Here is a 57,671-nt window from a genome sequence, read left to right on the forward strand (position 1 = left end):
GCGGGTGGCTCGTGCGTCGGAGGCGGCGGCCCCTGGTGCAGTTGCGTGGTCTCGCTGCACTGCGCCTTGGCTCCGCCGTAGGCGGGTGCCCCGCAGCCCCCGCCGCAGCAGAGCGGCCCGGCGGCGCCCCCGTCGTCCGGGGGCGGGTACGGAGCGGGCGGCCAGGCGCCAGGCAGCGGCGGCGGAGGCGGCAGTCAGGGCGCGCGGATGGCCCGGGAGGCCGTGTCGCCGGCGGCGTCCGCGGGCGGCGGCCAGGGCGGGCCCGTGGCGGAGCCCTCGTACACGCCGCCGGAGCCCCCGCCGGCGTCGATCGAGTACGACATGCCTGCCGAGGACGACGCCGACCTCGTCGACTCCGCGCTCAGCGGCCACGACCTGATCGTCCGCGAACTCGGCGCGACGGTGATCGAGGAGTTCAACAACGAGTAGACGGCGCCCACAAGCGCCCCGGGCGGCCGCTGAGCAGGTCAGCAGACGTACACCGGACGTACATCCGTGCTCCTCCCTCCGGCGTAGGGCGCGGGGGCGGTGAAACACGTAGGCTCGGGCTACCGCACCAATCGTTGTCGTATGGCAGGAGTCACGTCGTGATCCCCGGTGGTCAGCCCAATATGCAGCAGCTGCTTCAGCAGGCCCAGAAGATGCAGCAGGATCTCGCGGCCGCCCAGCAGGAGCTCGCGGAGACACCCGTCGAGGGCTCCGCGGGCGGCGGCCTGGTCAAGGCCACGGTGACCGGCTCCGGTGAGCTCACGGGCCTGGTCATCGACCCCAAGGCGATCGACACCGACTCCGCGGAGGAGACGGCCGAGACGATCGCCGACCTCGTCCTGGCGGCGGTCCGGGACGCCAACGCCAGCGCCCAGCAGCTGCAGCAGCAGAAGCTCGGCCCGCTCGCCCAGGGTCTGGGCGGTGGCGGAATCCCCGGTCTCCCCTTCTGAGGAGTAGCCAACTAGCGTACGCAGCACGGCAGAAGAGAAAGAAGACGTTCCGTGTATGAAGGCGTGGTCCAGGACCTGATCGACGAGCTGGGCAGGCTGCCCGGCGTCGGTCCCAAGAGCGCGCAGCGGATCGCCTTCCACATTCTTCAGGCCGAGCCGACCGATGTCCGCCGGCTCGCGAACGCGCTGATGGAGGTCAAGGCGAAGGTCCGGTTCTGCGGCACCTGCGGCAATGTGGCGCAGGAGGAGCAGTGCCGGGTCTGCCTGGACCCCCGGCGCGATCCGGCGGTCATCTGCGTCGTGGAGGAGCCCAAGGACGTCGTGGCGATCGAGCGGACGCGTGAGTTCCGCGGTCGCTACCACGTCCTCGGTGGGGCGATCAGCCCGATCGAGGGCGTGGGCCCCGACGACCTGCGGATCAGGGAACTGCTGGCCAGGCTCGCGGACGGCACCGTCACCGAGCTGATTTTGGCCACCGACCCGAATCTGGAGGGCGAGGCCACGGCCACCTATCTGGCCCGCATGATCAAACCCATGGGCCTGAGAGTGACGCGACTGGCCAGCGGACTGCCGGTCGGGGGCGATCTGGAGTACGCGGACGAGGTCACGCTCGGGCGGGCCTTCGAAGGGAGGAGACTTCTCGATGTCTGATGCCACGCTGCACAACGCGACACAGGACCCGGACGACTTCGCCGTATCGATCTCCGACTCGATCGAGAGCTTCATCGTCGCGGTGACCGAGGTCGCCAAGGGCGACGAGCCGGACAGCGCGGTGCCCTTCCTGCTGCTGGAGATCTCCCAGCTGCTGCTGACCGGCGGCCGCCTGGGGGCCCACGAGGACTTCGTCCCCGACGAGCGCTACGAGCCGGACATCGGCCCGGAGGCGGACGTCGACGAACTGCGTGAGCGCTTCGCGACCCTGCTCGACCCGGTGGACGTCTACTCCGAGGTCTTCGACCCGTACGTGCCGCGCAGCGAGCCGGTCGCCAGCCGCATCTCCGACGACCTGGCCGACATCATCACCGATCTGCGCCACGGCCTGGCGCACTACCGCGCGGGCCGGGTCAGCGAGGCCCTGTGGTGGTGGCAGTTCTCCTACCTCTCCAACTGGGGCCCGACCGCCTCGGCCGCGCTGCGCGCGCTGCAGTCGCTGGTCGCCCATGTGCGCCTCGACCAGCCGCTGGTCGAGCTGGACGGCCTGGACACCGACAGCGACGTCACCGGCGACGAGGAGCGGCTCGCCGAGGAGGCCGGCCGGGTCATGGCGGCGGAGATCGCGGGCCCGCTGGGGCTGCGGGGAAGCTGAGCCCGGGGGCGGCCGCCCGGGGCCGTGCGCCCCGTCCGGCGTCCCCCGCCGGGGCGCGCGAGGCGCCCGGCGCCGTCCGCCGCGTGATGCCCCGCGCCGTGGCCGGACCCTGTGAGCTGGGTTACGTTTTCGTGTGTACCGGGCTGGAGCGGGCATGTGCTCGCCGGGCAGGCGCAACGGTGCGCCGTGTGGATACCGCCCGCGGGACGCGGAACTCACGAGTTCAGGTGGCCATGGTGATCAAGCCGATCACGGTGGTCAAGGAGTGAGTCACGCGTCTCACGATGCGGTATCAGCAGGGCGGATTCCGCTTGCTCGTTAGACTGAGCCGACCGCAGTACCCCCATTTCCGGGGGTCCGGGAGGAAACTCCCGATGAGACAGTTGCGAGGAGCGCACGTGGGCCTTGTCGTGCAGAAGTACGGCGGCTCATCCGTTGCGGATGCCGAGGGCATCAAGCGCGTTGCCAAGCGAGTCGTCGAAGCCAAGAAGAACGGCAACCAGGTTGTCGTGGTGGTTTCGGCGATGGGCGACACGACGGACGAGCTGATCGATCTCGCGCAGGAAGTGTCCCCGATTCCGTCGGGGCGCGAGTTCGACATGCTGCTGACCGCCGGAGAGCGGATCTCCATGGCCCTGCTGGCGATGGCGATCAAAAACCTCGGTCACGAGGCGCAGTCCTTCACCGGTAGCCAGGCCGGTGTCATCACCGATTCCGTGCACAACAAGGCACGGATCATCGATGTCACGCCGGGCCGGATCAAGACCTCCGTCGACGAGGGCAACATCGCCATCGTCGCCGGCTTCCAGGGCGTGTCCCAGGACAAGAAGGACATCACGACGCTGGGCCGCGGCGGGTCGGACACGACCGCCGTCGCGCTGGCGGCCGCCCTGGACGCCGATGTCTGTGAGATCTACACCGACGTGGACGGTGTCTTCACCGCCGACCCGCGGGTCGTGAAGAAGGCCCGGAAGATCGACTGGATCTCCTTCGAGGACATGCTGGAGCTGGCCAGCTCCGGATCCAAGGTGCTGCTGCACCGCTGCGTCGAGTACGCACGCCGTTACAACATCCCGATCCATGTCCGCTCGTCCTTCTCGGGACTGCAGGGCACGTGGGTCAGCAACGAACCGCAAGGGGACCAGCCGATGGAGCAGGCAATCATCTCGGGCGTCGCACATGACACCTCCGAGGCGAAGGTCACGGTCGTCGGGGTCCCGGACAAGCCGGGCGAGGCCGCGCGCATCTTCCGTGCGATCGCGGACTCCGAGGTCAACATCGACATGGTCGTGCAGAACGTGTCCGCCGCGTCGACCGGTCTGACCGACATCTCCTTCACGCTGCCCAAGACGGAGGGCCGCAAGGCCGTCGCGGCCCTGGAGAAGACCCGTGCGGCGGTCGGCTTCGACTCGCTGCGCTACGACGACCAGATCGCCAAGATCTCGCTGGTCGGCGCGGGCATGAAGACCAACCCGGGCGTCACGGCGACCTTCTTCGAGGCGCTGTCGAACGCCGGCGTGAACATCGAGCTCATCTCGACCTCCGAGATCCGCATCTCGGTCGTCACCCGCGCCGATGACGTGAACGAGGCCGTGCGCGCCGTCCACACCGCCTTCGGACTCGACACGGACAGTGACGAGGCCGTGGTCTATGGCGGCACCGGGCGATGATTCCGGCCGAGGCGGGCCGTCCGTCCCACGCTGACTCGGCGGGGGCGGACGCCCGCCCGGCCGCCCGGCCGCAGCTCGCCGTCGTCGGTGCCACGGGCACCGTCGGCGGCGTTCTGCTGGGCATCCTCTCCGAGCACGCCGACATCTGGGGCGAGATCCGGCTGATCGCCTCCCCCCGCTCGGCCGGCCGCAAGCTGACCGTGCGCGGTACGGAGGTGGAGGTCGTCGCGCTGAGCGAGGAGGCCTTCGACGGCATCGACGTGGCGATGTTCGACGTCCCCGACGAGGTCGCCGCCCAGTGGGCGCCGGTCGCGGTGTCCAAGGGCGCGGTGGTCGTGGACAACTCCGGCGCCTTCCGGATGGACCCGGACGTGCCGCTGGTCGTCCCCGAGGTCAACGCGCACGCGGCACGGGTGCGCCCGCGCGGCATCATCGCCAACCCGAACTGCACGACGCTCTCGATGATCGTCGCGCTGGGGGCGCTGCACGCCGAGTACGGGCTGAGCGAGCTGATCGTCTCCTCCTACCAGGCCGTTTCCGGGGTGGGGCGGGCCGGCATCGACACCCTGCGCGGGCAGCTGTCCGCGGTGGCCGGCACGGAGCTGGGGACCGCGCCCGGCGATGTGCGGCGGGCCGCCGGGGACACCCTGGGGCCGTTCCCGGCGCCGATCGCGCTCAATGTGGTGCCCTGGGCCGGCTCGCTCCAGGAGGACGGCTGGTCCTCCGAGGAACTCAAGATCCGCGACGAGTCCCGCAAGATCCTCGGGCTGCCGGACCTGCCGGTCACCGCGACCTGCGTACGGGTGCCGGTGCTCACCACCCACTCGCTGTCCGTGCACGCCCGCTTCGAGAACGAGGTCACGGTCCGCGGCGCCCACGAGATCCTGGCCGCGGCTCCCGGGGTGGTCCTGTGCGACGATCCGGCCGAGGACGAGTACCCCACCCCCTCCGATGTCGTCGGCACGGATCCGACCTGGGTCGGGCGGGTGCGCCGTTCGCTGGACGACCCGCGGGCGCTGGAGCTGTTCCTGTGCGGGGACAATCTGCGCAAGGGGGCGGCGCTGAACACCGCGCAGGTGGGGGAGCTGGTGGCGGCGGAGCTGCGGGGGCGGCACGCCCAGCGGTAGCGGGCGCGGATCGGGGCTCGGGCCCTGTGGCGTACGCGACTTGGCGCGATCGGTCGCCGTACGCCGACCATCTGGGAGATACTTTGCGAGGCGTGTGAAGATTATGTGAGCGAATCGCCGGTGCCCCTCTCTTGATCTGGGCTGACGATCCGTTCGACCATGCGCTCCCCGCCACGCTGCAACCGGCAGTCGGGCGGGGCGCGTCTTTGTGGCCGCCCCTCAAGGGGTGGCCCGGGGGACCCGCGGGCCGCACGATGCGCTCCGGCCGGCGGGCGTGCGCGTAGGGGAAAACAGGGCATTCAGGAAGAGCTGGTACGCATGAGGGCATTTGATGCATCGTCAAAAGCGGTGCCTTGCGCGTACAACCCTTGTGGGGGGAAGCGTGTCCAACAAGCGTGGCAGAGGTACTCGGATTCACCATCGCCCCAGCGGGCGCAGCGGCCGGCACGGCAGTGCGCCCGCCGCGTTCCCGTGTGGCCGGGAGCATGCCGGTGATCGCTCCCTGGCCCGCCGCGCGACCCGCACAGATCCCACCGCAACGCGGGGAATCTGACGACGCGATGGCAGCGGGCACCACGGTCGACCACCTCACCGAGACCTATCGCGCGCACTACCGCTCCCTGCTGGGGCTCGCCGCGCTGCTCCTCGACGACACCGCCTCCTGCGAGGACGTCGTCCAGGAGGCCTTCATCCGCGTGCACTCCGCACGCGGACGGGTGCGCGAGCCCGAGAAGACCCTCGCCTACCTCCGGCAGACCGTCGTCAACCTCTCGCGCTCCGCGCTGCGCCGCCGCATCCTCGGGCTCAAGCTGCTCTCCAAGCCGATGCCCGACATGGCGAGCGCCGAGGAGGGTGCCTACGACCTGCTGGAACGGGACCAGCTGATCCAGGCGATGCGCGGACTCCAACGCCGGCAGCGCGAGGTGCTGGTGCTGCGCTACTTCGCCGACATGACCGAGGCGCAGGTCGCCGAGACGCTGGGAATATCGCTCGGCTCCGTCAAGGCCTACGGGTCGCGGGGCATCGCGGCGCTCCGCGTCGCCATGGAGACCCCGGCATGAACGGCACGACGTCCGGCCGGTACGACCCGTACGACTCGCGGGGCACGCGCGACGCGAGCCCCCCGCCCACCGCACACACCCCGATCACCCTGAGAGACCCCGGCACCCCACCCCACCCCACAGACCCCATGCACCACCGCACACCCCACGGCAACCGGCTCGCCCCGACCGGCCCCCCGCCTCCCGGCGCCCCGTACGGCTCCCCCGACGAGCACCGGCGCCCGGGCACGCCCGGCGCGGAGGGGCGGCACGCCGGCGCGCGGGGCAGGCCCGGCGAGACGGCGCGCGGACTGTGCGCGGCGCGTACGGCCCAGGGGCCCGGGGGCGACGGGCCCGAGGACCACCGGCGCGGCATCCCGTGCGGGAAAGGGGCGAATTCCGGCCAAGAATCCGGCAACGGCGATGACATCGCTGTCGGGGCGGCCGCACCGGACACCGCCGCACCGGACACGGCGGACACCGGTGACGCGGCCGACCCCTCCCCGTGCGACTCCCCGTACGCCGAACACGGCAGGCGCGCCTACGACCACGACGAGGGGCACGCCTACGACAGCCGCGGCAGCCGCCCCTACGACGGCGAGCACGTTCATGCCTACGACCGCGCGGCCTCCGGCAGCAGCGGCCCCGACGGCGGCGCCTTCGGCGGCGGGAGCGGCGGCTCCGGCGAGGGACCCGGATCCGGCCATCCCACGGGCGGCTTCGGCGGCGAGGACGACCTGCGGCGGCTGCTGCAGTCCCGCGTCGGCGACCTCGAACCCTCCCCGGACGCACTGGAGCAGCTGCGCCGTGCCGTGCCAGCCCGTCGGCAGCGCCGCCGCCATGCCGTAGTGGGCGCCGCGGCCGCACTGCTGCTCGGCGGCACGTCCATCCCCGCCATGGTCCATGTGGCGAACCTCGCCGACAGCTCCGGGGAGCGGCCCGCCAACACGGCGAGCAGCCGGCACACCCAGGGCGGCGCCGAGGGCGTCCACGGCGAGGGCACCGAGCAGGCCGGGCCCCGGCCGCCCGGCGCGGGCGGCGGGCCGCCGGGCGCGGACCGGCACGGCGGCAGGGACCGGACCGCGGGCAAGAACGGCGCGGGCCACGGAGCGGGCGCCGGCACCCCGGCCCCGGACGAGACCATGGACGTCACCTCTCCGGTCTGCGGGCGCGAACAGCTCGGCCAGGGCACCAGCACGGTCGGCACGGCGGACTCCGCGGGCCGCGTCTACGGCGCGTTCCGGGTGGTCAACACCTCCAGCACCGCGTGCTCCGTGGACGGCGGCGGCACCGTCGGCGTGGTCGCACAGGGCTCCACCAACCCCGACCGCATCCATGTCGTCGACCACACCTCCGGCGACGAAGCCACCGGCCTGCCCGACCCGGCCACCACCCCTGACCAGCTGGTTCTCAAGCCGGGGGAGTCCTACGAGGTCAAGTTCGCCTGGATCCCGCAGTCCGGCGGCGGCGCCACCGGCTGCGCCAACCCCGGGCCCTCGCCGACCCCCGAGCCCACCAAGGACGCCGGACAGTCCGCGGACACCGGGTCCACGGCGGCGGGTGACGGCGGCGGCCAGGCGGGCGGCGACACGGGCTCCGGCGACAGCGGGGCCGCGGCCGGCGGCATCGTCCTCAGCCACACCCCGGAGGCCGGCGAGCCCGCCGCGGCCGACGCCAAGGTCGCGGACGCGTGCGCCGGGACCGTCTACCGCACGGAAGCGCTGGCGGCGCCGCGCTAGGCGTCCGGTCCGGGGAAGTGCCAGGTCCCGGTGGGCGGGGCCCGGTGCGGAGGGGGCGGTGCGGCCCGATGGCGGGGGCCCCGTACCGTTATGGGCGTGTACCGGTTCCTGCTGACCCCGCGGTGGTGGGGAATCAACGTGTTCGCCGTACTGGCGATTCCGCTCTGCATCTTCATGGGGAGCTGGCAGCTGAGCCGCTTCGAGGGCCGCGTCCAGGACCACCAGCAGCAGGAGAGCCGCTCCGCCCGCGCTAAGGCGGCGGCCGCGCGCCCGCTGGAGAGTCTGCTGCCCGTCGACACGGTGACCTCCGGCCGCCAGGCCAGCGCCCGCGGACACTATGACGCCGGCCACCAACTGCTCGTGCCGGACCGCACCCTGAAGGACAAGCGCGGCGAGCGGCAGGGCTTCTACGTCCTTGATCTGCTGCGGACGGACGGTGGCAAGGCGCTCCCGGTCGTCCGCGGCTGGCTGCCCGGCGACGCCGATTCGAAGGCCGACACCGCGAAGGTGCCCGCGCCGCCCAAGGGCGAGGTGACGGTCACCGGGGCGCTCCAGGCCTCCGAGAACCAGGGCACCGACGGCGTGCAGGCCGGCGGCGGGCTGCCGCAGGGACAGCTCGGCATGATCAGCGCGGCGTCGCTGGTCAACATCGTGCCGTACACGGTCTACGACGCGTGGATCACCCAGACCGATCCCCGGGCGCCGCTGACCGCCGTCCCGCCGGCCGCCGTCGAGGGCAGCGGGCTGGACCTCAAGGCCTTCCAGAACCTCGGCTACACCGGCGAGTGGTTCGTCTTCGCGGGCTTCGTGGTGTTCATGTGGTTCCGCCTCTTCCGCCGCGACGCCGAAGCAGCCAAGGACGCGGCGCTGGGCATCCTGCCGGAGGGGGACGACGGCGGCGTGGGGGCGGGGGCGGTCGCGGCCGGGGGTTCGTCCGGGGCCGAGCGGGAGAGCGACCGGGCTGACGGCTCGGGGGCGGGTCGGGGCGAGGAACGGGCCGAGGAACGGGCCGAGGAACGGGCCGACGAGCAGGGCGAGGCGGCGCGGGCCGGGCGGGTCTGAGGGCGGGCCGGTCCGGGGGCGCACCGGCCCGGGGCGGGCGTCCGCCGTTGCTGCAACGATGTCGCACCTGGTCAGAGGGTGTACCACGGCAGTAGCTGCAATGGAGCAGCCGTGCCACGGTTGGCCGTATGGCAGGCAACCACACTCACCCGCACGGCCATGAGCACGCGCGCCGTGACCACCGCCACCATGATCACGTGTCCGGTGACCGCCATGAGGGCGTCGACGGCGGCCCCCGCCCGGATGGCGAGCAGACGTCCGGGGGCGGCGGGCACGAGTCCGGGCCTCGGCCGCCGCACCGCTCTCGTCGCTGGTCGCGGATGCGCCACCGGCTCGGGCATGTGCTCTCCCCGCACAGCCATGCGTCCACGGACAAGGTCGACGCCGCGATGGAGTCCTCCCGCGAGGGCCTGCGCACCCTGTGGCTCTCGCTCGGCATCCTGGGCCTGACCAGCGTGATCCAGCTGGTGGTCGTCGCGCTGTCGGGATCGGTGGCGCTGCTCGGCGACACCATCCACAATGCCGCCGACGCACTGACCGCCGTTCCGCTGGGCATCGCCTTCGTGCTCGGCAGACGGGCCGCGAACCGCCGCTACACCTACGGCTACGGCCGTGCCGAGGACCTCGCGGGCATCGCCATCGTGCTGACCATCGCCGCCTCTTCTGCGCTGGCCGGCTACGAAGCCGTGGACCGGCTGCTCAACCCCCGCGAGGTCACCCATCTGTGGGCCGTGGCCGCGGCCGCCGTGGTGGGGTTCCTCGGCAACGAGTGGGTGGCTCGCTACCGCATCCGCACCGGCCGCAGGATCGGCTCGGCCGCCCTGGTCGCCGACGGCCTGCACGCCCGTACCGACGGTTTCACCTCGCTCGCCGTCCTCCTCGGCGCGGGCGGCGCGGCCCTCGGGTGGCGGGCGGCGGACCCCCTCGTCGGCCTGCTGATCACCGTCGCCATCCTCATCGTGCTGCGCGACGCGGCCCGGGAGGTCTACCGGCGGCTGATGGACTCCGTCGACCCCGAGATCCTCGACGCCGCCGAGGGCGCCCTGCGCGCGGTGGACGGTGTCCGCGGTGTCGGCCAGGTCCGGATGCGCTGGATCGGCCATACCCTGCGTGCCGAGGCCGACATCGTCGTCGACTCCCGGCTGACCGTGGTGCAGGCGCACGCACTCGCCGTCGCCGCCGAACACGCCCTCATCCACGCCGTCCCCCGCCTCACCGCGGCGACCGTCCACACCGACCACACCACCAACGGCACGGACCCGCATGCGGTGTTGGCGCACCATGGGGTGGGTGCAGGATTCGGTGTGGCTGCGGGTGCGGGTGCGGAGGCGGGTGTGGGGGCCGGTGCGGGTGCGGGAGTTGAAGGGGGAGTTGGGGCGGGGGCGGGGTGACGGGGTGAAGTGGCCGGGTCGGGCTGCTGCCTTCCTCTTCTACCCCCCCGGGGGCCGCCCCCCTCCCACCCACCTCCACCACCACCTGCCCATGGCCGACTTACGGCCCGGCCCAGCCCAGTCCAGCCCGGCCCCACCCCAAGCCTCAGCCAGACCAAGGCCGGAGCCCAAGCCTCAGCCAGAGCGAGGCCAGAGCGAGCCCCGGAGCCCAAGCCTCAACCCACGCCCGCCCCCCAGAACCCAGCCGGTCAACTAGTCCTTCGCACCCACATGCCGCTGGGCGAAGTCGAGTTCCAGGCGGACCTGCTTGATGCGTTCCTCCACGACGAGGGAGCCGTGGCCGGCGTCGTAGCGGTAGACCTCGTGGGGATGGCCGCGGCCCTCCAGGCGCTTCACATAGTTCTCCACCTGCTGGATCGGGCACCGCGGGTCGTTGACGCCCGCCGAGATGTACACCGGTGCCCGCACCGCGTCCACATAGGTCAGCGGCGACGAGGCCTCGAAGCGCTCCGGGACCTCCTCGGGCGTGCCGCCCAGCAGGGTCCGGTCCATGGCCTTGAGGGCTTCCATCTCGTCGTTGTACGCCGTGACGTAGTCGGCGACGGGGACCGCCGCCAGGCCCACCGCCCAGGCCTCCGGCTGGGTGCCGAGTCCCAGCAGTGTCAGGTAGCCGCCCCATGAGCCGCCTGCCAGTACCAGCCGCTCCGGGTCGGCCAGCCCGGAGGAGACCGCCCACTCGCGCACCGCCGCGATGTCCTCCAGCTCGATCAGCCCGACGCGGTGCTTGAGCGCATCCGTCCAGGCGCGGCCGTAGCCGGTCGAACCGCGGTAGTTGACGCGGACGACCGCGAAGCCGTGGTCCACCCACGCCGCGGGCGACGAGGCGAAAGCGTCGCTGTCGTGCCAGGTCGGGCCGCCGTGGATGTCGAACACCGTCGGGAAGGGTCCGTCGCCCGCGGGCTGCTGCACCAGCGCGTGGATGCGGCCGCCCGGGCCCTCCACCCAGACGTCGCGCACCGGGACCGATCCGGGGGCCTTCATGCCGGGCGGGTCCAGCACGACCTTGCCGCTGGTCGAGCGCACCTCCGGGGGCTGTGCCGCCGACGACCAGAGGAACTCCACCGTGCCGTCGGGGCGGGCCGTCGCACCCGAGACCGTGCCGTCCGGGGTCTCGACCCGGGTCAGCGGACGCCGGGCCGCGGGTCCGGTCCCACCCGGCTCGCCCAACTCGTAGCGCCACAGCTCGCTGCGGGCCTGGTACTCGTGCTCCACCAGCAGGGCCGACCCGTCGGGGTACCAGTCGGCGCCGACATCTCCGGGGAGGTCGATCTCCAGGGCGGTCTCCACCCCGGTCAGCGGGTCCCAGATCATCGGCTCCCAACGGCCGCCGCGCTGGTGTCCGACCAGCAGCCTGGCATCCCCGTCGACGGGGGCGAAGCCCATCACCGACAGGCCCAGCTCCTGGGTCCCGCCGGCGGTGTCGTCGAGCTCGGCGACCGTGGAGCCGTCGGCCCTGACGACGCGGATCGCGGAGTGCATCGCATCGCCGTGCTCGGTGTGCTCCAGGGCGATCAGCGAGCCGTCGTGCGAGAGATCGCCGACGCCTGCCGATTCGCGGTGCCGGTAGATCTCCACCGGAGGCTCTCCGGGCCGTACGACATGGACCGTGGAGCCCTCCTCGTCCGTGGAGCATCCGACGACCACGGTTCCGTCCCGGCCGATCGCCAGTCCTCCCGGATAGGCGGCGGCGACCCCCGGGGTGGCCGGCTCATCCGGGCCGCCCTCGAAGGGCTGCCGCATCCAGACGCCGAACTCGTCGCCGTCGGTGTCGGAGAACCACCAGATCCATTGGCCGTCCGGCGACAGTGTCCCGTCCGTGGTGCCGTTGGGGCGGTCGGTGACCTGCCGCTGCGCGCCGGTCGACCGGTCCCAGGAGTACAGCTCGAAGGTGCCGGTGGCGTTCGAGACGAACAGGGAGCGGTCCGGGGCGTCCTCGGCCCAGTCCGGCAGCCCGATCCGCGGCGCGCGGAAGCGCTTCTCCCAGTCCGGCATCGCGTCCGCCGCGCCGCCGGAGGCCGCCGCCGGACCCGCCGCTCCCGCTATGGGGCCTGCCGAGTCCGTCGGCCCGGATCCCTGGTGGGTAGGGGGTGTCGAGGGGGTCGGTTCGGTGGCGTGAGCTGGGCCTGCGGTCGTCTCGTCAGTCATGAGCCCATTCTGCGCCCGGCGCCGGGAATCCGTCGGCGAGGGTCACCAGGCTGTGGATAACTTCGCCGAATGCGACAACGAACGAGCCCCGACGACGCGCGGGAGACCCCTCGCACGAGGTGGGACGAGTGCGCACCCTCCACACCGCGAGCGAGCAGTACGACCGCAACAGCGCCCCGCCGGGTCCGGCATGCCCGCCACCCCCACCCCTACCGCAGAAACAGCCCCAAGGCCCCGTCGAGCGACCAGCTCTGCCAGCTCACGGCGAGCAGCCCCGTGACCGAGACCAGCGCCATCATGAGGTTCTGTCCCTGCTCCGCCCAGTCGTGGATCATCAGCACGAGGTAGATCAGGTTGAGTACGGCCCCCGCGACCAGGGCTATCGGCGTCAGGAACCCCACGATCAGCCCGAGGCCGAGCGCGAGTTCCGCGTAGGCGACGAGGTACGCCATCAACCGCGGACGGGGCTTCACGAGGCGCTCGAAGCTCGTGCGGACCGGGGGCCACCGGTGCTCCGCCGCGATGCCGGCCGCCCAGGTGATGCCGCCGCCGGCGAACCAGGTCTTCTTGTCCTTGTGGCGCCAGCTCTCCAGCCACCACAGCCCGAGGCCGATGCGGAGGACGGCGAACCATTCGGCACCGCTGAGCCAGATCGTGTGCATGCTGCCCCCTCGCCCGTCACTGAACTGACGATGTGTCAGTTCAGCGGACGCCGTGCGATCGCGCAAGGGGTGGAGTTCCCGGCCGCGCCTTGTCGCCGAAGGAGGCAGCCCATAACCTCAGAACTGATGGGTCGTCAGAAATCGGGTTCCGGAGTGTGAGGGTGTGACGCACCGGCGGGCAGTTGGGGGTACAGCGTGAGCAGCAGCAACAGCGGCACGGCGGAGCTACCCAAGGTCATCAGCGTGGACGATCACGTGATCGAGCCCGCGCACCTCTTCGAGACCTGGCTTCCGAAGAAGTACCGCGACAAGGGGCCGAAGCCCTTCACCGCCGGCATCGGAGAGCTGGAGTACGTCGGGGGGAAGTACCGCTTCACCACCGACCCCGAGGGCCAGATCACGGACTGGTGGCGGTACGAGGGGCTGATCTTCCCGTACAAGCGCATCATCGCCGCCGTCGGCTTCTCGCGCGACGAGATGACGCTGGACGGGATCACCCGGGAGCAGATGCGCCGCGGATGCTGGGACCCCAAGGCCCGGCTGGCGGACATGGACCTCAACCACGTGGAGGCGTCGCTCTGCTTCCCCACGTTTCCGCGTTTCTGCGGCCAGACGTTCGCGGAGGCCGAGGACAAGGAGGTCGGGCTCGCCTGCGTCCGGGCCTACAACGACTGGATGGTGGAGGAGTGGTGCGGGGACAGCGGCGGCCGGCTGATTCCGCTGTGCCTCATCCCGTTGTGGGACGTCGACCTCGCCGTCGCCGAGATCCGGCGCAACGCGGCGCGCGGCGTACGGGCGGTGACCTTCAGCGAGATCCCGACGTATCTGGGCCTGCCGTCCATCCACTGCGGGTACTGGGATCCGTTCTTCGCCGCGTGCGAGGAGACCGGCACCGTGGTGAACATGCACATCGGGTCGTCGTCGCAGATGCCGGCGGCCTCGCCGGACGCGCCTCCGGCGGTGCAGGCCTCGCTGAGCTTCAACAACGCCATGGCCTCGATGATGGACTTCCTGTTCAGCGGCGTCCTGGTGAAGTTCCCACGGCTGAAGCTCGCCTACAGCGAAGGGCAGATGGGCTGGATTCCCTACGCCCTGGAGCGCGCCGACGACGTCTGGGAGCAGCACCGGGCGTGGGGCGGGGTGAAGGACCTGATCCCCGAGCCGCCGTCGTCCTACTACTACCGGCAGATCTTCTGCTGCTTCTTCCGGGACAGGCACGGCGTCGAGGCGATCCGGACGGTGGGCGTCGACAACGCGACGTTCGAGACCGACTACCCCCACGTGGACTCGACCTGGCCGCACACGAAGCAGGTGGCCGCCGAGCACGTGGCGGGCCTCCCGGAGGACGTGACCTACAAAATCCTGCGCGGCAACGCGATCCGGATGCTGGAACTGCCCTTTGACCAGGGGTGATTGGCGGCCCGGCCCGGCCCGGCCCGGCCCGGCCCGGCTCGGCCGGCGTCGCGTCCAGGGGGCCGTCCGCCGTGGCGGAGGGGAGGGCCCGTCCGCCGTGGCAGTCGCCCGCTCCGGATTCCAGGAAGGGACGCCTCCGGATCTCGGCGGGCCTCCGCCTCCCTGCGCCCATGCAAATGCCCGACCGCTGGCGACGGGGGATGCACCAGCGATCGGGCTGGGGCAACACTAACAAGGCTGCTCGGGCGGGGAGCCAACTTCCCGGTTGCAATGTCGTGTTGTGACCGGGATCACTCGGCGTGGTCCGTCGGGCACGGGAAACGGGGGCTGAGGGGGCGTGTGGGGCCGGTGAGTGGAATATTTCCGTCCGGTACCGGTGCAAATCGGGTTGGGCCGTGCGCCGGCTCCCGCTACCCGCCGCACAGCGAGGTGTACGCGAGGCGGGGCAGGTACGCGTGCCAGGTCTCCCGCGTCAGAACGCCCCGGGTGGTCGCGCAGATGCGGTGGATCGCCTCGTCGGAGTCCAGGCTCCACAGCCGTACGGAATCGGCGCCGCTCGAGACGCCGAGCAGACGGCTCGTGGGGCTGAACGACAGGAAGCTGCCCGTCTTGGCGTCGGGGCTCATCGAGGGGCCCAGGGGAGTGGCCCGGGCGGGGAGGGCGACGTTCCAGAGTTGGACCCGGTCGTCGTTGCCGCCGCTGGCCAGGGTGTGACCGTCCGGGCTGAACGTCAGCGACACGATGGCCTCGGTGTGGCCCTTGAGCGTGGAGAGCCCGGTGGCCTGGGAGGGGTGGGTGACGTTCCAGAGCCGGACGGTGTTGTCGTCGCTGCCGCTGGCCAGGGTGTGGCCGTCCGGGCTGTAGGCGAGCCGGTTGACCGGGCCCAGGTGCCCCTTGAGGGGGGCGCCGAGCGGGGTGGCGTGACGCGGGTCGGCCACCCGCCACAGCCGGACCGTGGCGTCCGCGCCGCCGCTGGCGAGCGTGCGGCCGTCCGGGCTGAAGGCGAGGGAGTTGACGTAGCCCGTGTGGCCGGCGAGCGGCGCGCCGAGCGGACGCATGCGGGACGGGGCTCGGACGTCCCACAGCTGAACGGTGCGGTCGTCGTGGGCGGTTGCCAGGGTGCGCCCGTCCGGGCTGAAGGCCAGCGCGCCGGCGCCCGCGTAGCGCGTCCGCAGCGCGACGGGCGGCCCGCAGGGGCTCGGCCGGGCCGGGTCGGCGACGTTCCACAGCCGCACCGTGTGGTCGGCTGCCAGCACCGCGAGCGTGCGGCCGTCCGGCGAGAACGCCATCGACCGCACACCGCCCTTCCCGGGGGCGAACGGCGCGCCCAGCAGGGCCGGCCGCCGGGGCGTGCGCACGTCCCACAGGCGCGCCCGGCCGTCGCGCGCGGCCGTGGCGAGGACCCGTCCGTCCGGGCGGAACGCCCCGATGCGGCCGGTCATGTCCGATGCCGGTATCGACCACAGGCGGGCCTTGTTGTCGCCGCTCCCGGTGGCGAGGGTGTGCCCGTCGGGGCTGAAGCTCACGGTGTACATCTCCCCGCTGCTGCCCGCGAGGGGCTCGCCGACCTGCGAGGGGTACGCCGGATTGCGGACGTTCCACACGCTGGCGGTGCTGTCCGCGCTGCCGGCGGCGAGCATCGTCCCGTCGGGGCTGAAGGACACCGACCACACGGGGCCGGTGTGGCCGGTGAGGGGCGCGCCGAGCGGCGTCGCCCGCCGTGGCGCGGCCACGTCCCAGAGCCGTACGGTGTCGTCCGCGCTGCCGCTGGCGAGGGTACGGCCGTCCGGGCTGAAGGCCACGGAGTGCACGACGCCCCCGTGGCCCCTCAACACCCGGCCGACCGGCGCCGGATGACGCCGGTCGGCCATGTCCCACAGCCGGATCGCGCGGTCGTCGCCACCGGCCGCCAGCGTCCGCCCGTCGGGGCTGAACGCCACGGAGCGCACCGCGTCGGTGGGGCCGGTCAGGGTGGCGAGCGGCCTGGGCCGGTGCGCGCCGCGCAGGTCCCACAGGTGGACCGTGTGGTCCTCGTCGGCGGCGGCCAGCGTGCGCCCGTCGGGGCTGAAGGCGAGCAGGTAGACCGAGCCGCCGTGGCCGGTCAGGGGCGCGCCGACCGGGCGCGGATGGCCGGGGTCGCGCACGTCCCACAGCCGGATCGTGCCGTCGTCCGACGCGCTGGCGAGGGTGTGGCCGTCCGGGCTGAAGACGGCGGTGCTCACCCAGCTGGTGTGGCCGGTCAGGGGCTTGCCCAGGGGTTCGGGGCGCGCCGGGTCGGCCACGTCCCACAGCCGGACGGTGCGGTCGTAGCTCGCGGTGGCCAGAATCCGCCCGTCGGGGCTGAACGAGGTGAGGTAGACGGCGCCGGTGTGCCCGAGCAGCGGCGTGGCCAGTGGGGCGTTCACCGTCGAGATCAGCCGGCTGTCCGTGCCGGCGTCGTCCGGCCGCAGATGGTGCGCCACCAGGTCGAGCCGGGCGGACAGCGACGGATCCGTGTACTGGGCGCGGTCGGCCTCGGCGAGCACCTGCGCGAACACCGCGTCGTCCCGCTGCCGCCACGCGACCACCGCCGCACCGGCCGCCATCACCGCCAGGACGGCCAGCGCTGCCACCGCACCGCGGCCGATCCGGACCGTGCGCCTGCGCAGCCGGTCCGAAGCGGCCAGGAATTCCTTCGCGTTCCGGGTCAGGAAGGTGTCGCCGGCGGACTGCGCCCAGGTACGGGCCTGTTCCAGCCGCGAACCCCGGTAGAGCAGCGAGGCGTCGCGGTGCGCGCCCTCCCAGGCCCGGCCGTCCTCCTCCAGCCGCTGGCGCAGCAGATTGCCGTTCCTGTCCTCGTCGATCCAGTCGCGCAGACGGGGCCAGGCGTGCAGCAGCGCCTCATGGGTGATCTCCACGGCCTCCGCGTCGAGCGTCACCAGCCGGGCGTGCACCAGCGCTTCGAGCGACTCCGCCGTCCTGCGCGGATCCGCGGACTCCTCCGCCAGTTGGCGCCGCGTCCCCCGCCTGCGGGTGGCCTGGGTGTCCTCGCCGAGCCGGACCAGTCGCAGCAGGAGCAGCCGCGCGGCGGTGCGTGCGGTCGGGTCGAGACCGGACCAGGCCTGCTCGGCGGTCGCCGCCACCGCTCCCTGGATGCCGCCCGCCGCGCGGTAGCCGGCCAGCGTCAGGCGCCCCGCCTTGCGCCGCTGCCAGGTGGCGAGCAGGGCGTGGGAGAGGAGCGGCAGCACCCCCGCGTCGTGCGCGCCGCCGAGGCCGCCGGCGCTCACCTCCCGGACGATCAACTCCGCCAGCCCCGGTTCGAGTTCCAGCCCCACCGCCTTGGCCGGGCCGGTCACCGCCTCGCGCAACTCAGCGGCGGTCAGCGGCCCGAGCACCATGTGCCGGTGCTGGAGGGCGTCGGCCAGTTCGGGATGGCCCAGGCACTGCTCGTAGAAGTCGGCGCGGATGCCGAGGATGACGAGGACGGGGGCCGGATCACCGGGGGCCGCGGGCGTGCACGCGGCGTGCAGCAGCGCGATGAACGTGCGCCGGCTCGCCTCGTCGGAGCAGAGCGTGAAGGCCTCCTCGAACTGATCCACGACGAGGATCGGACGGGCTCCGGAGGGCGCCGCGCGCCGCGCCCACGCCGCGGCGGCCTCCCGCACCGCCTGCGCGCGATGCGGAGCACAGGCCTCCGGCTCCGGCGCGGCGGTGGCGACGGGGGCCAGCTCCGGTATCCGGCGGGTCAGCTCCGCCAGCGGATCGGCGCCCGGCACCAGCCGCAGCACCTCCCGCGCCCGGCCGTTCCCGTCGTCCAGCGCGCCGCCGTGCACGGCGGGCAGCAGACCGGCGTTCAGCAGCGACGACTTCCCCGCCCCCGAGGCGCCCACGAGCATGACCAGGCCGCCCGACTCCCGCGCCGCGCGGAGCTGGGCGATGAGGGCGGCGGTGCTCCGCTCCCGTCCGAAGAACCACCGGGCGTCGTGCCGGCGGTACGCGGCCAGCCCCCGGTAGGGGCACACCCCGGGCACGGCCGGAGCCTCGGCCGCGACGCGCTCCTCGTCCTCCCCGGGGGCGCTCGCCCGGTCGCCGACCGCGCGCTCCCACAACAGCTGCCACTGCGCCAGGTCGTACAGTCCCGCGGACACCGGCGCCGGCCGCGCCCGCCGTGCCTGGGGGATCAGGACGTGCAGCACCGCGGCGAGGGCGGCGAACTGGGCGGGGACGTTCCTGGCCCGCCGCCAGTCGCTGATCCGCTGCACGGACACCCGCACCGGGCGCCCTCGTTCGTCGACCCGATGCAGCCGGACGACCGCTTCGGCCACCTTCTTGAGGGGAGGGTTGCCGGCCTCCTTGTACAGCAGCGCGAGACGTTCCGCGAAGGCCGTGCGTGCCCCTGAGCCGGAACTCAAGGTCTCCACTCCTTACTTCCCCCCGCGTCTGGACATCCGGACCGGAAAACTCACCTTACCTGGCTGACCTGCGACGATGCCGTCGGCCCGATGCCAAGATCTCCTCGGGGGGAGCCACACCTGACAGGATCACGACGCAGTAGCGCAGCAACGCGGCGTCGCCCTCACAGGCCACAGCCCGGCGCTCGGAATGACAACCCCTGGGGCAAGGTCTCGTAGCTTCCGCCGGAGTGACGCCGGTGGTCACGGACCGGGCGCAGGAGCGTGAGCCCCCCTGGCGCGCGGACCCCGCCAGGCACTGCCGCCACGACGACCACGGGTGCCGCCAGGCCCGCTCCGCGCCGGTACGGGGGGCGCGGATCGGCGCAGCCGCGCCCTTCGGTACCGGTCCCCACGAGGGGAGGGACCGGTGCCGAACGGCGCGGCACGGGGGAGCGCGTGCGGGCCCGGAGGCCGGTGGCGGTCAAGTACTTCCCGGACGGGCGGCGTTGTCCCCGCCTGCCGACTGTGGCGCGGATCACTTCGATGTCGTGCTCCGCGCGCGGGAAAAACCTCTGAACGAGCGTCAGCGGGCGGCGCTCACGGGCGCGCACTTCCCACCCCGCTCCCCGCCTTCTCCCAAGCCGTCCGCCCCACCCGGGCGGAGAACGCGTCAGGCCCGGTTTCCGTTTCCGAAAACCGGGCCTGAACTGCTACTTCTCAGTCGGGGTGGCGGGATTTGAACCCACGACCTCTTCGTCCCGAACGAAGCGCGCTGCCAAGCTGCGCTACACCCCGAAGCAACGAGCTCTACTTTAGCGGACCGATCCCCGTAGGTGAAATCCGGTTCCCGCGGAGCCGGGGAGCGGGCCTGACCTGGTCGATCCCGATGACGATCAAGGGGAGCAGGAAGCCGGCCAGTCCGATGCCGAGCGCGAGGGCGGCGCCGGGCGACGGGGCTCCGGCGACGGCGGGGAAGGCGAGGGCGAAGGCCAGGTAGAGGAGGGGGTAGACCGACCACTGCCAGATGCAGGCCGCACGGAAGCCGCGGGGCGCCGTCAGCAGGAGCCAGTCGGCGAGGGCGGCCAAGGGCGTCGCGGCGAAGAGCAGCTGATGCGCGACGGCCTGGGGCACGGTGGGCGCGGTGGCGTGCGGCAGGGCGAAGGCCGTGGAGTCGGCCGCGGGGAAGGCGTGGTGGAGGACGGCGGGGAGAAGGAGGAAGGGCAGCAGCGCGCCGGTGAGTCGGGGGCTCACCGCGCGGCGGCCGTTCCAGGCGCGATGGGCCGCGCCGGCGAAGATCAGCGCGGCGGCGAGGTTGGCCTGCACGGGAAAGCGGGCGAGGAGCGTGGCCGGGGCGGTGGCGCCGGCGGCCGCGAGGAGCGTGCCCGTGAGAGCGGCCGCGCTGATGAGGGCACGGAAGGCGGCCGCCCGGGGGCGGCGGATCCGGGGGGCGACGGCAGCTGCCGGGGTACGGGCGGCGGCGCCGGCGGGGCCGGATGCGTGGCGCGTGGACTGCGAGGTCCGGGTGGGGTCGGACATTCCTCCACGTTACGGCGATGATCAGTGGGCGGGGGAGCCCCCGTCCGGCAAAACTCCGGCGCGGGAGAGCCCGCGCCGGGCCCCGTCGCCCCCGCGGGCGGGCGCGGGCACGAGCAGGGGCATGGATTCCCGGCCCCCGGACCGCGCCGGCGCCGCGGCGGACGGCGTCAGCGCCCCGACCGCCGCAGTCCCCCGACCGTGTCAGCCCGTACGGCGGCACTGCCCGCCCGGCTCGCGTGCGCCGGCCACCGCCCGCGTCACCCTTCGCCCTGGTCGCGGCCCGATTCCGGTGTCCTGCCCGCTGGCCGTCAGCCCCGCTCCGTCAGCGTCAGCAGGGTGGCCTCCGGGGGGCAGGCGAAGCGGACCGGGGTGTAGCGGTTGGTGCCGCAGCCGGCGGAGACATGGAGGAAGGAGGTGTGGCCGCCGGCGGTGTGGGTGGACAGGCCCTTGACCCGGTCGGGGTCGATGTCGCAGTTGGTGACGAGGGCCCCGTAGAAGGGGATGCAGAGCTGGCCGCCGTGGGTGTGGCCGGCCAGGACCAGCGGGTAGCCGTCCGCGGTGAAGGCGTCCAGGGAGCGCAGATACGGGGCGTGGACGACGGCCAGGGAGAGGTCGGCGCCCGATTCCGGGCCGCCGGCGACCTCGGCGTAGCGGTCCCGCTTGATGTGCGGGTCGTCCAGACCGGTCAGGGCGATCTCGATGCCGTCCAGCTTGAGGCGGCCGCGGGAGTTGGACAGGCCGACCCAGCCGGCCGCGTCGAACGCGTCGCGCAGGTCCTCCCACGGGTTGTGGACCGCCCCCGTGACGGGCGCGTTGCCGTTGAGGCCGTGCCGCCCCCTGACCCGCTCGACCAGATAGCGGGCGGGGTTGCGCAGCTTGGGGCCGTAGTAGTCGTTGGAGCCGAAGACATAGGCGCCGGGGAACTCCATCAGCGGGCCCAGCGCGTCCAGCGTCTCGGGGACGCCTTCGGTGTCGGAGAGGTTGTCGCCGGTGTTCACGACGAAGTCGGGGCGGAGCCCGGCGAGCGACTGCAGCCAGCGCTGCTTCTTGCGCTGTCCGCTGACCATGTGGATGTCGGAGACCTGCAGGACGCGCAACGGCCGCATGCCACGGGGCAGTACGGGCACGGTCACGCGCCGCAGGCGGAAGGAGCGGACTTCGAAGCCGGCGGCATAGGTCAGGCCGGCCGCGCCGACTGCGGTCAGGGCCAGGGGTACTCCGTATCGCGCGCGCATGCTTCCATCGTCGCAGAGTGGCGGGGGTGGGCGCAGCGCACGGGCGGGCGGGGGTCCGCCGGGTGGGGGTAGGGCCGTCGCCCGGCGGGAAAAGGCACGGCGGTTGTCGGTGGGTGGGGGCATACTCGACGGCATGACCACGCTCAAGTCCAAGTTGCGGGACGACCTCACCGTCGCGATCAAGGCGCGCGACGAGCTGCGCTCCTCCACCCTCCGCCTCACGCTGACCGCGATCCAGAAGGAGGAGGTCGCGGGCACCGTGGCCCGTGAGCTGTCCGACGACGAGGTCGAGAAGATCATCGCGCGGGAGGCGAAGAAGCGCCGGGAGGCCGCGGACGCCTTCTCCCAGGCCGGCCGCGCCGAGCAGGCCGAGCGGGAGCGCGCCGAGGGCGAGCTGCTCGCGGACTATCTGCCCCAGCCGCTGACCGACGACGAGCTGGAGCAGCTGGTCGCGGCCGCCGTGGCGGAGGCCAAGGCCGGCGGCGCCGAGGGGCCGCGGGCGATGGGCGCCGTCATGAAGATCGTCAACCCCCGGGTGGCCGGCCGCGCCGAGGGCGGCCGGGTGGCCGCGGTGGTGAAGAAGCTGCTGGCCGGCTGAGCGGCCGCGGCTCTTCCGCCGGAACGCCGAGGGGCGCCCCCGTGGTGGGGGCGCCCCTCGCCGCGTTTCGTGCGGGCCGGCCGCCGGCGCGTGCCCTACGGGCCGACCGGCCGCCCACGGGCCAACCGGCCGTCTACCAACCGCCGTTACCGCCACCCAGAATGTCCGGGAAGCCGGGGATGTGCAGGCCGCCACCCGGCTTCTTGCCGTGGCCGCCCCGGCCGGGCTTGTGCGGGCCGGGGCCCTTGTCGCCGTCGTCGCCCCCGCTCTTGTCCTTGACCGGATCGTCGATCGGGACGGTGGGCAGGCCGGGCGCCGGCCGGCCGTCCAGGGCGCCGGTCATCGCGTCCCGCCAGATGGGGCCGGGGGTGTCGGCGCCGTAGACCTTGTCGTGGGGCACGCCGCCGATGGTGATGTCGTACATCTTGCGCTTGTGCTGCGGGTCGCCGACCCAGACCGCACCGGCCGCGTTCGGGGTGTAGCCGACGAACCAGGCGGCGTAGCGGCTGTCGCTGGTGCCGGTCTTGCCGGCGCTGTCCCGGCCGTGGAGGCCGGCCTCCTTGCCGGTGCCGTCCTCGACCACTCCCTTGAGCAGGGTGTTGACCGTGTCCGCGGTCTTCTTGGACATCGCGCTGCGGCAGCTGGTCTGCGGGACCTTCATCGCCCGGCCGCGCGCGTCGGTGATCGACTCGATGGCGACGGGGGAGCAGTACTCACCGCCGTTGGCGAAGGCGGCGTACCCGGCGGCCATGGTCAGCGGCGACATCTCCTGCACGCCGAGGGTCATCGACGGCACCTGCTGCAGCGGCTTGCCGTCCGACCGCTCGATGCCCATCTTCTGGGCCATCTTCACCGCGGGGCAGATGCCCATGTCGCTGATCAGCTGCACGAAGTAGGTGTTGACCGACTTCGCGGTCGCCTCCTTCATGCCGTACGGGCCGACCTCTTCCTTGTTCTCGTTCTGGGTGGTGTCGGTGCCCTGCCACTCGCCGTCGCAGGTCTGCACCGGGCTCGGATACGGCATCCGGTACGGCGAGGGGTACTCCTGCTCGGGGCTGGTCCCCTGCTCCAGCGCGGCCGCCGCGATCACCGGCTTGAAGGTCGAGCCGGGCTGGTAGCCGGCGCCCCCGCCCATGCGGTGGTCGACCGAGAGGTTGATCACGGTCTGGTTCGCACCGAAGCCGTACGGGCGCGACTGGCCCATGCCGAGGATCTTGCCGGTGCCCGGCTCGACGATGCTGGCGGCGCCGGCCACCGGGTCGTCGTCGTAGACGTGCTCGGCGAGCGAGGACTGGATCGACTTCTGGGTCTGCGGGTCGAGGGTGGTGCGGATGGTCATGCCGCCCTCGTTCCAGCGCTGCGCACGGATCTTCCGGGTCTTGCCGAAGGACTTGTCGCCGAGGAAGGTCTTGCGGATGTAGTCGCAGAAGAAGCCGGCGCCGTCGGTGGCGGTGATGCAGCCGTTCTTGGGGCGGCTGACCGCCAGCTTGATCGGCTTCTTCGCGGCCGCGTCGGCCTGCGCCTGGGTGATGTCCTTGAGGTCGGCCATCCGCTGCAGGACGGTGTTGCGCCGCCGGGTGGCCTCCTGCGGGTCGTTGACCGGGTCGTAGCGGCTGGGCGACTGGACGAGACCGGCCAGCAGCGCCGACTCCTGGAGGTTCAGATCCTTGGCGGACTTGCTGAAGTAGCGCTGGGCGGCCGCCTCGACGCCGTAGGCCTGCTGCCCGAAGAACGTGATGTTGAGGTAGTTCTGCAGGATCTTGCGCTTGCCGAGTTCCTTCTCGACCTGGATCGCGTACTTGAGCTCTTTGATCTTGCGGCCGATGGTCTGCTGGGTGGCCTGCGCGACCTTGTCCGGGTCGTCGCCCGCCTCCTCTACGAAGACGTTCTTCACGTACTGCTGGGTCAGCGTCGAGGCGCCCTGGGAGACGCCGCCCGACTGGGCGTTCTTGTTGACCGCCCGCAGGATGCCCTTCAGGTCGATGGCGCCGTGCTGGTAGAACCGCGCGTCCTCGATCGCCACGATCGCCTTCTGGATGTACGGCGACATGTCCTTGAGGCCGACGACCGTGCGGTCACGGGAGTAGACCTTGGCGATCTCACCGCCGTCGGCGTCCAGAATCCTGGTCCGCTGACTGAGGGGCGGGGTCTTGAGGTTCGCGGGGATGTCGTCGAAGCCCTCGACGGTTCCCTTGGCGGTGAGGCCGAGCGCCCCTGCCGCCGGGAGCGCGAGACCGGCGAGCACCGCTCCGGCCAGGACGCTGACACCGAGGAACTTGGCGGCCTGCTGCGTCTTGGACAGACCTCCGCCGTCGCGCTTCTTAGGCATGAGGGCACCCTACGTTCTTCATCCGCCGGACAGGGGTGCACCTGTTCGTTTAGCCTGTTCTCGGCTGCCCGGCTGAACGGTTACGCATGAGTTCGTCAACCCCCACTCCTCGCGGACCGCGCCCCCACGTGTCCGTGTATGACGACAAAACTCCCGTGTCAGGGCGGTGAACTGTCCCGCCTTGGGCGCAAAGTGCGGTATGCCCTGCGGTCACTCCGTTGGGTGATCTGCCGCATACGCATAGTCCGTTCGGACCATTCAAGATTGGGCCCGAAGGGGGTGTTGCGCCCTGCCCGCCTTCCGTAACGTCCTCAACTGGCAACGGTGAATATGCCGCTTGCCGCCGTGGGGGAGCCTCGATTCGGGAGAGGACGGCGCCAGCATGAGCTGGGTAACCGACTGGAGTGCACAGGCAGCCTGCCGCACTACCGATCCGGATGAACTGTTCGTTCAGGGAGCGGCGCAGAACCGCGCCAAGGCGGTGTGCACCGGATGCCCGGTGCGCACGGAGTGCCTGGCCGACGCCCTGGACAACCGGGTGGAGTTCGGCGTGTGGGGCGGGATGACCGAACGCGAGCGGAGGGCGCTGCTGCGTCGCCGCCCGACCGTGACGTCATGGCGCCGGCTGTTGGAGACAGCGCGTACGGAGTACGAGCGCAGCACGGGCATCCTGTCCGTGGACTGCGAGGACGAGATGTTCGACGAGTTCGCCGCGGTCGGGTAGCGCGGTCGGCCAGCCCGCGGTCGGCCGGGAAACCGGAGAAGAGCCGGAAGAGCGGGAAGAGCCGCAGGAACTTGGCCGAGAACCTTCGGCTGATGGCTCGGTCCGGTCGCACCCGGTCCGGTCGAGTTCGGCCCGGTCGTGTTCGGCTCTGATCACGCTCGGCCCGGCTCTCTGGGCGCGGTGGCAGGTGAGCAGTTGAAGGGGTGGGTGGCTGAGCCGGCGTACGTACGGCTCGGTCGTCGGTGCCGGTCGTCTCAGTCGTCGGGGTCGTTCAGCCGGCGGTGTGGTGCGGTCCTCGGCGTCGATTCGGTCTTCGTTGTTCGGTCTTCGGGTCGTTCGGCCTTCGCGGTCGTTCAGTCCTCGGTGTCCGTGCGGTTCTGTGCCAGACGGTCGCCGATGGCACGCAGTCCCGCGAGGTCATGGACATCGCCGGGCAGCGCGGCGACCTCGGTCACCGGAACCTCGGGGTGCAGCGCGGTGAAGCGGTCCCGCGTGCGCCGTTCGCGTGCGAGCACCTGCATGCGTTCCGCGTGCAGTCGGAGCAGCCCGGCGGCCAGTTGCGCCGCCGAGGCCGAGGTGGGTGTCTCATGCTCCGCCGCGGCGGGGGAGAGGCCGCCGGCGGTACGTGGTCCAGCCTTCCCGGCGTCGAGATCCACAATGCCGTCGGCTTCAAGATTATTTTCTGCGGGGGCGGCGGACGCCGTGCGGGTGTCCGCGGTGTCCGCCCCGTCCGCATGGGTGTCCTCGGCCCGCTGGTCCGTCAGGGCCTCCGCGGCGGCCAGCGCGCGCTCGGCGCTGAGTTGGGACGCGCCGCTGCCGTGCACGCGGTTCAGCACCAGGCCGGCCAGCGGCATCTGCTCGGCGGCCAGCCGCTCGACGAAGTACGCCGCCTCGCGCAGTGCGTCCCGCTCCGGCGCGGCCACCACGAGGAACGCCGTGCCGGGCGCCTGCAGCAGCCGGTACGTGGCGTCCGCGCGGGTGCGGAAGCCGCCGAACATGGTGTCCATGGCAGCCACGAACGTCTGCACGTCCCGCAGGAGTTGGCCGCCCATGAGCTTGCTGAGGGTGCCGGTCATCATCGACATGCCGACATTGAGGAACTTCATGCCGGCCCGGCCGCCGACCTTCGCCGGGGCCATCAGCACCCGGATGAACTTGCCGTCCAGGAAGGAGCCGAGACGCTTGGGAGCGTCCAGGAAGTCCAGGGCGGAGCGGCTCGGCGGGGTGTCGACGATGATCAGGTCCCACTCGTCGTTCGCGCGGAGCTGGCCGAGCTTCTCCATGGCCATGTACTCCTGCGTGCCCGCGAAACCGGCCGACAGGGACTGGTAGAAGGGGTTCTCCAGGATGGCGCGGGACCGCTCGGCGTCCGCGTGGCCCTCGACGATCTCGTCGAAGGTGCGCTTCATGTCCAGCATCATCGCGTGGAGTTCGCCGCCCGCGGACTCGTCGACGTCCTTGACCTGGCGCGGGACGTTGTCCAGCTCGGAGATGCCCATGGACTGGGCCAGCCGCCGGGCCGGGTCGATGGTCAGCACGACGACCCGGCGGCCGCGCTCGGCGGCGCGCACGCCCAGCGCCGCGGCCGTCGTCGTCTTGCCGACGCCGCCCGAGCCGCAGCACACCACGATGCGGGTGTGCGGGTCGTCGATCAGGGCATCGACCTCGAGCCGCGGGGCCGAGGCGTCCAGCGTCGTGGTGTCCGCGGTCATATGGGCCCCTGTTTCCGCAGGTCTCTCGCCAGGTGGTAGAGCCCGGCGAGGTCCACTCCCTCGGGGAGCAGCTCCAACTCGTAGGTGGGCAGGCCGATGGCGGTCAGTTCGGCGTACTCGGCGCGCTCCAGCTCGACCCGCTCGGCGTGTTCGCGCGCCTGCTCCAGCAGGGGGTCGATCAGCCGGTCCGCCAGGCCGCCGCGGCGGGCGCCGCCCAGGCCGGCCTGGGAGAGCGCCTTGGCGACGCCGGCCCGGGCGCCCCGGGCGGCGATGTCGAGGTCGCCGTTGTCCAGCAGCGCCGGGCGGGTCATGTTGATGACGATGCCGCCCACGGGGATGCCGGCGGCGCGCAGTTCCGCGACGCCGTCCGCGGTCTCCTGGACCGGCATCTCTTCCAGGAGCGTCACCAGATGCACCGCGGTCTCCGGTGATTTCAGGACCCGCATCACGGCCTGCGCCTGATTGTGGATCGGCCCGATCTTCGCCAGGCCGGCCACCTCGTCGTTGACGTTCAGGAAGCGGGTGATGCGGCCGGTCGGCGGGGCGTCCATCACCACGGCGTCGTAGACGAATCTGCCGTTCTTGTCCTTGCGGCGGACGGCTTCGCACGCCTTGCCGGTCAGCAGGACGTCCCGCAGGCCCGGCGCGATGGTCGTGGCGAAGTCGATCGCGCCGAGCTTCTTCAGCGCCCGGCCGGCGCTGCCGAGCTTGTAGAACATCTGGAGGTAGTCCAGCAGGGCGCGTTCGGCGTCGATGGCGAGGGCGTGCACCTCGCCGCCCCCGCGTCTGCCGCCGCCCCGGGGCGCCTCGCCGCCGGACCCGTTCCCGGCGGCGGCCCGGAGCGCCGCGCCGTCCGATGCCGGAGCCACCGCGATCTTGCGTTCCTCGTAGGGAAGCGCTTCTGTTTCGAACAGCTGGGCAATGCCCTGCCGGCCCTCGACCTCGACCAGGAGGGTACGGCGTCCCTCGGTGGCCAGGGCGAGAGCGAGGGCGGCGGCGACCGTGGTCTTTCCGGTGCCGCCCTTGCCGCTGACGACATGGAGCCTGCTCACGCCAAGGAGCCTAACCAGTCTGCGTCCCGAGTACGCCCGGGATGGCGCCCGGGACACCCCGGAGATCTGCCCGCGGGGTCCTCGGGGACGGGTCGGGGATGTGCCGTAGGGGGCGGGCGGCAGGCTCGCGGACGCCGCGCGGCAGGGGCGGGGACGGGCCGCGGCACACGGCGTCCGCCGCCGCCGTGGACAGGTATTACGCTCGCCCCATGACCAAGTGGGAATACGCGACCGTGCCGCTCCTCGTGCACGCGACGAAGCAGATTCTGGACACCTGGGGCGAGGACGGCTGGGAGCTGGTCCAGGTCGTCCCCGGCCCGAACAACCCCGAGCAGCTGGTGGCCTACCTGAAGCGGGAGAAGCAGGCGTGAGCGCGGTGGAGGAGAAGATCGCGGCGCTCGGTCTGAAGCTGCCGCAGGTCGTGCCGCCGCTGGCCTCGTACCAGCCCGCGGTGCGCTCCGGCGCCTATGTGCACACCTCCGGCCAGCTGCCGATGGTGGACGGCGCGCTGCCGGCCACCGGCAAGGTCGGGGCCGAGGTCAGCGCGGAGCAGGCCAAGGAACTCGCCGCGACCTGCGCGCTGAACGCGCTGGCCGCCGTGAAGTCCGTCGTCGGCGACCTCGACCGGATCCAGCGGGTCGTGAAGGTCGTCGGCTTCGTGGCCTCCGCGCCGGACTTCACCGGTCAGCCGGGCGTGCTCAACGGCGCCAGCGAGCTGCTGGGCGAGATCCTCGGCGACAAGGGCGTGCACGCCCGGTCCGCGGTGGGCGTGGCGGTGCTGCCGCTCGACTCGCCGGTCGAGGTCGAGATCCAGGTGGAGATCGCCGAATAGTCCCGTCGTCGGGGCGGTGACGTCCGCCCCGTGTGCCGTGCCCCGGAGGGCCCCGCGTCAGCAGGGGCCCTCCGGCGCGAAAGTGGCCCTCGAACATCCGCGCGCGAGCGCATAGCATCCGGCCATGGCGTCCACGACCAACGGCCAGTGGTACCCGCCGGAGTGGCCGGACCGCATCCGGGCACTCGCGAACGGCGAGCTGACCCCTGCCGAGCCCCGCAGGGCCGCGACCGTTCTGCTGCTGCGGGACTCCGCCGCCGGCGGCCCCGCCGTCCACATGCTGCGCAGACGCACCTCCATGGCCTTCGCCGGGGGCGCGTACGCCTATCCGGGCGGGTCCGTCGATCCGCGGGACGCCCGCCCGGTGGCCTGGGCCGGTCCCTCGCGCGCCCAGTGGGCGGTGCGTATGGGTGTCGATCCGGCCACCGCCCAGACCATCGTGTGCGCGGCGGTCCGCGAGACGTTCGAGGAGACCGGCGTGCTGCTCGCCGGCGCCTCGGCCGACACGGTCGTCGCCGACACCAGGGGCGAGGACTGGGAGGCGGACCGCGCCGCCCTCGTCGCCCACGAACTGTCCTTCGCCGACTTCCTTGGCCGCCGCGGACTGGTCCTGCGCTCCGACCTGCTGGGCGCCTGGGCCCGCTGGATCACCCCCGAGTTCGAGCCGCGGCGCTACGACACCTGGTTCTTCGTCGCGGAGCTGCCCGAGGGCCAGCGGACCCTCCCGCAAGGGCCCGAGGCGGGCCCCCGGGGCGCACCCCCGTCCACCGGGGCGGCGCCCGGCGCCTCCACCGAGGCGGACCTCGCGGTCTGGATCCGCCCCCGGGAGGCGGCCGACGGCTACGACCGCGGCGAGCTGCTGATGATGCCGCCGACCATCGCGACGCTGCGCGGACTCCAGCCGTACGCCACCGCGGCCGACGCGCTGGCCGCCGCGGAGGCCCAGGACCTCACGCCGGTGCTGGCGCGGGCCCGGGTGGTGGGCGGCGAGATCGAGCTGAGCTGGCCGGGGCACGACGAATTCACCAAGCACATCGCGCAGACGGACACGGGATCCGGCGCTCCCGGGGGCGCCGACGGCCGCCCGGACCGCGCCGGCTCCCCGGGAGGGACCCCCGCATGACCGAACCGACCGCTCTTCCCGGCCGGCCGCGTGGCGGGGCCCTCTCCGGGCAGGCCACCGCGCGCGCCCACTGCGTGCTGGCCCCGAACCCCTCGCCGATGACGCTGGACGGCACCAACACCTGGATCGTCGCCGAACCGGACTCCGACCTCGCCGTCGTCATCGACCCCGGGCCGCTCGACGAGGGCCACCTCCGGGCCGTCATCGACACCGCCGAGCGCGCCGGCAAGCGCGTCGCGCTGACCCTGCTGACCCACGGTCACCCGGACCACGCCGACGGCGCCGCCCGCTTCGCCGAGCTGACCCGGACGGCCGTCCGGGCGCTCGACCCGACGCTCCGTCTGGGCGGGGAGGGGCTCGACGCGGGCGATGTCATCACCACCGGGGGCCTGGAGCTGCGGGTGGTGCCCACCCCGGGCCACACCGCGGACTCGCTCTCCTTCCACCTCCCGGCCGATCGCGCGGTCCTCACCGGCGACACGGTCCTGGGGCGCGGCACCACGGTGGTCGCCCACCCCGACGGGCGGCTGGGCGACTATCTGGACTCGCTGCGCCGGCTGCGCGCGCTCACCGTCGACGACGGGGTGGGGACGGTCCTGCCGGGCCACGGGCCGGTGCTGAACGACGCCCAGGGGGCCGTGGAGTTCTATCTGGCGCACCGCGCGCACCGGCTCGCCCAGGTGGAGACCGCCGTCGAGGCCGGCCACCGCACCCCCGGGGAGATCGTCGCGAGCGTGTACGCCGATGTCGACCGCTCCCTGTGGCCGGCCGCCGAGCTGTCGGTCCGGGCGCAGCTCGACTACCTGGGCGAACACGGGCTGATCGACGGCTGACGCCCGCTCGGGCCGCGGCCGTCCGGTGTGGCGGGGCGCCCCGTCAGCGGTCCTGCGGGCGGGGCGCCTTCGGCCCGTGGACGGCCAGGTACTCGCCGGCCAGCCAGGGGGCGAGGCCGGCCAGCAGCTCGTCCAGCAGCTCCGGGTGGGCGGCGGGCCTGCGGGCGGCGTCGGCGGCGGCGCGCATCGGGCCGGCCCACATCGGGTAGTAGCGGCCGAAGACCTCCGCGGACTCGGCGAGGTCGCTGGTCCAGCCGCCCCAGCGCGGCATGACCAGGGTGAACCCGGTGCGTACGAGCCGCCGCGTCACGCCCCGGGTCAGCCGGGTGCGCTCGGCCTCCGTGGTGGCCGCCGCGGCCCGCTCGCGCAGTCGTGGCAGGTCGCGGAAGAGATCGCCGTTGGTCTCGCGGGCGAGGAGCGAGGTCGGGCGGTAGCGGGGCAGCCGGGCGGCGAGATCCGGGCCGCCGAGCGGGGTGCACAGGCAGGCCACGAACCACCCCAGGTCATGGCGCTCCGCCTCGCTCAGCACGCGGGCCGCGCTGAACAGCAGGATGCCCGCACCGTCGATCTGCGGAAAGGCGGCGTCGAGGCTCTCCTCGACGGCGCGGGCGGCGGCGCGGTCGGCCTCGGTGGGCTCGGTCCGCAGGGCGAGCAGCGCGTCGAGGTCGGAGACCCCGGGGACGGCGGTACCGCGCGGGATGCTGCCGTAGAGGTAGCTGCTGTGCAGGCGCTCCGGGCCGAAATGCGCGCCGAGCCGGTCACCGAGCCCCGCCACCACGGGCGCGAACCGCGCGGGCACGCGCTCCAGGGAGCCCTCCCGTACGAAGCAGCCGTCCTCGTCCGTCCCGGTGCCGTGGATCATGGGCGCCACTATGGCGAAGCGGCCGGCGGTGCCGCGAGCGGTTAACGGCCCCCGGGGGCGGGGAGGGGCGGCCGCGCGCTACCGGGGCCGCCGCGTCCCGGCCGTCCCGGGGCGCCCTGCGGCCATGACGAAGGGCCCCGCCGGAGCGGGGCCCTTTCAGGCAGTCCGTGCGCCGGGTCAGCGCGAGCGCTTGGCCAGCCGCTCGACGTCCAGCAGGATCACGGCGCGCGCCTCCAGGCGCAGCCAGCCGCGGCCCGCGAAGTCCGCGAGCGCCTTGTTGACCGTCTCGCGGGAGGCGCCCACCAGCTGGGCCAGCTCCTCCTGCGTCAGGTCGTGCACGACATGGATGCCCTCCTCGGACTGCACACCGAAGCGGCGCGACAGGTCGAGCAGGGCGCGGGCCACCCGGCCCGGCACGTCCGAGAAGACCAGGTCGGACATCTGGTCGTTGGTCTTGCGCAGGCGGCGGGCGACCGCTCGCAGCAGCGCCGTGGCGACCTCGGGGCGGGCATTCAGCCAGGGCTGAAGGTCGCCGTGCCCCAGACCGAGGAGCTTGACCTCGGTGAGGGCGGAAGCGGTGGCGGTGCGCGGGCCCGGGTCGAAGAGCGAGAGCTCTCCGATCAGCTCCCCGGGGCCGAGGACGGCGAGCATGTTCTCCCGGCCGTCGGGGGAGGTGCGGTGCAGCTTCACCTTGCCCTCGGTGACCACGTACAGGCGGTCGCCGGGGTCCCCTTCGTGGAACAGGGCGTCGCCGCGGGCGAGCGTGACCTCTCCCATTGAGGCGCGCAGCTCGGCCGCCTGCTCGTCATCGAGCGCCGCGAAGAGCGGTGCGCGCCGCAGAACGTCGTCCACGAGATCTCTCCTTGTCGACATGCTCCGGGGGACTGTGGTCCCCATCATGCCGGAATGCAAAACAGTGCGATCAATCACAAGTTTGCCGGACCGGTGCCCCGAGCCATAAGGCAGGGGGCCGATTGGAGTCACGAATACCGGCGATCAAGCCGGATGTCGGTGGCTGGCCTTAGTCTGGCCGAGTGTCCAATACGCCGGTGAGAGCAGAGGACTGGGGGGGCCGGTCGGGTGAGTGCGGGGCGTGATTCCGCTGTGGGCGAACAGCCGTCCGGTCACGCCTCGGATTCGGGTGAACGGAACAAATCAACCCCCGTCGACGCGTCCGTCCGGAAGCCCGCCGTCCGGATGCCCGGCGCGTCGCGACCGCCGACGCCGCACACCACCGCACCCATCACCGCTCCGACCACCGCACCGACCACCGCACCGACCGCCGCGCAGCAGAGCCCGGTGGGCGAGCGCCCGGCAGGGAAGAAGGCCGCCGTGAACGAAACCCCCGAGAAGCCGGCGGCCGCCAAGAAGGCCACGGCGAAGAAGACCGCCGCCACGAAGACCGCCACGAAGACCGCCGCCACGAAGGCCGTGGCGAAGAAGGCCGCCGCCACGAAGGCCGTGGCGAAGAAGGCCGTAACCACGAAGACCACGGCCAAAAAGACCACGGCCGGGACCTCCGCCAAGAAGGCGACGGCGAAGCCGGCGGCCAAGGCGGCCGCCGGGAAGACCCCCGCCAAGAAGGCCCCCGCGCGCAAGCCGGAGTCCCGGGCTGCCATGGTGCGCCGGGCCCGCCGGATCAACCGCGAGCTCGCCGAGCTGTATCCGTACGCCCACCCCGAGCTGGACTTCACCAACTCCTTCGAGCTGCTGGTCGCCACGGTCCTGTCCGCGCAGACCACCGATCTGAGGGTCAACCAGACCACCCCGCGGCTGTTCGCGGTCTGCCCGACGCCCGAGGACATGGCCGCCATGGACCCGGAGCGGCTGGAGGAGCTGATCCGCCCGACCGGCTTCTTCCGGGCCAAGGCGAAGTCGCTGCTGGGCCTGTCCGCCGCGCTGCGCGACCGCTTCGGCGGCGAGGTGCCGGGCCGCCTGGAGGACCTCGTCACGCTCCCCGGGGTCGGCCGCAAGACCGCCAACGTGGTGCTGGGCAACGCCTTCGGCGTCCCCGGCATCACCGTCGACACCCACTTCGGCCGCCTCGCCCGCCGCTTCGGCTGGACCACCGCGGAGGACGCCGAGAAGGTCGAGGCGGACGTCGCCGAGATCTTCCCCAAGAGCGAGTGGACGATGCTGTCGCACCGCGTCGTCTTCCACGGCCGCCGCGTCTGCCACTCCCGCAAGCCCGCCTGCGGCGCCTGCGCCATCGCCCCGCTGTGCCCCGCGTACGGCGAGGGCGAGACGGACCCGGAGAAGGCTAAGAAGCTGCTGAAGTACGAGCTGGGCGGCAAGCCGGGTCAGCGGCTGAAGCCGCCGGCCGACTACCCGGGGCAGCCCGCGCCCCCGATGGCGCCCCCGGCGGCCGCCTCGTGAGGGCGGCCGTCAAGAGGTGACCGACGATCCACGCCAGGCCTGGAGGGGGCGCGTATGAGAAGTGCACGGGAGCAGCGGTACGACGAGGAGGCGGCCATGGGTGACGCGGCGTCCGGCCCGGAGGTCCCGGTCTCCGCCGACGGCCTGCCCGACTGGCTGGCCCCGGTGGCCCGCGCGGCCGCCACGGTCCAGCCCCGCCAGCTCAGCCGCTTCCTGCCGCCGGAGAGCGGCGGCCGGCAGTCCGCGGTGCTGATCCTCTTCGGCCACGGCTCCCGCGGCCCCGAGCTGCTCCTGATGGAGCGCGCCGGCACCCTGCGCTCCCATGCGGGCCAGCCCTCCTTCCCCGGCGGCGCCCTCGACCCGGAGGACGGCGACGCCGACGGGCCCGGTCCGGTGCGGGCGGCGCTGCGCGAGGCCCGGGAGGAGACCGGCCTCGACCCGTCCGGTGTGCAGGTCTTCGGGGTGCTGCCGCGGCTCTACATCCCGGTCAGCGGCTTCGTGGTGACGCCCGTGCTGGGGTGGTGGCGCCGGCCGAGTCCCGTGGGCGCGGTCGACCAGGCGGAGACCGCACGGGTGTTCACGGTTCCCGTGGCGGATCTCACGGACCCGGCGCATCGGGTGACGACGCGCCATCCCAGCGGCCACACCGGGCCCGCGTTTCTTGTCGAGAATGCTCTGGTCTGGGGCTTTACGGCCGGAGTGATCGACCGGATCCTGCATTACGCGGGCTGGGAGATTCCATGGGACCGTGACAAGGCGGTCCCACTCGACTGGCGCTCGTGAGACGGTGTCCGGCGTGAACGTCCTGGACATCCTGCTGCTGGTCGCGGCCGTGTGGTTCGCGATCGTCGGCTATCGGCAAGGTTTTGTCGTCGGCATCCTGTCCGTGATCGGCTTCCTCGGAGGCGGCCTGATCGCGGTCTATCTGCTGCCCGTGATCTGGAACGAGATCACCGGCGATGCCACCCCCGGCACCTTCGCGGCCATCGCGGCGGTCGCCATCGTCATCGTGTGCGCATCCGTGGGCCAGGCGCTCACCACCCATCTGGGCAACAAGCTGCGCCGCCACATCACCTGGTCACCCGCCAGAGCGCTGGACGCGACCGGCGGCGCGCTGGTCAACGTCCTGGCGATGCTGCTGGTCGCCTGGCTGATCGGCTCGGCGCTGGCCGGCACCTCCCTGCCGACGCTCGGCAAGGAGGTCCGCAACTCCAAGGTGCTGCTGGGCGTGTCCCGGGTGATGCCCCAGCAGGCCAGCACGTGGTTCGCCGACTTCTCCTCGGTGCTCGCCCAGAACGGCTTCCCGCAGGTCTTCACGCCGTTCTCCAACGAGCCGATCAACAATGTGCCCGCGCCCGACCCGCAGCTGGCCACCAGCCCGGTGGCGGCGCAGGCCCGGCGCAGCATCGTCAAGGTCGTCGGCACGGCCCCCGGTTGCGGCAAGGTGCTCGAGGGCAGCGGCTTCGTCTTCGGCCGGCACCGCGTGATGACGAACGCCCATGTCGTCGGCGGGGTGCGCCAGCCGACCGTCCAGGTGGGCGGCGAGGGCCGCACGTACGACGCCAAGGTCGTGCTCTACGACTGGCAGCGCGACATCGCGGTCCTGGACGTGCCGCAGCTGAGCGCCCCGGCCCTGCGGTTCGCCGGCCCGGACGCGCGCAGCGGCAACAACGCCATCGTCGCCGGATTCCCGGAGAACGGCGGCTACGACGTCCGCGCCGCCCGGATCCGCGGCCGCATCCAGGCGAACGGCCCGGACATCTACCACCGCGCCACGGTCCGCCGTGATGTCTACTCGCTCTACGCCACGGTCCGGCAGGGCAACTCCGGTGGCCCCCTGCTCACCCCGAAGGGTGAGGTCTACGGCGTGGTCTTCGCGAAGTCGCTGGACGACTCGCACACCGGTTACGCCCTGACCGCGGACGAGATCCGCGCGGACATCGCCAAGGGGCGTACGGCCGAGCAGCAGGTCGACAGCCAGGGGTGCGCGATCTGAGTCCGCGGGGGGCGAGCCGGGCGCGGGGAGCGGTGCTCTCCGCGCCCCGCCGGCGGCGTGTCAGGTACGGGGATGGCGTAGTCGCGCGCTCATCCAGCGCGCTCTGCGGCGCAGGATCCGCGGGATGCCCATCGGGTGCGCCGGGTCGGGGGACGGTCCGGACCCGAGGTCCGGGGTTCCCCTGTCCTGAGTACCCACTACAGCGGCACTGCTGCGGCGGTTGCGTGCCACGTCACGGTAGTCGTGCGTCCAGCCCATACTGTCGACTCTGCCCCCGCCCCAAGGTCGGTAACCGCCTCGGGGACCGCCAATTGGCCTATGCGCCGGGCAATTGGCTGCTCGTCATACGAGCGTTCGAGAGGGGAGCGTGGGTGCCCCGTTCAGCCGTGCGATCCGCCCGGCCGGTGGGCGGCGGACGTCCGGACGGAGCGGGCGGAACGAGGATCTCAACGGTGCGGCCCGGGGCGTGTGTTGCCCCGGGCCGCATGCCGTACGCGGTGCGTCAGCGGTCCGGTTCCGGGTCCTTCAGCCAGTTGATCAGCTCCGTGGAGAACGCCACCGGGTCCTCCTCGTGCGGGAAGTGCCCCAGGCCGTCGAACAGCCGCCAGCGGTAGGGCGCCTCGACGTACTGGCCGGAGCCGGCCGCGCTGCGGGTGCGCATCACCGGGTCCAGGGAACCGTGCAGATGCAGCGTCGGCACGCGCACCGGCCGCTTCATCCGGCGGTTGAACTGGATGCCGTCGGGGCGGGCCAGCGACCGCACCATCCAGCGGTAGGGCTCGATGGAGCAGTGCGCCGTGGAGGGGATGCTCATCGCCCGCCGGTAGACCGTGAGCGCGTCCTCGTCCGGCTGCCGGGGCCCGGACCAGTCGCTGATCATCTGCCCCACCAGCTCCGCGTCGTCCGCCGTCAGCCGGCGCTCGGGCAGCCAGGGCCGCTGGAAGTTCCAGATGTGCGAACTCCGGGCGCTCTGCCGGACGTCGGCGAGCATCGCCGAGCGCCAGCGGCGCGGATGCGGCATCGAGGACACGGCCAGCCGGCGCACCAGCTTGGGCCGCATCACCGCCGCCGTCCACGCGAGATAGCCGCCCAGGTCGTGTCCGACGAGCGCGGCGTCCGGTTCGCCCAGGGACCGTATGACGCCGGTGATGTCCAGGGCGAGGTTCGCCGGGTCGTAGCCGCGCGGGGTGCGGTCGCTGCCGCCGACCCCGCGCAGGTCCATCGCCACCGCGCGAAAGCCCGCCTCGGCCAGGGCCGGGAGCTGGTGCCGCCAGGTCCACCAGAACTGCGGGAAGCCGTGCAGGAGCAGCACCAGCGGGCCGTCGCCCATCTCCGCGATGTGGAAGCGTGCGCCGTTGGCCGCGACGTCACGGTGGGACACCGCTTGCCCGCCGGGGACGTCGAGCCGGACGACCGAGGCGGTGCTGTCAGGGGCTGTCATACCGATGAGCGTGTCACAGACTCCAGCATCGGGTGTTCCACCGGCGCCACCCGCGGGTGCGGCTTGGCGTTCTGGAGCACCGCCGCGGTCTCCTTGGCGGAGCTGATGGAGCGCTCCGGCTTCTTGATCTTCTTCATCTTCGCCACCGCGAGGAGCGACAGCAGCCCGGCGACGACCAGGAAGGCGCCGCCGACGATCAGGAAGGACCAGGCGAGCCCGAGGCCGAGGTTGTGGATGCCGTACGCGGCCGCGAAGCTCAGCACCGGCAGCGCGAACAGGGCCAGCGCGCCCGCCACCGAGAACGCGGCACCGCCGATGCCCGCCCGCTTGGCGTCCTGCCGGAACTCCGCCTTGGCCAGCGCGATCTCGTCGTGCAGCAGCGCGGACATCTCGGCCGTGGCCGTGGCCATCAGCTGTCCGAGGCTGCGTTCCGTGCCGTTGTCGGCTGCGCTCATCGCCGTCTCCCTCTTCTCGTCACCCGGAAGCAAAGCCTCTCAGATCATGCCGGACCATCGTCTCCGGCATGCGCGGCGGAGGCCAGTTCGGCAAGCCGCCGGTGTTCGGCGGCCTTGGCTTCGTGGATGGCGGCCATCCGCAGGTGGTACTCGGGCTTGTCGAGTTCATAGATGTCCGGGATGCCGTCCTGGTCCTCGTCCCGCTCCTCGTCCTCGCACAGCGCCTTGTACTTGGTGTTGCGGACCTTGAGGAGGATGCCGGCGAAGACGGCCGCCAGCAGCGAGCCGACCAGCACCGATGCCTTGATCTCGTCGGTCAGGACCGGGTCTTGGGAGAAGGCGAGTTCGCCGATGAGCAGGGAGACGGTGAAGCCGATGCCGGCCAGGGAGGCGACGGCGAAGACATCCGGCCACTTGAGGTCGGGGTTGAGCTGGGCCCTGGTGAAGCGGGCCGTGCACCAGGTGCCGCCGAAGATGCCGAGCGTCTTGCCCACCACCAGGCCGAGCACGACGCCGAGCGTCTCCGGCCGGGTGAAGACGTCGTGGACCGCGCCGCCGGACAGGGACACGCCCGCGGAGAAGAGGGCGAACAGCGGTACCGCGAAGCCGGCCGAGAGCGGGCGGACCAGGTGCTCGATGTGCTCGCCGGGGGACCGGCTCTCGCCCTCGCGCCGGGTGCAGCGCAGCATCAGGCCCATCGCGACGCCGGCGATGGTGGCGTGCACCCCGCTGTTCTCCATCAGGGCCCAGATGACCAGGGCGAGCGGGACGTAGACGTACCAGCCCCTGACGCCCTTGCGCAGCAGCAGGTAGAAGAGCAGCAGGCCGGCGACGGAGAGCCCGAGCGCCAGGAAGTTGATCGTCGAGGTGAAGAAGACCGCGATGATCAGGATCGCGAAGAGGTCGTCGACGACCGCGAGGGTGAGCAGGAAGGCGCGCAGGGCGGCGGGCAGCGAGGTGCCGATCACGGCCAGGACGGCGAGGGCGAAGGCGATGTCGGTGGCGGTGGGGACCGCCCAGCCCTGCAGTGAGCCGCCGCCGAGGCTGTTGACCGCGAAGTAGACGAGCGCGGGCATCGCCATGCCGCAGATCGCGGCGATCACGGGGAGCGCGGCGGCCCGCGGCTCGCGCAGCTCACCGGCGACCAGCTCGCGCTTGAGCTCGATGCCGGCCACGAAGAAGAAGACCGCGAGCAGGCCGTTGGCGGCCCAGTGCTGGACGGACAGGTCCAGGCCCAGCGAGGCCGGGCCGAGGTGGAAGCCGCGGACCGCCTCGTAGCTGGCGCCGAGGGTGTTTGCCCAGATCAGAGCGGCTACGGCCGCGGCCAGGAGGAGGATGCCGCCGACGGTCTCGGTGCGCAGGGCTTCCGCGAGGTAGTTCCGCTCGGGCAGGGACATGCGTCCCAGGAATATGGAGCGGCGGTTGTTGGGCGCACTCACGGGGGTGACCTCCGGCCTTCGGCAGCTGTGTACGGCTGTGGCAGTTGCCGACCAGACTTCCCGGCGCACCCTGAGTTTCTTGGCGTTTTCTTGACGCGGTTCCTACCTTACCGGGCGGGTGCGGGGCGCTGTCCGGTGGCCTCACTTTACGGGCAAATCGGCCGCCCGGCCGTCCGGTGCGCGGGCCGCTGCCGGTCGCCGGACCGACGGATCCGCACGTCACAGGGGGTGCGGTGGCGGACAGCCCGCCGGGGCGCCGGGTACGGCGACGGGGGCATCCGGCCGCACCGGCCGCACGCCCCCGTCCGCCGTTCCGCTCAGTCCTCGCTGGCCGCGCCGGGCAGTTTCGCCTGGATCAGGTCCATGACCGAGGAGTCGGTCAGCGTGGTGACATCACCGAGGTCGCGGTTCTCGGCCACATCGCGCAGCAGCCGCCGCATGATCTTGCCGGAGCGGGTCTTGGGCAGCTCCGCCACCGGCATGATCCGCTTGGGCTTGGCGATCGGGCCGAGCTGCTGGGCGACATGCGCGCGCAGCTCCTCGACCAGGCCCTCGTCCTCCGCCGCGCCGCCGCGCAGGATGACGAAGGCGCAGATGGCCTGGGTGGTCTGCGGGTCGGTGGCGCCGACGACCGCGGCCTCGGCCACCTTCGGGTGCGAGACCAGCGCCGACTCGACTTCCGTGGTGGAGATGTTGTGGCCGGACACCAGCATCACGTCGTCCACCCGGCCGAGCAGCCAGATGTCGCCGTCGGTGTCCTTCTTGGCGCCGTCGCCGGCGAAGTACTTGCCCTCGAAGCGGGACCAGTACGTGTCGAGGTAGCGCTGGTCGTCGCCCCAGATCGTGCGGAGCATGGCCGGCCAGGGCTCGGTCAGCACGAGGTAGCCGCCGGCGCCGTCGGGGACCTCGCGGGCGTCGTCGTCCACGACGGTCGCGGCGATACCGGGCAGCGGCAGCTGGGCCGAGCCGGGCTTGGTCGCCGTGACGCCCGGCAGCGGGCTGAGCATCATCCCGCCGGTCTCGGTCTGCCACCAGGTGTCGACGATCGGCGTGGCGTCGGCCCCGATGTGCTTGCGGTACCACATCCACGCCTCGGGGTTGATCGGCTCGCCCACCGACCCCAGGACGCGCAGCGACGACAGGTCGAACTTCGCCGGGATGTCGTCGCCCCACTTCATGCAGGCGCGGATCGCGGTGGGCGCGGTGTAGAGGACCGTCACGCCGTACTTCTGCACGATCTCCCACCAGCGGCCCTGGTGCGGGGTGTCGGGCGTGCCCTCGTAGAGCACCTCGGTGGCGCCGTTGGAGAGCGGGCCGTAGGTGATGTACGAGTGGCCGGTCACCCAGCCGACGTCGGCGGTGCACCAGAAGACGTCGGTCTCCGGCTTGAGGTCGAACACCGCGTGGTGGGTGTACGAGACCTGGGTGAGATAGCCGCCGGTGGTGTGCAGGATGCCCTTGGGCTTACCCGTCGTGCCGGAGGTGTACAGGATGAACAGCGGGTGCTCGGCGTCGAAGGCCTCGGGCGTGTGCCGGTCGCTCTGCCGCTCGACGATCTCGTGCCACCACACGTCGCGGCCCTCGTGCCAGGCGACGTCCTCCTGGCCGGTGCGGCGGACGACCAGCACGCTGCGGACGTTCTCGGTGCCGGGCCTGGTCAGCGCCTCGTCGACGGCGGGCTTGAGGGCGGACGGCTTGCCGCGGCGGTAGCCGCCGTCCGCGGTGATCACGACGCGGGCGTCGGCGTCGTTGATGCGGGTGGCCAGCGCGTCCGCGGAGAAGCCGCCGAAGACGACGGAGTGCGGGGCGCCCAGGCGGGCGCAGGCCAGCATGGAGATGACCGCTTCCGGGATCATCGGCAGGTAGATGGCGACCCGGTCGCCGCTGCGCACGCCCAGCTCGGTCAGCGCATGGGCGGCCTTGGAGACCTCGCGCTGGAGCTCGGCGTAGGTGATCGTGCGGGTGTCGCCCGGCTCGCCCTCGAAGTGCAGCGCGACCCGGTCGCCCAGGCCGTTCTCCACATGGCGGTCCACGCAGTTGTAGGCGACGTTGAGCTTGCCGTCGGCGAACCACTTCGCGAAGGGCGCGTTGGACCAGTCGAGGGTCTGGGTGGGCGCGGTGTCCCACGACAGTCGTCCGGCCTGCTCGGCCCAGAAGCCCAGCCGGTCTGCCGCGGCCTGCTCGTACGCGGCAGCCGTGACGTTGGCGTGCGCGGCCAGATCGGCGGGCGGTGCGAACCGCCGCTCCTCCTTGAGCAGGTTGGCAAGGCTTTCGTTGCTCACAACATCTCCCATTCCCAGGGCGTCCGAAGTGTCCCCAGGTCCTAGCTCATCAGCCCGTGCGTGGCCTGACAAGGGCTGTGGACAAATATTGGTGTAGACCATTGTCCGGGCGCCCCGTTTCCGGGCTGCCGAGGGGATGTTGTGCAGGTCAGACCGTCACCGGCACCGCCTCGCCGCGGACGGCGCCGAAACGACCGGTGGCCTCGTCGAGCACATAGGTCTGGGCCTCGCCGACGTGGAAATACATGCCGTGCAGGGCGAGCGAACCCTCGGCCACCCGGCGGGCCACACACGGATGAGCCCGGAGGTGGTCGAGCTGCTGCATGACGTTGACGAGCGCCAGCCGCTCCTGATCATCACTCACCGGACGCTCGTGCAGGGCGACTTCTCCCCGCCCCAGCCGCCCGATGCGCTGCATCCGCGCCAGGCTCGGCCGGCCGTGCCGCAGCCAGCGGGCGAGCGGGGTCGGCTCGGCCTCCTCCGGGGCGGCGCCGCTCAGCAGCGCTCCCATGGCACCGCACCCCGAGTGCCCGCACACCGTGATCGAGCCGACCCGCAGCACCTCCACCGCGTACTCGACCGCCGCCCCGACGGAGTCGCAGGAGGCGTCCGAGCCCGGCGGCGGCATCAGATTGCCGACATTGCGCACGGTGAACAGGTCGCCCGGACCGCTTGAGGTGATCATGCTCGTGACCAGCCGGGAGTCGGCGCAGGTCAGGAACAGCTGGGTGGGCCGCTGGCCGTCGCGCGCCAGCCGGGCCAGTTCCTCGCGGACGAGCGGGGCCGTATGGCGCTGGAAGGCGCTGACCCCGCCCAGGAGTTGGCTGCCGCTGTCCGCCGGCTCGGCCGTGCCGTCCGGGGCGGGCCGGGTGCAGTGGTGCTGGCGCCACGGCGTCCACGGCCGGCAGGAGTGCGCGCCGGCCGCTTTGGCGGGCGGGCGGCCCGGGCGGCCCCCGAGAGTCACCCGGCCGCCGTGCGCCCGATGGGCGGCGGACCACGACTGCAGCGCCTCGTAGGCGGCATGGTCCATGAACGACCCGCACAGCTCGACGACGACCTCGGCGCGCGCCGGCACCCGGGCCAGCGCCCGGGTCAGCCGCGGCACCGCCAGAAACGTCAACTGCCCGCTGACGCGCACCCGGTAGCCGTCGGGCTCCTCCGTCACCGCGACCCGGGTACGGGTCAGCCGACGCAGCGCCAGGAAGACCGCGACGGCGATGCCCGCCGCCACCCCCTGGAGCACGCCGAGCAGGACCACCCCGCCCAACGTGGCCGCGTAGACCGGGAATTCACGGTGCCGCCGCACATGCCGGATGTGCGCGAAGCTCACCATCCGCACCCCGACGACCAGCACCAGCGCGGCGAGCGCCGCCAGCGGGATCGCCTCCAGCACGGCGGCCAGCAGGCCCGCGCACAGCAGTACCCACACGCCGTGCAGCACGGTGGCGCGCCGGGTGACCGCGCCGGCCCGCACATTGGCCGAGCCGCGCATCGCGCCCCCGGAGACCGGCAGCCCGCCCAGCAGCCCCGAGACGACATTGGCCGCCCCCTGCCCGGCCAGCTCGCGGTTGAGGCGCGCACGCGGCACCGGCGGCCCGGACCGCTCGGCCGCCAGCCGGTCGACGGCCAGCGCCGAGAGCATCGACTCCATACCGGCGACCAGGGTGACGGTCAGGACCGCGGCGGCCAGCGCCGGCACGGACGCGTCCGGCAGCGCGGGCAGTTCGGGCGCCCGCCAGGACGGCAGCTCGACGCGCGCCACCGACGTGCCCGCGCTCACCGCCGTCGCCGCGAGCACGGCGGCCAGCGGCGCCGGCAGCACCCGCGCCCACCGCCCGGCGCGGCCCGGCAGACGCCCCCAGCCGAGAAGTACCGCCACGGTGACGGCGCCGATCAGCAGCGCGAGGACGTGCGGATGCGCCAACTGCCCCGGCAGCGCGGCGGCGTTGTCGAGGGCCGAGCCGTCGGGGGCGCCGCCGAGCACCACATGCAGCTGCCCGATGGCGATGGTGACCCCGATACCGGCCAGCAGGCCGTGCACGATCGCCGGGCTGACGGCCGACGCCGCCCGGGCCGCGCGCAGCGCCCCCAGGGCGAGTTGGGCGAGGCCGGCCAGGACCGTGACGGCGCAGGTGGCGCGCCAGCCGTAGCGCTGGACCAGATCGGCGGTGACCGCCAGGAGACCGGTCGCCGCGCCGGTCACCTGGAGCGGTGCGCCACCGAGCAGACCGGCGACGAGGCCGCCGGCGACGGCGGCGACCAGACCGGCCTGGAGCGGGGCGCCGGTGGCCAGCGCGACGCCCAGGGACAGCGGGACGGCGAGCAGGAAGACCACGACCGAGGCGGAGAGATCCCGCCGCCAGACGGCCAGTCCGGCCCGCTTCGTCCGGGAGGTGGGCTCGGCGGCCGCCCGGGGTCCGGGAGGGGCTTCGGGGTGCTGCCGGTTGCGCGGCGGCTGCGGCGGCGACTTCTCCATCTGCGACATTCCCGTCTCCTCCGGGGCGACGCGGTCGCGCGGGGCGCGATCGTGGGGCGGCGGTGTGCTGCGGCGGGACGCGAGCCGGCCGGCGATCGTCGCTGTGGGGTGACGGTCCGGTGACTCTCAAGCATCGGTAAACGAACCGTAATGCCAGGTAAAGGCCAGGAGAAGACTTTGCGGGCAAATGCCGCAATCCTTCGCTCCATCAGGTGAATATGATGACTAATGACTTGCCCCTTTAGTCCCTTTTCTTGGTGTATGGAAGCTTGCACGCAATGATCCGATTAATCGCTCGGAAGGTGCGCACAGGCACCGGGAATGGGGTGGCCGATGACGGCCGCAGCAAGGGTGAGGGCGTCCATAGTCACGGCTGCCATCGCGACGGCCGTCGCGATGGCAGCGCTGGCCGGCTGCTCCACGGCGATACGGAACGGGCCGCCCCCGGGCACCAGGAAGGGCCGGGCGGTCCCCAAGGAGCCCACCCGCCCGCTCCGGCTGATCGGCGACGGCTCCACCGCGTACACCGGCGCACAGCCCCACCAGCCCAGCCCGCACCGCATCGCCCTGGGGAAGCGCCCCCCGCAGTTCGTGGTGTTCTCCTGGGACGGCGCCGGGGAGGACGGCCAGAAGCTGTTCTCGCACTTCCGCGCGGTCGGCAAGAAATACGGCGCGGCCATGACGTACTTCCTCAGCGGCGTCTACATGCTCCCCGGTGACCGCAGGGAGCTGTACGAGCCGCCCCGGCACAAGGCCGGCGCCTCGGACATCGGCTTCAACGACATCCAGGGCGTCAGGAACACCGTGGCCCAGATGCGCGCCGCCTGGCTGGAGGGCAATGAGATCGGCACCCACTTCAACGGCCACTTCTGCGGCCCGCGCGGCGGTGTCGGTACCTGGTCGCCGAACGAATGGGTCAGCGAGATCGAGCAGGCCGAGGCGTTCGTGCAGCACTGGAAGACCAACGCGGGCCTGGCCGCCGAACCGCCGCTGCCGTTCGACTACTCCCGGGAGCTGGTCGGCGGCCGCGCGCCCTGTCTGGAGGGCCAGCGCAACCTGATCACCGCGGCCAAGGAGATGGGCTTCCGCTACGACGCCAGCTCCGTGGGCGGCCGGCAGACCTGGCCGCGGCGGATCGACGGCATCTGGGACTTCCCGCTACAGCAGATCCCGTTCCCCGGGCGGAGCCACGAGACGCTCTCGATGGACTACAACTTCCTCGCCAATCAGTCCGGCACCACGGAGGGCGACCCGCGGATGCACGCCACATGGGGCCGGCAGATGCGCGACGGCCTGCTCGCGGCCTTCGACCGCGCCTACCGCGGCAACCGCGCCCCGCTGTTCATCGGCAACCACTTCGAGTCCTGGAACGGCGGCACGTACATGAAGGCCGTGGAGCAGGCCATCAAGGAGATCTGCCCCCGCAAGGGAGTCCGGTGCGTCAGCTTCAAGCAGCTCACCGACTGGCTGGACGCCCAGGATCCGCAGGTGCTGGCGAAGCTGCGGGCGCTGCCGGTGGGCCGGGCGCCGGACGGCGGGTGGGCGGCGTACCTCTCCGGCGCCTCCCCGGGGCCGTCCGCACCGGCTCCGTCCGCCCCCACTGGCAAACCGGCCGAGCCGCCCGCGCCCGCCCACGCCGCGTGGCGGGTCAGGCCGGCTGTGGGGTAGCCGCTCCCTCGAAGAGCACGAAGGCGGGGTCGACCTGAGCCGCCAGGTCGACCCCGGTCTTCGCATTGCCCCAGCTCTCCGCGTTCTTCAGGTGGAAGTGCACCATCTGGCGCGTATAGCGCTCCCAGTCCCGGTCCGCGTAGGCGGCGTCGGCCGTGTCGTGCAGCGTCCGCAGGGCGGCGCGGTTGGCCTCCTCCAGCTGGGCGAAGCGGGCCGGGCGGCCCTTCTCCATGGCGCGCACCCAGTCGGAGTGGCCCACGGTCACCAGCAGGTCGTCGCCCACCTCGTCGCGCAGGAACGCCAGATCCTCGGGGCCCTGCACCTTGTTGCCCACGACCTTCAGGGGCACCCCGAAGTCCCGGGCGTACTCGCTGTACTGGCGGTAGACGGCGACGCCCTTCCGGGTGGGCTCGGCGACCAGGAAGGTCATGTCGAAGCGGGTGAACATCCCGGAGGCGAAGGAGTCGGAACCGGCCGTCATGTCGACGACGACGTACTCCCCGCGCCCGTCCACCAGGTGGTTCAGGCACAGCTCCACCGCGCCGACCTTCGAGTGGTAGCAGGCCACCCCCAGGTCGGACTCGGTGAACGGGCCCGTCGCCATCAGCCGCACGGCGCTGTCGTCGAGCTCCACCGGCCGGGCGCACGCGGCGTAGACGGGGTTGGCCTCGCCCACCCGCAGCAGCCGCGAGCCCTCACCGGGCGGGGTGGTCTTGATCATGGATTCGGAGGACGGGATCCGGGGGTTGCTGCCGCGGAGGTAGTCCTTGATCAGCGGGAGGTGGGCGCCCATCGCGGGGAGCGCGGCGGCCTCCGCCTCGTCGAGTCCGAGGGCGGCGCCCAGATGCTGGTTGATGTCGGCGTCCACCGCGATCACGGGGACCCGGGACGCGGCGAGATGCCGGATGAACAGGGAGGACAGGGTGGTCTTGCCGCTGCCGCCCTTGCCTACGAAAGCGATCTTCATGTTCACCAAGGGTAATCTTGGCATGGCCCTGAGTGAGAGAGCCGCGTGAGGAAGACCACTCCTTCGAGGGGTGCGGCCCGGTGGTGCGTAGGGTCGTGGTCATGGCTGGAATCTCCCGGGGAACCTCCCCCGCACCCCCCCGAGCGAGCGACGACCCGCTCGCGACCCTGGCCTCGCTCCCGGGCGTCGCCGACTCCGTGGAATCGGTGCGCAAGGGCGTGGACCGCGTCTACGGGCACCGGGTCATGCGACGCCGCAGCAACGAGGTCACCTCCGAGGCGGCACTGCGCGGAGCGCGTGGTTCCGCTGCCCTCTCGGGAGCCGACTGGGCGCTCGAAGAGGTCCGTCGCCGCACCGACTTCGGCGTCGACGGCGAGCCGCGGACGGTCGGCGCGGCCCTGCGGCTGACGGCCGAGTCCGGCCAGCTGCTCAGCGTGTGGCGGCAGTCCCCCCTGCGGGTGCTGGCGCGGCTCCATCTGGTGGCGGCCGGCGGCGAGTCGGCCGACGAGACGGTGGGGCGGCCCCGGCTGGCCGGCGAACCGGTGGACGAACCGCTCGTAGAACTGCCGCTGCCGGACTCCGACGAGGTCGCCGGACGGCTCGACGGGCTGTCGCGGATGCTGCTCGCCGGCACCCGGGCGCCCGCCCTGGTGACCGCGGCGGTGGTGCACGGCGAACTGCTCGCGCTGCGGCCGTTCGTCTCCTGCAACGGGCTGATCGCCCGCGCCGCGGAGCGGATCGTTCTGGTCGGGAGCGGGCTGGACCCGAAGTCGATCTGCCCCGCCGAGGTCGGACACGCCGAGCTGGGCCGCGCGGCGTATGTCGCCGCCCTGGAGGGCTACGTCTCGGGCACCCCGGAGGGCGTCGCTGCGTGGATCGCGCACTGCGGACGGGCCGTGGAACTCGGCGTCCGGGAGAGCACCGCGGTCTGCGAGGCGCTGCAGCGCGGCGCGGCATAACGAGGGCGGACGGAAAAGTCCGGGCCGGTGCCCGGGAATTCCGGAAGCGTTGCCTCATTCGTCCCTGAACAGGGTTGCGGCGGTACCAATGGGTGGTACCGCCGCTGGCATGTCCGCCGGGTTACCATGCGTGCTCGAAAATGTGCCCATCAGGTCGGAATCTTCGTCCGGTTACCTGGTGCGGCTGGCCCGTAATCGACGGGTCGGCGTCGCGTGGGTGCCTGGCTTTCATGCATCGGTCCGTGGGCCACTTCCTGCGTTAAAGGCGTTCCTCTCGGATGTCCTTGGTCTCGCGGGCCGTTAAGTCCTTTGTACTCCTCGGGTGAGTCAAGCGGAACCCTGCTTCGCAGATCTTTACGTTTGACGTCAAACGCGCTCGGCGCGGGCCAGCGGACCTCGGGCAATGGAGGCGAGACGGGGCTTTGTGGATTTCCGGCGGCTGGTGTACCAGACAAGCGTCGCGGTGGCGACGGCCGCGCCCGCCGCGGCCATGACGGCGAGCGCCGGCCGGGAGGGCATCGACAGCGACGGCAGCCGCTGCTTGAGCGGGACCGGGCGGTGGAAGGAGAGAACCGGCCAGCCGCGCGCGGTCGCCTCGCGGCGCAGCGCCCGGTCCGGATTGACCGCACACGGGTGGCCGACCGCCGAGAGCATCGGGACATCGGTCGCCGAATCGCTGTACGCATAACAGCGCGCGAGGTCGTAGCCCTCGGATTCGGCGAGTTCCCGGACGGCCTCCGCCTTGGTCGGGCCATAGGCGTAATACTCCACCTCGCCGGTGAAGCGGCCGTCCTCGCCGACGACCATGCGGGTGGCCACCACCCGGTCCGCGCCCAGGAGTTCACCGATCGGTTCGACGACCTCGGCGCCCGAGGTGGACACGATCACGACATCCCGGCCCGCGGCGTGGTGCTCCTCGATGAGCGAGGCCGCCTCGTCGTAAATGATGGGGTCGATCAGATCGTGCAGTGTCTCGGCGACGATCTCCCGCACCTGTGCCACGTCCCAGCCGCGGCACAGGGAGGAGAGATACTCCCGCATTCGCTCCATCTGATCGTGGTCGGCGCCGCCCGCCAGGAACACGAACTGGGCGTACGCGGTGCGCAGTACGGCCCGCCGATTGATCAGGCCGCCTTGGTAGAACGACTTGCTGAAGGTCAGCGTGCTCGACTTTGCAATGACGGTCTTGTCCAAGTCGAAGAACGCGGCAGTACGGGGACTCGAGTGAGGCACGGAGTGGTTTTCCACGGGGCGAGCATAGGCGCCCACCATTCGGCGTAAGGTGTGGCGCGTGGGTTTGCCTGAGAAGGCTCTCGGGTACACCATGGAAGTCACGGATCGTTCGCGACCGTGCTAACCCGGTCCGGCTCCTCCCCCCCCGAGTCGGCCGTGGGGACGACCCCCGCTCTCCCCCCCGGCGGGGGTCGTCGCATGTCCGGACGCATTTCTCGTCATCGGACGCAGATCCACTTCTCTTCCGGCGCCGTGCGGCGGCCTGGGCCATGACGCCCCTGATTCCTCACACACCGTAGTTGCCGGGATGCTCTGCGGAACACCCATCGGGCACCCGGAAGCGGCCGTTCCTCGCCGGAATAGGTGACAGGGATATTCACAGCCGGGGCGGTGTCCACAGATTTTCTTCAAGATCCACAAGATTTTCCCGATCGCTGCACGGTGAATGTCCGCGAGTTCGCCGATGTGCGAGCCGCGTAGCGATAGGGGGACGGAACGTGGCCGGATTCAAGCCATCGGAACAACCGGTGGGAAGCGGCGGCGAGCTGGGCGGGCCGCTGATCGTCACCGAGGACGAGAAACTCCTCGACGATCTTGTGCGGCTGTGTGCGGCGGCCGGGGCACTGCCCGAAGTGGCGCACGGGCTGCCGGCCCGCAAAGGGGAGTGGGAGGCACCGCCCCTGGTGATCGTCGGCGTGGACTGCTCCCACCGCCTGCGCGGTGCCCCACGCAGGGCGGGCGTCCTGCTGGCGGGCCGCGACGAGGACGATCCGGACCTGTGGCGCCGAGCCGTCGCCCTCGGGGCGGAGCGCGTGCTCGCGCTGCCCGACGGCGAGCGCTGGCTGGTCGACCGGATCGCCGACGCCGTCGAGGGCGTCGGGCCGCCGGCCCTGACCGTCGGCGTCATCGGCGGCCGCGGCGGCGCCGGGGCGAGCACCCTGGCCGGTGCGCTTGCCCTCACCGCGGCCCGGACCGGCCGGCGCACCCTGCTCGTCGACGGGGATCCGCTGGGCGGCGGGCTGGACGTCCTGCTGGGCGGGGAGAAGGAAAAGGGCCTGCGCTGGCCCGCCTTCGCCGAATCGCGCGGCCGGGTGGCCTGCGGCGCCCTGGCCGAGTCGCTGCCGCGACTGCACTCGCTGCGGGTCCTCAGCTGGGACCGGGACTCCGATGTCGTCATCCCGCCGCCGGCCATGCGCGCGGTCATGGCGGCGGCGCGCCGGCGCGGCGGGGTCGTGGTGGTGGACCTGCCGCGCAGGGTCGACGAGGCGGCCGCGGAGGCCCTGGCCCAGGTGGACATGGGACTGCTGCTCGTCCCCACGGAGCTGCGCGCGGTCGCGGCCGCCCAGCGGGTGGCCTCCGGCGTGCAGCGGGTGCTCGGCGATGTGCGGGTGGTGGCCTGCGAAGCCCCCGGACGCCACGGGAACGGCCTGCCACCGGACGAGATCGCCCGACTGATGGGGCTGCCGCTGGCCGGTGAAGTGCCGTGGGAGGCGGGGCTGTCGGCGGATCTCGCCCGCGGGGTGCCGCCGGGGGCGCAGCCGCGCGGTCCGCTGGCGCGGTTCTGCGCGGGGTTCTGGGAACGGGTGGCGGAGAGCGGGGACGGCGGCGGCCCGGGCGGCGGCCCGGGCGGCGGTCCCGGGCCGGAGCGGGCGCCGGCGCCCTGCGACGGGGGCCGGGCATGAGCCAGAACCAGGACCTGCTGGAGGCGGTACGCCGGCGGCTCGCGGCGGACGGGGCGGAGCCGACGCCGGCGCGGGTGGCGCTGGCGCTGCGCGAGCAGGGGCGGCTCCTGGGGGACGCCGAGGTGCTGGGCGTGGTGGCCGTGCTGCGCTCGGAGATGGTGGGCAGCGGCCCACTGGAGCCGCTGCTGGCCGCGCCCGATGTCACGGACGTCCTGGTCACGGCGCCGGACGAGGTGTGGGTCGACCGCGGCGGCGGACTGGAGCGCACGGACGTCCGCTTCCGGGACGCGGCGGAGGTGCGCAGACTCGCCCAGCGGCTGGCGGCCGTGGCGGGCCGGCGGCTGGACGACGCGCGGCCATGGGTGGATGCCCGGCTGCCGGACGGCACCCGGCTGCACGCCGTGCTGCCCCCGGTGGCGGTGGCCGGGACCTGCCTGTCCCTGCGGGTGCTGCGGCCACGGGCCTTCGGCCTCGCGGACCTGGTGGCGGCCGGCACGGTCCCGCCGGGCGGCGACCGGCTGCTCCGAGCGCTCCTGGCGGCCCGGCTGTCCTTTCTGATCAGCGGAGGGACGGGGGCCGGCAAGACCACCTTGCTCAGCACCCTCCTCGGCCTGGTCGGCCCGGACGAACGGATCGTCCTGGCCGAGGACTCGGCGGAGCTGCGTCCCGACCACCCCCATGTGGTGCGCCTGGAGACCCGGCCCGCCAATCAGGAGGGCGTCGGCCGGGTGACGCTGCGGGACCTCGTACGGCAGGCGCTGCGGATGCGCCCCGACCGGCTGGTGGTCGGCGAGGTGCGCGGCCCCGAGGTCACGGACCTGCTGGCGGCCCTCAACACGGGGCACGAGGGCGGCTGCGGCACGGTCCACGCCAACGCCGCGGCCGACGTCCCGGCGCGCCTGGAGGCCCTCGGCTCGACCGCGGGCCTGGACCGTGCCGCGCTGCACAGCCAGTTGGCGGCCGGGGTCTCCGTCGTCCTGCATGTCGTGCGGGACCGGGGCGGCCGGCGCCGGATCGCCGAGATCCATGTCCTGGAGCGGGATCGCGACGGCTTCGTGGTGACCGTACCGGCCGCCGTCCGCAGCCCCGCCGGGTTCCAGGAGGCCCCCGGCTGGGGGCGGTTGATGGGGCTGTGCGAGCGGGGCGGGGGCGGGTTCCGGTGAGCGCGGCCGGCGGGGCGGCGCTGATGGCCGCGGCGCTCTGCGCGGGAGCCGCGGGCCGGCTGGCCGGGGGACGGCCGGACGACGTACGGCGGCGGGCCCGGGCGCTGTTCGGGGCGCCCGGGGAGAGGGACGCGGCAGTGGGGTGGCGGGCCCGGCTGCGGGGCCAGGAGGTGCGGACGTGGTGCGCAGAGCGGGTGGTCGAGGGAGACGCAGGGCGGCGGTGGCGCCTGGGGCCCCTGGGGGACGTCGGGCGGGAGCTGTGGTGTCTGCCGGCCGGGCTGGTGCTGGGGGTGCTGGGCGGGTCCGTGCTTCCGCCGCTGGCTTCCGTGGCGGCGGCGTTCCTGGTCAGGCGGTGGCTGGTCGCCCGTGGAGCGGTGCAGGCGCGCGACCGGCGGGCCGCCGCGGTGATCACGCTGTGCGCGGCGGTGGCGGGGGAGCTGCGGGCCGGGCGGCAGCCCGCCCAGGCCCTGCTCGCCGCGGGTGCTCCGGGGCTGGGAGCGGCGGGTTCGGACGTGACCGCCGCGGCGCGGTACGGCGGGGATGTCCCCCGGGCGTTGCGTGCGGCGGGACGGCTGCCGGGGGCCGAGGGGCTGACCGGGATGGCCGCGTGCTGGCAGGTGGCGGTGGAGGGCGGCGCGGGACTGGCCTGCGGACTGGAGCGGATCGCCTCCGGCCTGCGTGCCCAGCGCGAGCAACGCGACGAGCTGCGGGCGCAGTTGGCGGGGCCCCGGGCCACCGCGCTGATGCTCGCCCTGTTGCCCGTCGGCGGACTCCTGATGGGCAGCGCACTCGGCGCCGACCCGCTGCGGGTGCTGCTGCACACCCCTGCCGGGTGGGGCTGTCTGGTGATCGGCGGCCTCCTGGAATGGGGCGGAGTGGTCTGGACGGCCCGGATCGTCGCGGCCGCGGAAGGGGCTTGAGGAGGGGGTGGAGATGAGCGCAGAAGTTGTCCACAGGGTGGGGATGACGGTTGCGGCGATGACGGCGATGCTCTGCGCCGCGGCACTGCTGCGGGAGGCACGCCGTGGACGGGCCGTGAGGCGACGGGTCTCGGCGTTGTGGGCAGCCGCCCGTTCGGACCGACATGGGGTGGACGGAGCCCGGCCCGGCGCGCCGGCCCGTGCCCCCTGGCGCCGCCGGGCCGCGGCCGCGAAGGACGCCGCGCACGGTCGACCGAGCGAGTGGGCCGGACCTGCGGGTGCCGCCGTCCTGATGTTCATCCTCGTCGGTGGCGCGGGCGGAGCCCTGGCAGGACTCGCCGTGGGCTGGGGAGCGCACCGCGCCCTGGCCCGCCGACGGGGTGCGGAGTCGGCGCGGCGGGTGGCAGCGGAGGTACGGGCGGCGCTGGCACCGGCCGGCGATCTGCTGGCGGCCTGCCTCGCCGCGGGAGCCGGGCCGCGGGAATCGGCCGAGGCGGTGGGCCGGTCGCTCGACGGGCCGGTGGCGGAGCGGCTGCGCCAGGTGGCGGCGGAGCTGCGCCTGGGCGGTGAACCGGCGGCCGTATGGCCTCGACTGGCCGAACTCCCCGGTGCGGAAGGGCTGGCGCGCTGTATGGAGCGCGCGGGGATATCCGGGGTGCCGGCCGTCGAGTCGGCCTCCCGGACCGCCGCCGAACTCCGTGCGGAACAGGCCCGGTCGGCGGTCGCCCGGGCCCGGCGGGCCGGGGTGCTGGTCACCGTCCCGCTGTCGGCGTGCTTCCTGCCGGCGTTCCTGGTGCTCGGAGTGACGCCGGTACTGATCGGACTGGCGAGCGGGCTCCTGGGGCGCAACTGAGCGGAGGAGGGCGGCGAGTTCGAAGGCAGCGGAGACGGGACCGGACCCGGCCGGGCCGGGTCGGTCAGACGGCGAGGGGCCGTGACCACAGGAGTAGGCGCCCCCGGGCCGGGTGGCCACCCGGCCCACGCCTCCTCACCAACTCATCGACAGGCGACCGGCCCTGAGCAGGCGACAACAGCTCATCAGCAGACATTCATCAGCAGACGACTTCCCGAGGGGGATGGACATGGTGCGCAGTGGAATGGTCCGGAGCGGAATGGCCGGGCGTGGAGTGGTCCGGAGCGGAGTGGTCCGGCGGTGGTGGGCGCGGTGGCGCAGGATTGGGGCCGACGACCGGGGGATGACCACGGCCGAGTACGCCGTGGGGACGCTCGCGGCGTGCGCCCTGGCGGCGGTGCTCTACAAGGTCGTGACGAGCGGACCGGTGCAGGCGCTGCTGCGGTCGGTGATCGAGCGGGCGATCAATGTCCAGTTCTGAGCGCGGCGCCCCGCGCCCCCGGGCTCGGGGCGTCCCGACTAGGACCCGCGACGCCGGATTCGCGACGGCGGAGACCGCGGTGGTCCTCCCCGTGCTGGTCGTCGTGGTGGCGGCGCTGATCTGGGGGCTGATGGCAGCCTGCGCCCGCATCGAGTGCCTGGACGCGGCACGGGCCGGAGCACGTGCCGCGGCGCGTTCGGAGACGCCGTCGGAGGTGATCTCGGCGGCGCGGGGCGCGGCCCCTCGGGACGCGCACGTCGCGGTGGCACGGGAGGGCGATCTGGTGCGCGTACGGGTCGAGGCACAGGTGCCCGGAGTGGCGCGGCTGACGGTGCGGGTCGACGGAGAGGCGGTGGCTCTTGCGGAGGAGACGGTGCGGTGACGAGGGCTCGGCGACGGTCTGGACGGTCGTCGCCGCGGCGGCGCTCTGCGCGGTCTTCGTCGCCCTGATGGGAGTGGGGCAGGCCGTCGCGGCGCGGCACCGGGCGGGTGGCGCGGCGGACCTGGCGGCACTGGCCGCGGCGGATCGCGCTCTGCAGGGGTCGGCCGAGGCCTGTGCGGCCGCGCGCCGGGTCGCTGCGGCGCAGCACGCCGTCCTGGTGCGCTGCGCGGTGGACGGCCAGATCGCGGATGTCTCGGCCGAGGCGGGCGGCCCGCCGTTCACCTCCCGGGTACGCGCCCGGGCCGGCCCGGCGGGGCAACCGCCCCCGGGGCGGGCCGGTGGAGGGCACCCCGCGGGCCCGGCTGCGCCGGCCGGTGTCTCCACGGCGCTCGCGGGCCGCCCACGGCCTGTTGCGGTCCACCCGCCGCGCGCCACGCGACAGCCCGGGCGCCGCCTACGGCCCCCGCCAGGTCTCCCGCGGCCTCCGCCGCGTCTCTCGCAGCGCCCCGTACGCCCTCTACGCCTCCCACACCCGCTACGCCTCCTTCGGCGCCCCGCGCAGCAGTTCGCCCAGGAGCCGCACGGCTCCCCGTTTGTGGAGCGGGTCATTGCCGTTGCCGCACTTGGGGGACTGGATGCAGGAAGGGCAGCCCGCCTCGCATTCGCAGGCGGCGATGGCGTCCCGGGTGGCGGTGAGCCAGTCGGCGGCCGTGTGGAAGGCGCGTTCGGCGAATCCGGCGCCGCCCGGGTGGCCGTCGTAGACGAAGACGGTCGGCAGCAGGGTGTCCGGGTGCAGCGGCACGGAGACACCGCCGATGTCCCAGCGGTCGCAGGTGGCGAAGAGCGGCAGCATGCCGATGGAGGCGTGCTCCGCGGCGTGCAGGGCGCCGCCCAGCTGCTCGGGGTTCACGCGGGCGGCGTCGAGCTGGTCCTCGGTGACCGTCCACCACACCGCGCGGGTGCGCAGCGTACGGGGCGGCAGATCGAGCTTGGTCTCGCCCAGCACCTCGCCGGTGATCAGCTTCCGGCGCAGGAAGGAGACGACCTGATTGGTGACCTCGACGGAGCCGAAGCACAGCCGGGCATCGCCCCAGGGGATCTCGGTGTCGGTCTCCAGGACGGAGATGGCGGTGGTGTCGCGGGCGGTCGTGGAATAGGGCGGGCTGGCCTCCTCGACGAGCGCCACATCGTCGTCCAGGTCGAGTTGCTTGACGACATAGCTGCGCCCCTGGTGGAGGTGGACCGCGCCGTCGTGGACGGTGGTGTGCGCGGCGGCGGCGTCCACGGTGCCCAGCAGCCGGCCGGTCCCGGCTTCCACGACCTGCACCGGCGAGCCGCCCTGACCGCGGATGTCGGCGAGGTCGGCGGCCCGCTCCCGGCGCGTCCAGTGCCAGGCCCGGGCGCGCCGGCGCAGCAGGCCGGCGGCCTCCAGCTGGGGCATCAGACCGGCGGCCGCGGTGCCGAAGAGGGCGAAATCCCCTTCGGTGAGCGGGATTTCGGAGGCGGCCGCGCAGAGGTGCGGGGCGAGCACGTAGGGGTTGTCGGGGTCGAGGACGGTGCTCTCCACGGGCTGGTCGAAGAGCGCCTCGGGATGGTGGACCAGATAGGTGTCCAGCGGGTCGTCGCGGGCCACGAGCACGGCGAGCGCGCCCTGCCCGGAGCGGCCCGCCCGCCCGGCCTGCTGCCACAGCGAGGCCCGGGTCCCCGGATAGCCGGCGATGACCACGGCGTCCAGCCCGGAGACGTCCACGCCCAGTTCGAGCGCGGTGGTGGCGGCCAGTCCGAGCAGATCGCCGTTGTGCAGCGCGCGTTCCAGGGCGCGACGCTCCTCGGGCAGATAGCCGCCCCGGTAGGCGGCGACCCGTCCGGGCAGCGAACGGTCCACCTCCGCGAGCCGCTCCTGCGCGATCAGGGCGATCAGCTCGGCGCCGCGCCGGGAGCGGACGAACGCGACGCTGCGCACGCCCTGGACGGCGAGATCGGTGAGCAGGTCCGCGGTCTCGGCGGTGGCGGTGCGGCGGACCGGGGCGCCCTGCTCGCCGTGCAGTTCGGTCAGCGGCGGCTCCCACAGCGCGAAGACCAACTCGCCGCGCGGCGAGGTGTCCTCCGTGATTTCCACCACGGGCAGACCGGTGAGCCGGGTCGCGGCCGGCCCCGGCTCGGCGGCGGTCGCGGAGGCCAGCAGAAAGACCGGATCGGAGCCGTAGCGGGCACAGATCCGGCGCAGCCGGCGGACGATCTGCGCGACATGCGAGCCGAAGACGCCGCGGTAGCTGTGGCATTCGTCGATGACGACATAGCGCAGCGCGCGCAGGAAGGAGGACCAGCGCGGGTGCGACGGCAGGATGCCGCTGTGCAGCATGTCGGGGTTGGTCAGCACGTAGTTGGCGTACTGGCGGACCCATTCGCGCTCCTCGACGGGGGTGTCACCGTCGTAGACCGCGGGCCGCACGGCCGTGCCCAGCGGGGTGGCCAGTTCGCGCACCGCGCGCCGCTGATCAGCCGCCAGCGCCTTCGTGGGGGCCAGATACAGAGCCGTGGCCCCCCTGCCGTTCGGGGCCTCGGAACCGTCCAGGAGCGTGGAGAGGACCGGCGCGAGATAGGCCAGCGACTTCCCCGACGCGGTCCCGGTGGCGACGACGACCGATTCGCCGCGCACCGCGTGTTCGGATGTCCGTGCCTGGTGGGCCCAGGGACGATCGATTCCGGCCGAGCGGATGGCATCGATCACTTCCGGCCGGATCTGTTCCGGCCAGTCGGCATGGCTGCCGATGCGCGGGGGCAAGTGCTCCGTATGAGTGATGCGCGCAGCGCGGGTCGCACCCCGGGCGAGACGTTCGAGAATCATGCCTGGGGAAGGGCGCGCGCCCGCATCCGGCGGGACGGGATTGGAGGCCATCGGCACCGAGTGTGTCACCGGAGTGACGGACAATGCTCAAAGGGCGTCGTGCACGCCTGCCGGTAAGTGATTGAATGCCATCGCGGCTGCCAGATCCGCCCCTACCGTCGGTGGGGAGGCCCCAGGGGGGCGACCGCTCGATAGCAAGGTGCTGGAGGATCCGTGGACCTGTCCCTGTCGACCCGGACCGTTGGCGACCGTACGGTCGTCGAGGTCGGTGGCGAGATTGATGTATAC

General features: G+C 72.8%; 48 protein-coding genes, 1 tRNA gene and 1 pseudogene (1 of these 50 running past the window's edge). 30 read left to right on the forward strand and 20 right to left on the reverse strand.

All coding sequences use genetic code 11. The annotated features are described in order from the left end of the window. Positions 1–207: 207 nt before the first annotated feature. The 10 genes from IEY78_RS34905 to IEY78_RS26560 all read left to right on the forward strand — a co-directional run bounded on the left by IEY78_RS34905 (position 208) and on the right by IEY78_RS26560 (position 10,273). Complete coding sequence (locus IEY78_RS34905) at positions 208–429, forward strand: hypothetical protein (RefSeq protein ID WP_268240335.1); 222 nt, start codon at positions 208–210, stop codon at positions 427–429. Positions 430–587: 158 nt separating this feature from the next. Then, a complete protein-coding gene (locus IEY78_RS26520; RefSeq protein ID WP_078568662.1) occupies positions 588–938 on the forward strand; it encodes a YbaB/EbfC family nucleoid-associated protein in 351 nt (116 codons plus the stop codon). Between the two features lie 51 nt (positions 939–989). Continuing rightward, complete coding sequence (recR, locus tag IEY78_RS26525; RefSeq protein ID WP_018089931.1) at positions 990–1,589, forward strand: recombination mediator RecR; 600 nt, start codon at positions 990–992, stop codon at positions 1,587–1,589. Further along, positions 1,582–2,244 (forward strand): DUF5063 domain-containing protein, encoded by a 663-nt coding sequence (locus IEY78_RS26530; protein WP_189102433.1) that lies wholly within the window; start codon positions 1,582–1,584, stop codon positions 2,242–2,244. The genes recR and IEY78_RS26530 overlap by 8 nt, the downstream gene beginning before the upstream one ends. A gap of 398 nt (positions 2,245–2,642) precedes the next feature. Beyond that, complete coding sequence (locus IEY78_RS26535; protein WP_069572832.1) at positions 2,643–3,914, forward strand: aspartate kinase; 1,272 nt, start codon at positions 2,643–2,645, stop codon at positions 3,912–3,914. Further along, positions 3,911–5,041 (forward strand): aspartate-semialdehyde dehydrogenase, encoded by a 1,131-nt coding sequence (locus tag IEY78_RS26540; protein WP_189102435.1) that lies wholly within the window; start codon positions 3,911–3,913, stop codon positions 5,039–5,041. The genes IEY78_RS26535 and IEY78_RS26540 overlap by 4 nt, the downstream gene beginning before the upstream one ends. A gap of 485 nt (positions 5,042–5,526) precedes the next feature. After that, positions 5,527–6,102 carry a SigE family RNA polymerase sigma factor gene (locus IEY78_RS26545; protein ID WP_189102436.1) on the forward strand — a complete coding sequence of 192 codons (576 nt, stop codon included), beginning with the start codon at positions 5,527–5,529 and terminating at the stop codon, positions 6,100–6,102. Further along, positions 6,099–7,820, forward strand: coding sequence for a hypothetical protein (locus IEY78_RS26550; protein WP_189102438.1), 1,722 nt, complete (start codon positions 6,099–6,101; stop codon positions 7,818–7,820). The genes IEY78_RS26545 and IEY78_RS26550 overlap by 4 nt, the downstream gene beginning before the upstream one ends. A gap of 96 nt (positions 7,821–7,916) precedes the next feature. Then, positions 7,917–8,882 (forward strand): SURF1 family protein, encoded by a 966-nt coding sequence (locus tag IEY78_RS26555; RefSeq protein ID WP_189102440.1) that lies wholly within the window; start codon positions 7,917–7,919, stop codon positions 8,880–8,882. Positions 8,883–9,010: 128 nt separating this feature from the next. Then, complete coding sequence (locus IEY78_RS26560; protein WP_229700193.1) at positions 9,011–10,273, forward strand: cation diffusion facilitator family transporter; 1,263 nt, start codon at positions 9,011–9,013, stop codon at positions 10,271–10,273. Positions 10,274–10,525: 252 nt separating this feature from the next. Here the strand turns inward: IEY78_RS26560 and IEY78_RS26565 are convergent, their stop codons facing one another. Both IEY78_RS26565 and IEY78_RS26570 read right to left on the reverse strand, forming a co-directional pair. Further along, positions 10,526–12,325 (reverse strand): S9 family peptidase, encoded by a 1,800-nt coding sequence (locus IEY78_RS26565; protein WP_189102517.1) that lies wholly within the window; start codon positions 12,323–12,325, stop codon positions 10,526–10,528. A 362-nt stretch (positions 12,326–12,687) separates the two neighbouring features. Continuing rightward, entirely contained in the window at positions 12,688–13,140 is a 453-nt protein-coding gene (locus tag IEY78_RS26570) for a DoxX family membrane protein (RefSeq protein WP_189102442.1), read from the reverse strand. 195 nt (positions 13,141–13,335) lie between these two features. Here IEY78_RS26570 and IEY78_RS26575 point away from each other — a divergent pair, with 195 nt between their 5' ends. Next, the gene (locus tag IEY78_RS26575) at positions 13,336–14,553 is read left to right on the forward strand and encodes an amidohydrolase family protein (protein WP_189102444.1); all 1,218 of its coding nucleotides are present in this window, start codon (positions 13,336–13,338) and stop codon (positions 14,551–14,553) included. A gap of 410 nt (positions 14,554–14,963) precedes the next feature. On the opposite strand, the gene IEY78_RS26580 is transcribed toward IEY78_RS26575, so the two are convergent. The 4 genes from IEY78_RS26580 to IEY78_RS26595 form a co-directional block, all read right to left on the reverse strand. Next, positions 14,964–18,953: an NACHT and WD repeat domain-containing protein gene (locus IEY78_RS26580; protein WP_189102446.1), complete on the reverse strand. Its 3,990-nt coding sequence runs from the start codon at positions 18,951–18,953 to the stop codon at positions 14,964–14,966. Between the two features lie 694 nt (positions 18,954–19,647). After that, a tRNA-Pro gene (locus IEY78_RS26585) sits at positions 19,648–19,721 on the reverse strand. Between the two features lie 12 nt (positions 19,722–19,733). Further along, positions 19,734–20,462 (reverse strand): integral membrane regulator, encoded by a 729-nt coding sequence (locus tag IEY78_RS26590; protein ID WP_189102448.1) that lies wholly within the window; start codon positions 20,460–20,462, stop codon positions 19,734–19,736. A 308-nt stretch (positions 20,463–20,770) separates the two neighbouring features. After that, positions 20,771–21,697 carry a metallophosphoesterase gene (locus IEY78_RS26595; protein WP_189102450.1) on the reverse strand — a complete coding sequence of 309 codons (927 nt, stop codon included), beginning with the start codon at positions 21,695–21,697 and terminating at the stop codon, positions 20,771–20,773. Between the two features lie 133 nt (positions 21,698–21,830). Here IEY78_RS26595 and IEY78_RS26600 point away from each other — a divergent pair, with 133 nt between their 5' ends. Further along, entirely contained in the window at positions 21,831–22,295 is a 465-nt protein-coding gene (locus tag IEY78_RS26600) for a GatB/YqeY domain-containing protein (protein WP_189102452.1), read from the forward strand. A 133-nt stretch (positions 22,296–22,428) separates the two neighbouring features. Here IEY78_RS26600 and IEY78_RS26605 read toward each other — a convergent pair whose 3' ends face one another. After that, positions 22,429–24,624: a transglycosylase domain-containing protein gene (locus tag IEY78_RS26605; protein ID WP_189102454.1), complete on the reverse strand. Its 2,196-nt coding sequence runs from the start codon at positions 24,622–24,624 to the stop codon at positions 22,429–22,431. A 382-nt stretch (positions 24,625–25,006) separates the two neighbouring features. On the opposite strand from IEY78_RS26605, the gene IEY78_RS26610 reads away from it, so the two are divergent. After that, on the forward strand, positions 25,007–25,348 hold the full coding sequence (locus tag IEY78_RS26610; protein WP_006604173.1) for a WhiB family transcriptional regulator: 342 nt from the start codon (positions 25,007–25,009) through the stop codon (positions 25,346–25,348). A gap of 353 nt (positions 25,349–25,701) precedes the next feature. Here IEY78_RS26610 and bagB read toward each other — a convergent pair whose 3' ends face one another. Next, on the reverse strand, positions 25,702–27,060 hold the full coding sequence (gene bagB, locus IEY78_RS26615; protein WP_189102456.1) for an ATPase BagB: 1,359 nt from the start codon (positions 27,058–27,060) through the stop codon (positions 25,702–25,704). Next, positions 27,057–28,112, reverse strand: a complete 1,056-nt coding sequence (gene bagA / locus IEY78_RS26620; protein WP_189102458.1) for an ATPase BagA — start codon at positions 28,110–28,112, stop codon at positions 27,057–27,059. Before bagA ends, bagB begins: the two co-directional genes overlap by 4 nt. A gap of 209 nt (positions 28,113–28,321) precedes the next feature. Between bagA and sp36 the strand changes: the two genes are divergently transcribed. From sp36 to IEY78_RS26640, 4 genes are all read left to right on the forward strand, one after another. Then, positions 28,322–28,483, forward strand: a complete 162-nt coding sequence (gene sp36, locus IEY78_RS26625) for a Sp36 family protein (RefSeq protein ID WP_003975360.1) — start codon at positions 28,322–28,324, stop codon at positions 28,481–28,483. Then, a complete protein-coding gene (locus IEY78_RS26630) occupies positions 28,480–28,944 on the forward strand; it encodes a RidA family protein (RefSeq protein ID WP_189102460.1) in 465 nt (154 codons plus the stop codon). The genes sp36 and IEY78_RS26630 overlap by 4 nt, the downstream gene beginning before the upstream one ends. Positions 28,945–29,068: 124 nt before the next feature. After that, positions 29,069–30,067, forward strand: coding sequence for an NUDIX hydrolase (locus IEY78_RS26635; protein WP_189102462.1), 999 nt, complete (start codon positions 29,069–29,071; stop codon positions 30,065–30,067). Further along, a complete protein-coding gene (locus IEY78_RS26640; RefSeq protein ID WP_189102463.1) occupies positions 30,064–30,900 on the forward strand; it encodes an MBL fold metallo-hydrolase in 837 nt (278 codons plus the stop codon). The genes IEY78_RS26635 and IEY78_RS26640 overlap by 4 nt, the downstream gene beginning before the upstream one ends. Positions 30,901–30,943: 43 nt before the next feature. Here IEY78_RS26640 and IEY78_RS26645 read toward each other — a convergent pair whose 3' ends face one another. Both IEY78_RS26645 and IEY78_RS26650 read right to left on the reverse strand, forming a co-directional pair. After that, positions 30,944–31,762 carry a nucleotidyltransferase domain-containing protein gene (locus IEY78_RS26645; RefSeq protein WP_189102464.1) on the reverse strand — a complete coding sequence of 273 codons (819 nt, stop codon included), beginning with the start codon at positions 31,760–31,762 and terminating at the stop codon, positions 30,944–30,946. Between the two features lie 177 nt (positions 31,763–31,939). Further along, positions 31,940–32,614 carry a Crp/Fnr family transcriptional regulator gene (locus tag IEY78_RS26650; protein ID WP_006604164.1) on the reverse strand — a complete coding sequence of 225 codons (675 nt, stop codon included), beginning with the start codon at positions 32,612–32,614 and terminating at the stop codon, positions 31,940–31,942. Between the two features lie 480 nt (positions 32,615–33,094). Between IEY78_RS26650 and nth the strand changes: the two genes are divergently transcribed. From nth to IEY78_RS26665, 3 genes are read left to right on the forward strand one after another with little or no spacing between them, the layout of a single operon-like run. Further along, positions 33,095–34,138: an endonuclease III gene (gene nth, locus IEY78_RS26655; RefSeq protein WP_189102465.1), complete on the forward strand. Its 1,044-nt coding sequence runs from the start codon at positions 33,095–33,097 to the stop codon at positions 34,136–34,138. A 54-nt stretch (positions 34,139–34,192) separates the two neighbouring features. Beyond that, entirely contained in the window at positions 34,193–34,921 is a 729-nt protein-coding gene (locus IEY78_RS26660; RefSeq protein WP_189102466.1) for an NUDIX hydrolase, read from the forward strand. 13 nt (positions 34,922–34,934) lie between these two features. Beyond that, entirely contained in the window at positions 34,935–36,134 is a 1,200-nt protein-coding gene (locus IEY78_RS26665) for a MarP family serine protease (RefSeq protein WP_189102467.1), read from the forward strand. A 60-nt stretch (positions 36,135–36,194) separates the two neighbouring features. Here the strand turns inward: IEY78_RS26665 and IEY78_RS34620 are convergent, their stop codons facing one another. From IEY78_RS34620 to IEY78_RS26690, 6 genes are all read right to left on the reverse strand, one after another. Continuing rightward, entirely contained in the window at positions 36,195–36,392 is a 198-nt protein-coding gene (locus IEY78_RS34620; protein WP_229700194.1) for a hypothetical protein, read from the reverse strand. 244 nt (positions 36,393–36,636) lie between these two features. Continuing rightward, complete coding sequence (locus tag IEY78_RS26670; protein ID WP_189102468.1) at positions 36,637–37,575, reverse strand: alpha/beta fold hydrolase; 939 nt, start codon at positions 37,573–37,575, stop codon at positions 36,637–36,639. Then, positions 37,572–38,030: a phage holin family protein gene (locus IEY78_RS26675; RefSeq protein WP_189102469.1), complete on the reverse strand. Its 459-nt coding sequence runs from the start codon at positions 38,028–38,030 to the stop codon at positions 37,572–37,574. Before IEY78_RS26675 ends, IEY78_RS26670 begins: the two co-directional genes overlap by 4 nt. Positions 38,031–38,074: 44 nt before the next feature. Beyond that, complete coding sequence (gene nhaA, locus IEY78_RS26680) at positions 38,075–39,469, reverse strand: Na+/H+ antiporter NhaA (RefSeq protein ID WP_189102471.1); 1,395 nt, start codon at positions 39,467–39,469, stop codon at positions 38,075–38,077. A gap of 317 nt (positions 39,470–39,786) precedes the next feature. Then, positions 39,787–41,751, reverse strand: coding sequence for an acetate--CoA ligase (acs, locus tag IEY78_RS26685; protein WP_189102473.1), 1,965 nt, complete (start codon positions 41,749–41,751; stop codon positions 39,787–39,789). A gap of 148 nt (positions 41,752–41,899) precedes the next feature. Further along, positions 41,900–44,236, reverse strand: coding sequence for a SulP family inorganic anion transporter (locus IEY78_RS26690; RefSeq protein ID WP_189102475.1), 2,337 nt, complete (start codon positions 44,234–44,236; stop codon positions 41,900–41,902). A gap of 324 nt (positions 44,237–44,560) precedes the next feature. Between IEY78_RS26690 and IEY78_RS26695 the strand changes: the two genes are divergently transcribed. Beyond that, positions 44,561–45,895 (forward strand): polysaccharide deacetylase family protein, encoded by a 1,335-nt coding sequence (locus IEY78_RS26695; protein WP_189102476.1) that lies wholly within the window; start codon positions 44,561–44,563, stop codon positions 45,893–45,895. Here IEY78_RS26695 and IEY78_RS26700 read toward each other — a convergent pair. Further along, positions 45,876–46,862 (reverse strand): ATP-binding protein, encoded by a 987-nt coding sequence (locus tag IEY78_RS26700; protein ID WP_189102478.1) that lies wholly within the window; start codon positions 46,860–46,862, stop codon positions 45,876–45,878. The two genes, IEY78_RS26695 and IEY78_RS26700, sit on opposite strands and share 20 nt — an antisense overlap. A gap of 101 nt (positions 46,863–46,963) precedes the next feature. On the opposite strand from IEY78_RS26700, the gene IEY78_RS26705 reads away from it, so the two are divergent. Continuing rightward, positions 46,964–47,821, forward strand: coding sequence for a Fic family protein (locus IEY78_RS26705; protein WP_189102480.1), 858 nt, complete (start codon positions 46,964–46,966; stop codon positions 47,819–47,821). 366 nt (positions 47,822–48,187) lie between these two features. Here IEY78_RS26705 and IEY78_RS26710 read toward each other — a convergent pair whose 3' ends face one another. Then, complete coding sequence (locus IEY78_RS26710; protein ID WP_189102482.1) at positions 48,188–49,093, reverse strand: HAD family hydrolase; 906 nt, start codon at positions 49,091–49,093, stop codon at positions 48,188–48,190. A 458-nt stretch (positions 49,094–49,551) separates the two neighbouring features. Between IEY78_RS26710 and ssd the strand changes: the two genes are divergently transcribed. The 7 genes and pseudogenes from ssd to IEY78_RS26745 form a co-directional block, all read left to right on the forward strand. Further along, entirely contained in the window at positions 49,552–50,736 is a 1,185-nt protein-coding gene (ssd, locus tag IEY78_RS26715) for a septum site-determining protein Ssd (RefSeq protein ID WP_189102483.1), read from the forward strand. Continuing rightward, positions 50,733–51,899: a TadA family conjugal transfer-associated ATPase gene (locus IEY78_RS26720; protein ID WP_189102485.1), complete on the forward strand. Its 1,167-nt coding sequence runs from the start codon at positions 50,733–50,735 to the stop codon at positions 51,897–51,899. Before ssd ends, IEY78_RS26720 begins: the two co-directional genes overlap by 4 nt. 23 nt (positions 51,900–51,922) lie before the next feature. Then, positions 51,923–52,819, forward strand: a complete 897-nt coding sequence (locus IEY78_RS26725; protein WP_189102519.1) for a type II secretion system F family protein — start codon at positions 51,923–51,925, stop codon at positions 52,817–52,819. A 169-nt stretch (positions 52,820–52,988) separates the two neighbouring features. Beyond that, positions 52,989–53,672, forward strand: coding sequence for a type II secretion system F family protein (locus tag IEY78_RS26730; RefSeq protein ID WP_308426938.1), 684 nt, complete (start codon positions 52,989–52,991; stop codon positions 53,670–53,672). Between the two features lie 289 nt (positions 53,673–53,961). Continuing rightward, entirely contained in the window at positions 53,962–54,153 is a 192-nt protein-coding gene (locus IEY78_RS26735; protein ID WP_373294254.1) for a DUF4244 domain-containing protein, read from the forward strand. Beyond that, complete coding sequence (locus IEY78_RS26740) at positions 54,140–54,535, forward strand: TadE family type IV pilus minor pilin (protein WP_189102487.1); 396 nt, start codon at positions 54,140–54,142, stop codon at positions 54,533–54,535. Before IEY78_RS26735 ends, IEY78_RS26740 begins: the two co-directional genes overlap by 14 nt. Continuing rightward, a pseudogene (locus IEY78_RS26745) lies at positions 54,513–54,785 on the forward strand (Rv3654c family TadE-like protein); the annotation flags it as partial. The gene IEY78_RS26740 and the pseudogene IEY78_RS26745, both read left to right, overlap by 23 nt. Positions 54,786–55,070: 285 nt before the next feature. Here IEY78_RS26745 and sftH read toward each other — a convergent pair. Next, a complete protein-coding gene (gene sftH / locus IEY78_RS26750; RefSeq protein ID WP_229700195.1) occupies positions 55,071–57,434 on the reverse strand; it encodes a DEAD/DEAH box helicase in 2,364 nt (787 codons plus the stop codon). A 162-nt stretch (positions 57,435–57,596) separates the two neighbouring features. Here sftH and bldG point away from each other — a divergent pair, with 162 nt between their 5' ends. Continuing rightward, positions 57,597–57,671: the beginning of an anti-sigma factor antagonist BldG gene (gene bldG / locus IEY78_RS26755; RefSeq protein ID WP_018089983.1), read on the forward strand. Its footprint extends 267 nt past the window's final position; 75 of the gene's 342 nt are visible here — the first part of the coding sequence; its start codon is at positions 57,597–57,599; its stop codon lies beyond the right edge, outside the window.

It is taken from the genome of Streptomyces kronopolitis, assembly GCF_014646275.1.
GTDB lineage: Bacteria > Actinomycetota > Actinomycetes > Streptomycetales > Streptomycetaceae > Streptomyces > Streptomyces kronopolitis.

Coding starts and splice junctions, on each gene's coding strand:
- IEY78_RS26530 (WP_189102433.1), top strand. CDS start 1,582: ATGTCTGATGCCACGCTGCACAACGCGACACAGGACCCGGACGACTTC.
- IEY78_RS26610 (WP_006604173.1), top strand. CDS start 25,007: ATGAGCTGGGTAACCGACTGGAGTGCACAGGCAGCCTGCCGCACTACC.
- IEY78_RS26725 (WP_189102519.1), top strand. CDS start 51,923: ATGGCCGCGGCGCTCTGCGCGGGAGCCGCGGGCCGGCTGGCCGGGGGA.
- IEY78_RS26590 (WP_189102448.1), bottom strand. CDS start 20,462: ATGTCCGACCCCACCCGGACCTCGCAGTCCACGCGCCACGCATCCGGC.
- IEY78_RS26565 (WP_189102517.1), bottom strand. CDS start 12,325: ATGCCGGACTGGGAGAAGCGCTTCCGCGCGCCGCGGATCGGGCTGCCG.
- IEY78_RS26605 (WP_189102454.1), bottom strand. CDS start 24,624: ATGCCTAAGAAGCGCGACGGCGGAGGTCTGTCCAAGACGCAGCAGGCC.
- IEY78_RS26690 (WP_189102475.1), bottom strand. CDS start 44,236: ATGTCGCAGATGGAGAAGTCGCCGCCGCAGCCGCCGCGCAACCGGCAG.
- IEY78_RS26660 (WP_189102466.1), top strand. CDS start 34,193: ATGAGAAGTGCACGGGAGCAGCGGTACGACGAGGAGGCGGCCATGGGT.
- IEY78_RS26710 (WP_189102482.1), bottom strand. CDS start 49,093: ATGGTGGGCGCCTATGCTCGCCCCGTGGAAAACCACTCCGTGCCTCAC.
- IEY78_RS26545 (WP_189102436.1), top strand. CDS start 5,527: ATGCCGGTGATCGCTCCCTGGCCCGCCGCGCGACCCGCACAGATCCCA.
- IEY78_RS26635 (WP_189102462.1), top strand. CDS start 29,069: ATGGCGTCCACGACCAACGGCCAGTGGTACCCGCCGGAGTGGCCGGAC.
- IEY78_RS26675 (WP_189102469.1), bottom strand. CDS start 38,030: ATGAGCGCAGCCGACAACGGCACGGAACGCAGCCTCGGACAGCTGATG.
- IEY78_RS26560 (WP_229700193.1), top strand. CDS start 9,011: ATGGCAGGCAACCACACTCACCCGCACGGCCATGAGCACGCGCGCCGT.
- IEY78_RS26645 (WP_189102464.1), bottom strand. CDS start 31,762: ATGATCCACGGCACCGGGACGGACGAGGACGGCTGCTTCGTACGGGAG.
- IEY78_RS26540 (WP_189102435.1), top strand. CDS start 3,911: ATGATTCCGGCCGAGGCGGGCCGTCCGTCCCACGCTGACTCGGCGGGG.
- sp36 (WP_003975360.1), top strand. CDS start 28,322: ATGACCAAGTGGGAATACGCGACCGTGCCGCTCCTCGTGCACGCGACG.
- IEY78_RS26570 (WP_189102442.1), bottom strand. CDS start 13,140: ATGCACACGATCTGGCTCAGCGGTGCCGAATGGTTCGCCGTCCTCCGC.
- IEY78_RS26595 (WP_189102450.1), bottom strand. CDS start 21,697: ATGCGCGCGCGATACGGAGTACCCCTGGCCCTGACCGCAGTCGGCGCG.
- IEY78_RS26670 (WP_189102468.1), bottom strand. CDS start 37,575: ATGACAGCCCCTGACAGCACCGCCTCGGTCGTCCGGCTCGACGTCCCC.
- IEY78_RS26695 (WP_189102476.1), top strand. CDS start 44,561: ATGACGGCCGCAGCAAGGGTGAGGGCGTCCATAGTCACGGCTGCCATC.
- IEY78_RS34905 (WP_268240335.1), top strand. CDS start 208: ATGGCCCGGGAGGCCGTGTCGCCGGCGGCGTCCGCGGGCGGCGGCCAG.
- IEY78_RS26640 (WP_189102463.1), top strand. CDS start 30,064: ATGACCGAACCGACCGCTCTTCCCGGCCGGCCGCGTGGCGGGGCCCTC.
- IEY78_RS26740 (WP_189102487.1), top strand. CDS start 54,140: ATGTCCAGTTCTGAGCGCGGCGCCCCGCGCCCCCGGGCTCGGGGCGTC.
- IEY78_RS26550 (WP_189102438.1), top strand. CDS start 6,099: ATGAACGGCACGACGTCCGGCCGGTACGACCCGTACGACTCGCGGGGC.
- IEY78_RS26700 (WP_189102478.1), bottom strand. CDS start 46,862: ATGAAGATCGCTTTCGTAGGCAAGGGCGGCAGCGGCAAGACCACCCTG.
- IEY78_RS34620 (WP_229700194.1), bottom strand. CDS start 36,392: ATGGGCTGGACGCACGACTACCGTGACGTGGCACGCAACCGCCGCAGC.
- bagB (WP_189102456.1), bottom strand. CDS start 27,060: ATGACCGCGGACACCACGACGCTGGACGCCTCGGCCCCGCGGCTCGAG.
- sftH (WP_229700195.1), bottom strand. CDS start 57,434: ATGGCCTCCAATCCCGTCCCGCCGGATGCGGGCGCGCGCCCTTCCCCA.
- IEY78_RS26600 (WP_189102452.1), top strand. CDS start 21,831: ATGACCACGCTCAAGTCCAAGTTGCGGGACGACCTCACCGTCGCGATC.
- IEY78_RS26720 (WP_189102485.1), top strand. CDS start 50,733: ATGAGCCAGAACCAGGACCTGCTGGAGGCGGTACGCCGGCGGCTCGCG.
- IEY78_RS26705 (WP_189102480.1), top strand. CDS start 46,964: ATGGCTGGAATCTCCCGGGGAACCTCCCCCGCACCCCCCCGAGCGAGC.